The organism is Candidatus Margulisiibacteriota bacterium (assembly GCA_003242895.1).
In the GTDB taxonomy this organism is placed as follows: domain Bacteria; phylum Margulisbacteria; class Riflemargulisbacteria; order GWF2-39-127; family GWF2-39-127; genus GWF2-39-127.
The window spans coordinates 1-57,671 of the sequence record QKMY01000024.1 but is presented as its reverse complement, the minus strand read 5'-3'; the positions used below and the strand labels follow the sequence as shown (position 1 = coordinate 57,671).

Annotated in this window: 41 protein-coding genes and 1 tRNA gene (1 of these 42 running past the window's edge); 9 read left to right on the top strand and 33 right to left on the bottom strand. The window is 39.2% G+C overall.

All coding sequences use genetic code 11. From position 1 onward, the window contains the following. The 3 genes from DKM50_03775 to DKM50_03765 all read left to right on the top strand — a co-directional run. Positions 1 to 1,768: the 3' portion of a penicillin-binding protein gene (locus DKM50_03775; protein ID PZM82255.1), read on the top strand. It extends 467 nt beyond the left edge of the window; only the last 1,768 of its 2,235 coding nucleotides appear in the window; its start codon lies off the left edge, out of view; it ends in the stop codon at positions 1,766 to 1,768. After that, entirely contained in the window at positions 1,752 to 2,831 is a 1,080-nt protein-coding gene (locus DKM50_03770; GenBank protein ID PZM82254.1) for a permease, read from the top strand. The genes DKM50_03775 and DKM50_03770 overlap by 17 nt, the downstream gene beginning before the upstream one ends. A gap of 101 nt (positions 2,832 to 2,932) precedes the next feature. Further along, entirely contained in the window at positions 2,933 to 3,982 is a 1,050-nt protein-coding gene (locus DKM50_03765; protein ID PZM82253.1) for a hypothetical protein, read from the top strand. Between the two features lie 61 nt (positions 3,983 to 4,043). Here DKM50_03765 and DKM50_03760 read toward each other — a convergent pair whose 3' ends face one another. The 4 genes from DKM50_03760 to DKM50_03745 form a co-directional block, all read right to left on the bottom strand. After that, positions 4,044 to 4,949: a drug/metabolite exporter YedA gene (locus DKM50_03760; protein PZM82252.1), complete on the bottom strand. Its 906-nt coding sequence runs from the start codon at positions 4,947 to 4,949 to the stop codon at positions 4,044 to 4,046. Between the two features lie 74 nt (positions 4,950 to 5,023). Then, a complete protein-coding gene (locus DKM50_03755) occupies positions 5,024 to 6,922 on the bottom strand; it encodes a cell division protein FtsH (protein PZM82251.1) in 1,899 nt (632 codons plus the stop codon). Positions 6,923 to 7,297: 375 nt separating this feature from the next. Beyond that, complete coding sequence (locus DKM50_03750) at positions 7,298 to 9,016, bottom strand: hypothetical protein (GenBank protein ID PZM82250.1); 1,719 nt, start codon at positions 9,014 to 9,016, stop codon at positions 7,298 to 7,300. A 392-nt stretch (positions 9,017 to 9,408) separates the two neighbouring features. Further along, positions 9,409 to 9,483 (bottom strand) — tRNA-Glu (locus tag DKM50_03745). 264 nt (positions 9,484 to 9,747) lie between these two features. Between DKM50_03745 and DKM50_03740 the strand changes: the two genes are divergently transcribed. Then, a complete protein-coding gene (locus DKM50_03740; protein PZM82249.1) occupies positions 9,748 to 10,116 on the top strand; it encodes a response regulator in 369 nt (122 codons plus the stop codon). Between the two features lie 9 nt (positions 10,117 to 10,125). On the opposite strand, the gene DKM50_03735 is transcribed toward DKM50_03740, so the two are convergent. Continuing rightward, on the bottom strand, positions 10,126 to 12,738 hold the full coding sequence (locus DKM50_03735; protein PZM82248.1) for a hypothetical protein: 2,613 nt from the start codon (positions 12,736 to 12,738) through the stop codon (positions 10,126 to 10,128). Between the two features lie 140 nt (positions 12,739 to 12,878). Between DKM50_03735 and DKM50_03730 the strand changes: the two genes are divergently transcribed. Then, positions 12,879 to 13,259, top strand: coding sequence for a response regulator (locus DKM50_03730; GenBank protein PZM82247.1), 381 nt, complete (start codon positions 12,879 to 12,881; stop codon positions 13,257 to 13,259). A gap of 58 nt (positions 13,260 to 13,317) precedes the next feature. Here the strand turns inward: DKM50_03730 and DKM50_03725 are convergent, their stop codons facing one another. The 16 genes from DKM50_03725 to DKM50_03650 form a co-directional block, all read right to left on the bottom strand. Further along, on the bottom strand, positions 13,318 to 14,820 hold the full coding sequence (locus DKM50_03725) for a hypothetical protein (GenBank protein ID PZM82246.1): 1,503 nt from the start codon (positions 14,818 to 14,820) through the stop codon (positions 13,318 to 13,320). Between the two features lie 17 nt (positions 14,821 to 14,837). Then, positions 14,838 to 15,731, bottom strand: coding sequence for a hypothetical protein (locus DKM50_03720; GenBank protein PZM82245.1), 894 nt, complete (start codon positions 15,729 to 15,731; stop codon positions 14,838 to 14,840). Then, the gene (ftsE, locus tag DKM50_03715) at positions 15,721 to 16,407 is read right to left on the bottom strand and encodes a cell division ATP-binding protein FtsE (GenBank protein PZM82244.1); all 687 of its coding nucleotides are present in this window, start codon (positions 16,405 to 16,407) and stop codon (positions 15,721 to 15,723) included. The genes DKM50_03720 and ftsE overlap by 11 nt, the downstream gene beginning before the upstream one ends. 39 nt (positions 16,408 to 16,446) lie before the next feature. Further along, positions 16,447 to 17,412 (bottom strand): transketolase family protein, encoded by a 966-nt coding sequence (locus DKM50_03710; GenBank protein PZM82243.1) that lies wholly within the window; start codon positions 17,410 to 17,412, stop codon positions 16,447 to 16,449. Between the two features lie 29 nt (positions 17,413 to 17,441). Continuing rightward, positions 17,442 to 18,296: a transketolase gene (locus DKM50_03705; protein ID PZM82242.1), complete on the bottom strand. Its 855-nt coding sequence runs from the start codon at positions 18,294 to 18,296 to the stop codon at positions 17,442 to 17,444. Then, on the bottom strand, positions 18,296 to 19,345 hold the full coding sequence (gene rseP / locus DKM50_03700; protein ID PZM82241.1) for an RIP metalloprotease RseP: 1,050 nt from the start codon (positions 19,343 to 19,345) through the stop codon (positions 18,296 to 18,298). Before rseP ends, DKM50_03705 begins: the two co-directional genes overlap by 1 nt. Before the next feature lie 77 nt (positions 19,346 to 19,422). Continuing rightward, positions 19,423 to 20,556, bottom strand: coding sequence for a lipid-A-disaccharide synthase (locus DKM50_03695; GenBank protein ID PZM82240.1), 1,134 nt, complete (start codon positions 20,554 to 20,556; stop codon positions 19,423 to 19,425). Then, positions 20,549 to 21,811 (bottom strand): hypothetical protein, encoded by a 1,263-nt coding sequence (locus tag DKM50_03690; protein PZM82239.1) that lies wholly within the window; start codon positions 21,809 to 21,811, stop codon positions 20,549 to 20,551. Before DKM50_03690 ends, DKM50_03695 begins: the two co-directional genes overlap by 8 nt. Positions 21,812 to 21,857: 46 nt before the next feature. Beyond that, complete coding sequence (lpxC, locus tag DKM50_03685; protein ID PZM82238.1) at positions 21,858 to 22,706, bottom strand: UDP-3-O-[3-hydroxymyristoyl] N-acetylglucosamine deacetylase; 849 nt, start codon at positions 22,704 to 22,706, stop codon at positions 21,858 to 21,860. Beyond that, entirely contained in the window at positions 22,688 to 23,356 is a 669-nt protein-coding gene (locus tag DKM50_03680; protein ID PZM82237.1) for a hypothetical protein, read from the bottom strand. Before DKM50_03680 ends, lpxC begins: the two co-directional genes overlap by 19 nt. Further along, complete coding sequence (lpxD, locus tag DKM50_03675; GenBank protein ID PZM82236.1) at positions 23,343 to 24,386, bottom strand: UDP-3-O-(3-hydroxymyristoyl)glucosamine N-acyltransferase; 1,044 nt, start codon at positions 24,384 to 24,386, stop codon at positions 23,343 to 23,345. The genes DKM50_03680 and lpxD overlap by 14 nt, the downstream gene beginning before the upstream one ends. 152 nt (positions 24,387 to 24,538) lie before the next feature. Beyond that, positions 24,539 to 25,006, bottom strand: coding sequence for a hypothetical protein (locus DKM50_03670; GenBank protein ID PZM82235.1), 468 nt, complete (start codon positions 25,004 to 25,006; stop codon positions 24,539 to 24,541). Between the two features lie 80 nt (positions 25,007 to 25,086). Beyond that, positions 25,087 to 26,913, bottom strand: a complete 1,827-nt coding sequence (locus tag DKM50_03665; GenBank protein PZM82234.1) for a hypothetical protein — start codon at positions 26,911 to 26,913, stop codon at positions 25,087 to 25,089. Between the two features lie 96 nt (positions 26,914 to 27,009). Continuing rightward, on the bottom strand, positions 27,010 to 28,734 hold the full coding sequence (locus tag DKM50_03660; protein ID PZM82233.1) for a hypothetical protein: 1,725 nt from the start codon (positions 28,732 to 28,734) through the stop codon (positions 27,010 to 27,012). Then, entirely contained in the window at positions 28,685 to 33,622 is a 4,938-nt protein-coding gene (locus DKM50_03655; GenBank protein PZM82232.1) for a hypothetical protein, read from the bottom strand. The genes DKM50_03660 and DKM50_03655 overlap by 50 nt, the downstream gene beginning before the upstream one ends. Before the next feature lie 142 nt (positions 33,623 to 33,764). Beyond that, entirely contained in the window at positions 33,765 to 34,565 is an 801-nt protein-coding gene (locus tag DKM50_03650; protein ID PZM82231.1) for an S-methyl-5'-thioadenosine phosphorylase, read from the bottom strand. Between the two features lie 186 nt (positions 34,566 to 34,751). Between DKM50_03650 and DKM50_03645 the strand changes: the two genes are divergently transcribed. After that, positions 34,752 to 35,537 (top strand): hypothetical protein, encoded by a 786-nt coding sequence (locus tag DKM50_03645; protein PZM82230.1) that lies wholly within the window; start codon positions 34,752 to 34,754, stop codon positions 35,535 to 35,537. 1 nt (position 35,538) lies between these two features. On the opposite strand, the gene DKM50_03640 is transcribed toward DKM50_03645, so the two are convergent. From DKM50_03640 to DKM50_03600, 9 genes are all read right to left on the bottom strand, one after another. Continuing rightward, positions 35,539 to 35,982 carry a hypothetical protein gene (locus DKM50_03640; GenBank protein PZM82229.1) on the bottom strand — a complete coding sequence of 148 codons (444 nt, stop codon included), beginning with the start codon at positions 35,980 to 35,982 and terminating at the stop codon, positions 35,539 to 35,541. Further along, positions 35,979 to 37,418, bottom strand: coding sequence for an Asp-tRNA(Asn)/Glu-tRNA(Gln) amidotransferase GatCAB subunit B (locus DKM50_03635; protein ID PZM82228.1), 1,440 nt, complete (start codon positions 37,416 to 37,418; stop codon positions 35,979 to 35,981). Before DKM50_03635 ends, DKM50_03640 begins: the two co-directional genes overlap by 4 nt. 12 nt (positions 37,419 to 37,430) lie before the next feature. Continuing rightward, a complete protein-coding gene (gene gatA, locus DKM50_03630) occupies positions 37,431 to 38,891 on the bottom strand; it encodes an Asp-tRNA(Asn)/Glu-tRNA(Gln) amidotransferase GatCAB subunit A (GenBank protein PZM82227.1) in 1,461 nt (486 codons plus the stop codon). A gap of 40 nt (positions 38,892 to 38,931) precedes the next feature. Next, a complete protein-coding gene (locus DKM50_03625) occupies positions 38,932 to 39,216 on the bottom strand; it encodes an Asp-tRNA(Asn)/Glu-tRNA(Gln) amidotransferase subunit GatB (GenBank protein ID PZM82226.1) in 285 nt (94 codons plus the stop codon). A 79-nt stretch (positions 39,217 to 39,295) separates the two neighbouring features. Further along, positions 39,296 to 39,802 (bottom strand): hypothetical protein, encoded by a 507-nt coding sequence (locus DKM50_03620; GenBank protein PZM82225.1) that lies wholly within the window; start codon positions 39,800 to 39,802, stop codon positions 39,296 to 39,298. Between the two features lie 5 nt (positions 39,803 to 39,807). Beyond that, positions 39,808 to 41,613, bottom strand: coding sequence for a hypothetical protein (locus DKM50_03615; protein ID PZM82224.1), 1,806 nt, complete (start codon positions 41,611 to 41,613; stop codon positions 39,808 to 39,810). Continuing rightward, positions 41,510 to 41,791, bottom strand: a complete 282-nt coding sequence (locus DKM50_03610; protein ID PZM82223.1) for a phosphoribosyl-ATP diphosphatase — start codon at positions 41,789 to 41,791, stop codon at positions 41,510 to 41,512. Before DKM50_03610 ends, DKM50_03615 begins: the two co-directional genes overlap by 104 nt. Positions 41,792 to 41,810: 19 nt before the next feature. After that, on the bottom strand, positions 41,811 to 42,143 hold the full coding sequence (locus tag DKM50_03605) for a phosphoribosyl-AMP cyclohydrolase (GenBank protein PZM82222.1): 333 nt from the start codon (positions 42,141 to 42,143) through the stop codon (positions 41,811 to 41,813). Positions 42,144 to 42,164: 21 nt separating this feature from the next. Continuing rightward, positions 42,165 to 45,581: a DNA polymerase III subunit alpha gene (locus DKM50_03600; protein ID PZM82331.1), complete on the bottom strand. Its 3,417-nt coding sequence runs from the start codon at positions 45,579 to 45,581 to the stop codon at positions 42,165 to 42,167. Between the two features lie 291 nt (positions 45,582 to 45,872). On the opposite strand from DKM50_03600, the gene DKM50_03595 reads away from it, so the two are divergent. Continuing rightward, positions 45,873 to 46,130: a hypothetical protein gene (locus DKM50_03595; protein PZM82221.1), complete on the top strand. Its 258-nt coding sequence runs from the start codon at positions 45,873 to 45,875 to the stop codon at positions 46,128 to 46,130. 87 nt (positions 46,131 to 46,217) lie between these two features. Here the strand turns inward: DKM50_03595 and carB are convergent, their stop codons facing one another. The 3 genes from carB to DKM50_03580 form a co-directional block, all read right to left on the bottom strand. Next, entirely contained in the window at positions 46,218 to 49,427 is a 3,210-nt protein-coding gene (carB, locus tag DKM50_03590) for a carbamoyl phosphate synthase large subunit (protein PZM82220.1), read from the bottom strand. 139 nt (positions 49,428 to 49,566) lie between these two features. Further along, complete coding sequence (locus DKM50_03585) at positions 49,567 to 50,316, bottom strand: hypothetical protein (protein ID PZM82219.1); 750 nt, start codon at positions 50,314 to 50,316, stop codon at positions 49,567 to 49,569. A 203-nt stretch (positions 50,317 to 50,519) separates the two neighbouring features. Further along, positions 50,520 to 53,045 (bottom strand): hypothetical protein, encoded by a 2,526-nt coding sequence (locus tag DKM50_03580; protein PZM82218.1) that lies wholly within the window; start codon positions 53,043 to 53,045, stop codon positions 50,520 to 50,522. Positions 53,046 to 53,477: 432 nt separating this feature from the next. Between DKM50_03580 and DKM50_03575 the strand changes: the two genes are divergently transcribed. Together DKM50_03575 and DKM50_03570 are read left to right on the top strand one after the other, a co-directional pair. Next, complete coding sequence (locus DKM50_03575; protein PZM82217.1) at positions 53,478 to 55,808, top strand: hypothetical protein; 2,331 nt, start codon at positions 53,478 to 53,480, stop codon at positions 55,806 to 55,808. 234 nt (positions 55,809 to 56,042) lie between these two features. Beyond that, the coding region (locus DKM50_03570; protein ID PZM82216.1) for a hypothetical protein at positions 56,043 to 57,671 on the top strand (1,629 nt) is incomplete at its 3' end.

Genomic DNA, 57,671 nt, shown 5'->3' with positions numbered 1-57,671 from the left:
AACGCAGCAACTCGTTAAAAATGTTTTTCTCTACAAAGAAAAAAGTATAAAACGAAAAATTGCCGAGGTCATGCTCTCAACAAAAATTGAAAGATACCACTCAAAAGAAGAAATCCTGGAAATGTATCTCAACGAGGTATACTGGGGCCATAATGCTTATGGAATAGAATCTGCATCACAGCTGTATTACGGTAAAAGCTCACAGACGCTTACCCTTGCAGAAAGTGCACTATTAGTAGGAATTCTTAGAGGACCGGAGATATATTCCCCGTACAAAAACTATGACCAAGCCATTTTGCGGGAAAAAATAGTTCTGGTAAGAATGTTGCAGCTAGGATATATTAGCAAAAGAGAATATGACGAGGCATTGAAGCAACCTATAATATTAAAAGGCTATACAAACAGTGCTTATAAAGCACCCTATTTTGTATCCTATATTATTGAACAACTCATCAAAGATTACGGCGAGGCATCAGTCTACGTCACAGGGATGAAGGTCTATACAACACTCGACTACAGGTTACAACGTATCGCTGAACGCGTTGTTGAAGAAACCGTGCTAGCAGGAAAAGAAGGAAAAGCCGGTTTCGATCAGGCAGCGATGTTGGTTATGGACCCTGAAACCGGACATATCGTAGCTATGGTAGGCGGATATGACTTCACAAAAAGCCAATTCAACAAGGCTGTCCACTCCTATCGCCAGCCAGGCTCGGCATTTAAGCCGATTACTTATCTGACGGCACTCGAAAGGGGAATGACTCCTGATTCAATTATCGTCGATGCTCCGGTTTCCTATGGTTCGTATGTCCCACAAAACTATAATCACGACTATAAAGGCAGCATAAGCCTAAAAAAGGCACTCGAGCTTTCTCAAAACATCCCGGCAGTAAAGCTCTGTTATAAAGTAGGCCCGCAGGCAGTGATCGATACCGCACGAAGATTAGGGATAAAAAGCCCGCTTCAGCCCTACTTGCCTCTAACCCTTGGAGCAAACGAACTGACGATGCTCGAATTGACATCTGCGTATTGCGTATTTGCTGCTCAAGGGATAAAAACCGACCCTATTTCGATTACAAAGGTTCAATACCATGACCATATCAACATTCAAGTAAATCGAGTCAGGCGTCATCAGGAATTCAGCAAAGAAGCGGTAAACCAGCTTGTTGATATGATGCAGAACGTGGTTGAGAATGGAACCGCCAAAGCTGCCCGGCTGGTTGATCGTCCGGTCGCTGGAAAAACCGGAACAACGTCTGATTACCGCGATGCCTGGTTTATGGGCTTCGTTCCTCAGCTTGTCGTAGCTACCTGGGTAGGTAATGATAATAACTCCCGGATGAATAGGGTCACGGGAGGGTCGTATCCGGCAAAAATGTGGAAAAGCTTCATGGAAAAAGCCCTCAGCACAGTTCCTGTAAAGAATTTCCCACTCGCTGAATCTGCAAAAAAAGTTAACATATGTGAATTATCCGGAGAACTTGCCGCAGAGTATTGTCCATCCGAATCGGTTAAAGAAAAATATTTCGTCAAAGAGTTTATGCCGACAAAAGAATGCACTCTCCACAAGCCTGAAGCTGAGAAACAAAATGTGCCTTTAAGCCCCAAAGAACAACAGGAAATTAACGCTACTAACCAGTTAGAAGATGCTCCCGTTGAGATTAATAACGAGGAAGACAACCAAAACGCAACCGCTCCTATTAATTCCTCAACATTTCAAAGAAATAACGATTATTTTAATGAACATAGGGGAAATGGGCCCAATGACTAACTTACTAACTACGATAGCGACCGAAACCTGGAACATCTTCATGGAATCTGCTCCCTTTGTCTTATTAGGGATCGCTCTCTCTGGCATCCTTCATCTATTTATTTCCAAACAATTTATTCTTACTCATTTAGGAAAATCAAAAATCAAATCGGTATTTTTAGCTGCCCTAATAGGCGTTCCACTTCCGCTGTGTTCTTGCGGGGTAATTCCTATGGCTATCTCGTTAAGAAAACGAGGGGCAACTAAAGGGGCAACCAGTGCGTTTTTAATTTCTACACCGGAATCAGGCATAGATTCAATGCTTATCAGCTACGCGTTGTTAGATCCCATACTTACCATCGCCCGCCCGGTTATCGCCTTTATTACCGCAATAACCGCAGGCATATTGAGCAACCTGATTCCAGAAAAAGCACAGCTAGCACCGGAAACCAGCAGCTGCGAAGGAGCTTGCTGTTCAGACCATACCGAGCATCCGACACACCATACCCGAAACCTGAAACTTCTCGTAAAAAAAGCGATTCACTTTATTCTTTTTGATCTTTTACATGATATGGGCAGGTGGCTCATCTTGGGAATTATTCTTGCCGGGATTATCTCTGTACTCATTCCTAAAAGTTTTTTTGCTTTTGCCGGCGAGAATCCTCTTATAACAATGCCATTGATGGTCGTAATAGGAATTCCAATGTACATTTGCGCCTCATCTTCTACTCCAATTGCCGCAGCACTTATTCTCAAAGGAATCTCTCCCGGGGCAGCGCTCGTTTTCCTGCTTACCGGACCAGCCACAAATATCACGACAATAACCATGATAACCCGATTCTTAGGAAAAAAACTGACAGGTATTTATTTGACGACTATAATTATCTGTGCTCTCGTTTTTGGAATGCTCATAGATATGATATATGTGTGGTTGAAAATAAATCCACAGGCCATTGTCGGTACATATAGCCATAGTATCCCTGATCAGACGAACATTATTTTTGCACTCATACTAATATTCCTCATTGTTATCAGCTTTAGTAAAAAAGCCACCAAATATCTGCCCGGCTTGGCAACAGAATAAATCACTATTCTTCCCTAAATGGTTATTTATTTAAGAAAATTACCCTTAGCCACAAAGATCAAATCCCTTGATTCTTACTTACTTTAATAAAGGAATAACGAATGGTCTATTTAATTGAAACGATTCTTTATAAATACTTAAGCGATGTTATACGATTTACGTTTTTATTCTTTCCTATACTAATTGCCGGTAAGCTTATTATTACTTATCTAGGAAATAAAACAAAAAAAATACTCTACTTTAGATCAAACGCCTCAGCAGATAGGATCATAAAAGTCCTGAAAAGATCAGGAATGCTGGTGGTCACAGTCAGTGCACTCAGGATCTCCTTCTTTAACACAGCACTGAGGGAAATCCCAAAGTTTAAGCTTTATGTTAGTAATATTTCTTTCGTTTTGAATGTTATCCTTATAGCACAAATTATATACATTTTTATAGATGTCGCACTGGAATGGTACGCCTGTCATATCGCGGCAAAAACAGCAACCGGATTTGACAAAGAATTCCTTCCGTTAATAAGGAAGGGAGTTCTAGTTATCGTACTGGCACTTTCTCTCATTTCGATAATGAGCTATCTCGGATACAATGTAGTATCCCTCATTGCAACATTTGGGGTTGCTTCCCTAGCAATCGGCCTAGCTGCGCAAGAAACACTGGCAAACATGATTTCCGGATTCGTTATATTGATTGACAGGCCCTTTCGTGTTGGTGACAGGATACAGTATGATAACGATCTTATCGGTGATGTCATGGAAATAGGATTACGCTCTACAAGAATACTTAAGCTTGATAACACTATGGCGATTATTCCCAATTCGTCCCTTGGGAAAAACAAAGTTATTAACTTCTCATATCCCGATACTAAGATAAAAATTTATATCGCAATTGATATCGCATACGGCAGCGATATAAAAAAAGTAAAAGAAGTCATTACCATGTTGGCTGCCAATAATAGCAGCGTGTTACCGGAACCGTTACCACAGATATATTTTCGAAAATTTGCGGAAAATTGTCTCAAGCTTATACTCGAATGCTGGATAAATAATTATAATAATATCTGGATTATCGAAGATGAATTGCATATAGCCATTAACGAAGCCCTAAACCAGCGGGAAATAGAATCCCCCTATTCGGTTAAAAAAGCCGGATAATGCGTCATGTAATTGTGTAGCTTATTAACTGATTTCAGGCAAATCATTATCCTTAGCGGATCTACGGGTTATCAACCAGGAGTTTCTCTTTATTATTGCCAATCACAACAAAAACTACCCCGATGAGTACCACAACCAACGCAATAATACCTTCCCTGTTAATTCTCTCCCCGGCCAGAAAGACTCCCAGAAACACCGCAACAATAGGGTTCACAAAAGCATAACTGGTAGCTAGCGCCGGTCTGACATAACGAAAAAGGTACATATACGCACTAAAAGCTATCATAGAACCAAAGATAATCAAATATACAAAAGCCAACAATGATTGAGGTGAGGGAAAAACACTCATTCGCTCCCCGATAATAATACCGAGAATAACAGCAATAACGCCCCCGGTTATCATCTGAAGCGCGCTTGCCATAAGCCCGGCCGGCGACGGTACTTTTTTGCTTAATACTGACCCAAAGGCCCATGACAGAGGAGCTACAAACAAGAGTATTGCGCCCAAAAAATTAGCCTGTATTTCTCGATCCATGTTAAACATAATGATCCCGACAAAACCAATAGCTAAGCCAATAATCTCGTATCGATTCGGCCATTTGCCAAAAATGCCGGAAAAAAAACATGCCCATAAAGGAACTGAGGTCACAGCAATAGCAGCCAACCCTGAACCGACCCATTTCTCGGCACAACCTACGAACCCGGTCCCTCCCACCATTAAAAAGGCTCCGACAATTGCCGAGCCATACCACTGACTCGCACTCGGCCGAGAATCTCCATAAAGCCGAAGAATAAAATACATTATTCCACCGGCAAAAACAAACCGGAGCCCTGCCATACAAAGAGGCGGCATCGTCGTTACTGCAACACGAATTGCCAGATATGTAGATCCCCAGATTATATAGACGGAAAGCAACGATATGAGAATCAGTAAAAAATTACCTTTAGTTGTCGGTTGATAAACCATATTCCAATCCTATTCTAGGCTAACCTGGGCATATTATAGTACACGATAACAATAACACGAAGAGCCAATTTACCTCATCCAAGCCGGTTCAGAATTTCGTCAACATCTTTATTATCCAAGGTTTCACGCTCAATAAGGGCATTTGCTATAGAATCCAATTTATCGCGATTCTCTTTGAGCAAATTAAATACCCGGCTCTCCATGTCATCCAGAATGCCTTTTATTTCTTTGTCGATGATCTCTGCCGTGTATTCACTGAAATCTTTCGGCTGGGTCATCTCTCGTCCCAGAAAAACATGTTCTTCCCCCTGCCGAAATGTTGAGGCCCCTAATTTATCACTCATCCCCCACTGGCAGACCATCTTTCGTGCCAGTTGAGTCGCCTGCCGCAAATCATTAGCAGCACCGCTCGTAAGGTCATTAAAAACCAATTTCTCCGCTGCTCGCCCGCCAAGCTGAACCGCAATAACCGCATATAAATACGCCCGGCTAAAGTTATGTCGATCCGTATCCGGGGTCTGCTCCGTGGCGCCTAACGCCTGCCCATGAGGAATGATAGTAACTTTTTGTAAGGGGTCCGCTTCCGGCAAAAGCTTCGCAGCAAGTGCATGTCCGCTTTCATGATAGGCAGTAAGCTTTTTTTCCCTATCCTGGATTCTTTCTTCATTTTCCAGTCCTAAAAGAATCTTATCTATAGCATAATCAAAATCCTGGGCTTCTACTTTCTTTTTATTATTTCTGCCAGCCCACAACGCGGCCTCATTAACAAGGTTCTTAAGAAAAGCTCCGGAAAAACCCACAGTTCGTGCAGCGATATTTTCGAGATTAACATCATCAGCAAGAGGAACATTTTTAGTATGGATTTTTAAGATTTTTTCTCGAGCTTCCTTTTGCGGAAGGTCCAAGACTACCTGCCGGTCAAAACGTCCGGGTCTGGTCAAAGCAGGATCAAGGACATCAGGCCGATTCGTTGCTGCAACCACCACCACTGCTTCATGCGGGGCAAAGCCATCCATTTCTGATAATATCTGGTTGAGTGTCTGTTCCCGTTCATCATGCCCCCCACCAATGCCGCTACCCCGCACACGGCCTATGGAATCAATTTCATCAATAAAAATAATCGATGGAGAATCTTTCTTCGCATTATCAAACATATCGCGTACCCGGGATGCTCCTACCCCAACGAATACTTCCACAAACTCAGAACCGCTAATACTAAAAAATGGAATACCGATTTCCCCGGCAACTGCTTTGGCAAGCAAAGTTTTTCCGCATCCTGGCGGTCCGACAAGGAGAATACCTTTAGGGATTTCAGCGCCTAGCTTAGAAAATTTCTTCGGATCCTTGAGGTAATCAACGATCTCAATAAGCTCTTTTTTAGCATTTTCCAGCCCTGCAACATCACTAAAATGAACTTCACTATCTGTTTTATTGTACCGCCGGGCACCCGATTTTCCAAACCCGAAGATTCCCCGGTCCCCAAAAGAACCTTTCATTTGATCCTGCATTTTCTGACTGGCATAGATAAGATACCCAAAAAACAAAATAAGCGGCAGAAAACTTATCAGCAAATAAAGTAACCAGGAACTATTTTTTGATTCAGCAGTCACAACTATGCCTTTGTCTTCCATAGTTCGCATTAAGGTTGGATCTTCAATAGGAGGAATAGTAGTGGAAAAAAACTTATACGACGCCTTATCTTTGCCGCTTTGAACGATATAAGGCTTATTAAATGATCCGGTAACCTGATGATCGGAAAAGGTTACTTTTTCGACATTATTTTGTTGAATCTGTACCCGGAACTCGCTGTACGTGAGTTTAACTTGGTTGCTATTGATACCATATCCAAGATAATACCAGATTAAAGCAATAAGACTGATCCAAAAGAGATACCTCCAGCCGCTTCCCTGCGGAGCATCTCCATCATCAGTACCTTCAACCTCTCGACGTTTTCTCCGGTACTTATTGTCCATCTGAATCTTCTTTCATTTATCTGTTAATCACAGTAAAAGCCTTCATTATAGACAATTATTGACCATTCCAATAAATCACACACAAGAAAACACTAGGACAGGATATATCAAAAATCCAGACGAAACTCAAGCCCTTTATGAATCTATAACCGGAACCTGACAGCTACACTCAAAGTAATATATATTTTATTATTTACAATGTTGAAAAAAGCAGTTCTTTGCAGTGGAAATCAGTAAAATAGGAAATATCCCCGGATGCTGGCATAAAATCAGCCCAAAACGTTATCAACCAGGAAGGACCAGTCCAAGTAGTCAGTCAATTGATTTGAGAATTACAAGTCCTCTACAATGGAACCTAACAATGCAGTGCCAAAATTATCCTTCCACAGTTTTGATCAATAAATGGACTATGTGAATTAATTCTTTGGCTTGGGCTGATAGTTGCTCATTTGCCGACGCAGCTTCCTCCGAGTTAGAGGCATTTGCCTGGACGACAGTATTCATTTGCGCTACCGCATTATTAACCTGAGAGATACCTTTCATTTGTTCTTCGGTAGCAGTCGCTACGTCCTGTACAAGCACCGCTACTTTCTCAGCGCTCTCGATAATTGCTTCCATAGTTCCTGAGGCAATCGAAGATACACTTACACCTTTTTCTGCTGACTTCTGTGCTTCCTCTATCAGGCTTGCTGTATTCTTAGCTGCTTCTGCACTGCGGTGAGCCAGGTTACGAACCTCTTCGGCAACCACAGCAAACCCCTTCCCGGCTTCCCCTGCACGAGCAGCTTCAACTGCTGCATTCAGTGCCAGTAAGTTAGTCTGAAATGCTATCTCATCTATTGTCTTGATAATCTTGGCCGTTTCATTTGATGCAACTTTTATTTCGGTAATTGATTGATTAACACTGTTTATGGCCGTTTTTCCTTTTTCAACACGGTTTTTAGTTTCATGCATCTCATTATTGATCTGTCTGATACTGCTGGTATTCTTAGAGACCATGGAAGAGATTTCTTCCAGCGCTGCAGAAGTCTCTTCAAGGGTTGATGCCTGGTCACTCGCTCCACTGGCAACCTGCTGACTGGAAGCCGCTACCTGTGAGACAGCAGAATTGATCTGGTCACTGCTATCTTTTAAATTGTCAGTAGCAGCTATTACTGCTTTTACCAGAGAGGAGGTAACAAACCAAATAATTATCGATATTAATATGACAATAACAATTCCTATTGTTAATGATAAATACTTAATTCTCTTCAGCGGTCCTATTAACTCGGCTTTCTCTATCACCGCGAGCAATATCCATCCTCTTTTATCATCGCTTTTTAAATATGCTTCTTTTTTCACGACACCTGGGAACATATACGATATGAACCCATTTTTCTGTGCCAGCATTTTTTTTCCAAAATCCTGCTGACTAATATCTAATTTGAAAACATAATCTTTGTTTTTGTGAGCCAGGGTCATTCCTTTGCTATTTACAAGCACCATTGATCCTGTTTTTCCGAGACTTGTGTTAGTGATGTGATAAGCAAGATAAGCGAAATCAACCGGAGTACCAACAATACCCACCAACGTGCCATTATTATTGATAGGCGCGGTGATAAGAACTACATGCTTTCCTGTTGCCGGAGAGACGGCTACGTCACTAATCCAGGATTCTCCTTGCTTTGCTTTAACGGCATTTGTTGCATAATCAGGAATTTTCTGAAATTCCACTCCCACTGACTTGCCGTCAATTGAGTCTGCCAAAATCCTGCCTTCTTTGTCAGCAACAAAAATGTTCTCGTAATAGGGTGAATATTCCTGTACTCTTTTCAGGAAAGCATTTGCTGCATCAGTCTGCAAGCCCTGCCCTGCCGCTTTCAATACCTCAATTTCAGAATAAATAGATACTTGTCTTAATTTTTCTCCTAGCCAATCATCCATGTCAGCATGGACTTTATCAGTCAATTTTTTCAGTTTGTCTTGTTCCTGAGTTATCATGACTTTTGAAACTACAGCATAGGTTATAGTTGTTGTTACAAGTATTGCAATTAATACTAACGGAATAACAGTAATAATCAGCTTATTTCGGAAATTCATTTGCATTAGTGGCATTAATTGTAACCTCCTACACTAAATCGAGATTTTATTGGAATTTAATTTTTATAATAGCATTTTTTTATAATAAAAAAAAATATTACTTAAAAAACCAGCAAAAATCCAACCCGGAAAAAGCAGAATGATTTCAATTCCCAGCAAGAAAGGATCGCTGACGGCAGACAAGTTTGATCCCAAGAATATCAGCAACCTAGCGAATCCATAACGAAGGGAAAATACACCCGTCAAAAGAGATTTGAAGACCAGTGATAAGATGCTTGATGTAGTCGCCGGCACAAAATTATGATCTATGCAAGGAAATTCTCAGAATGAAAAATGAACCTTTCGAACCGTCAAATTATCGCGTATTTATGAAGTTTTTGAGATGCTCAAAACTGGTGATTCTCGAGTGGTAGCCCCAGAGGGAATCGAACCCTCGTCACCAACGTGAGAGGCTGGTGTCCTAACCGCTAGACGATGGGGCCACAACAAATTAATATTACTGTATTTTATTACTTTTTTCAACATCATTATTTTCATGGATAGTTATTTCTGTCTATCTCTGCGACACAATCCCTAAAAAGTCAACTAAACACATAGGATATTAGACATTACTAATTGTTCATCCCTGAAAACTAAATTGTTTGTGTAATTCTAATCTCGATTCAATAATTCCTTATAAAAAGCTACACTATGCATGTAAAATCAAGTATAATTGTAGATGTGGAATAAAAACAGCGTGAGGATTTATGGCACATATACTAATCGTTGATGACAGCAATCTTGAAAGAAAAAAGTTTTCGCTTGTTCTTGCAAACGAAAATCATAGATTAACCTTTGCTTCGACAGGTGAAGATGGGATTACCATGGCATTTGAAGGAAAACCTGACCTTATAATTATGGATTTCATTATGCCGGATATCGATGGTGTCCAGGCTACAGATTACCTAAAAAGCAACGATGCCACAAAAAACATTCCAATAATCATGGTGACCTCTATACGACAGAAAGAAGAAATTGTTAAAGCAATCAAAAGCGGCGTTAATGACTTTATAATTAAACCATTCAAACGTGAACAATTAATAGAAAAAATTAATTACCAGCTCAAAAACAAATAATTCCAGAAATTATTTCCCTACCACAATTTGAACATATCGCGGCGAAAAATATTTTTCAGCAACTTTCTTAATGTCCTGAACTGTTACTTCGTCAATGTGAAGAAGATAATTATCGACCTCTCTATATCCCATACCAAGAACTTCAAATCGGCCATAGCTCTCGGCTTGGTCACTCCGCTGTTGCATCTGATGAGCAAATCCACCTTTTATAACCATTTTAGCTTTTTTAAGTTCGGTCTCATTAACAGCTTCAGTCTTCAAGCGATCGAATTCATGCTGCATAAGGTTGATTGCTTTTGTTTCATTACCAGGACTTACCAGCGCATATGCAGTTAAGGTGCTGTATGGGTCTCCACTCGAAAGATAAATGTCGGCGGAATAAACCAAATGTTCTTGTTCTCTTAATTTGTCAAACAGTCGTGAACCCATACCGGACAATATACTATTAAGTACCTTCATACTGTAATAGTCTTTTGAGCCGACTTTAGGTGCGCGATATTTGATAACAACTGCTGTTTGCGCTTTTTCTAACAATAGCTTCTGTTTGATCTTTCCAGTTAACTCTTTTTCATTGATTTTATTTGGAACAACTGGTTGCCCTTCACCCTTTTCAGAAAGATAAGTCACTAAAAGTTTTCTGATCTGATCTTCCGATATATCACCAACAAAAACATATATCATTTGATTAGGTTTCACATAACGTTTAAACCATTTTTTTACATCTTCAGCCTGAAGATTTTTCACAGAGGTCTCTTCCCCATTGAGAGACATCCTATAGGCCAGCTTGGTAAATAAATATTTATCCGCCATATACGAAGCATACCCTAAACTATCTTCCTTTCTTGATTGTATTGATGATAACTGTAATCTCTTTTCTTTTTCGACCTCTTCCTTTTCAAAGGTAGAAGATTGAACTATTTCTTTAAAAAGATCAAAAAGCACAGGGAATTTTTCAGAAAGCGAACTTCCTGAAAATCCAGCAACATTTTTGTCTATATAGGGTGACAGCGAAATTGCATTATAATCAATAATTTCCGAAATCCTATCAAATTTATAGTTCTTAGTCCCTTTCATTGCTACTCGAAAAGCAAGATCAGTAATGCCATTGTCTGTAACACTTTCGGATAAAAACGGACTCCTATTATAAGCACCAAAACTGACTATTGGAAGAGAATGATCTTCCTTTAGAATAACTTTCACACCATTCGGGAGCACAATATCCCTTGCTACAGGCTTTTTGGACTGAAGGTTTAAAACGTTATTTTTTTCCCCAGCATTTGCTAACACCGCCAACGATTTATTAAAATTAACATTACGAAGTATTGCTTTGTCTTTTTTGGGGTAATAAATGGCTGCGTACATATTATTAGCGACAAAATATTTATTGGCTGTTTCAATAACATCTTGGGTGCTCACGTTGCTCAACTGGTCCTCATATTCATCTTTAAGCGAAGCATCATGAAGCAGTTGATAATATCCTAACTGGCCTGTAAGTGAACCGACATCTTCTTTCTCAAAAACTTTTGCCGCTTTAACTTGTGTAATAACCCTGGACAACTCTTGTTCACTGATAGGTTTCTCCTTGAGCAAGGCAAACTGTTTGATTATTTCATCAAGGGCTGCGGTGACGTCTGTTGATCGAGCCACCCCGGAAACAATAAACACACCAGGATAATTGCCGGAAAAGATTCCTGCAGAAATACCTCTCACCAATCGTTTATCTTCTCTTAATACTTGGTACAGCCGAGAACTGGCACCACTACCAAGAATTGTTGAGAGAACATCCAACTTTGCTGTATCATAATTAAGAAAGTCAGGAATCTTAAAGCCTACGGCAAAATATGCCTGCTCAATATTACCTTGAATTGCGATAGTGTTAACTGTAGCAACGGCATTCCGATGGATTCCAGAGGACCATACTTGCCGGACTGGATTTGGTTGGATTATAGAAGTTAATGCCTTTACTTTCTTTATAAATTTTTCCTCATCAAAATCCCCGGCAGCGACTATAACCATATTGTTAGGGGTATAAAAATCGCGATAATAATTTTTGAGGTTCTCTTGGGTAAAACTAGAAACAGTCTCTTTCTCTCCAATAATCGGATTCCCTATATTGCAGGAAGGGTAAACTTCCGAAAACAACAGTTCATGAACTCTGGAAGATGGATTATCATAACGCATATTTATCTCTTCAAGAATAACTTTTTTTTCTTTTTCCAGCTCTTTTTTATTGAATTCCGGATAAAAAACCATATCAGCCAGTATATCGAGGGCAGTCAAAATATTTTCCTTTGGCACAGTCACATAATAGGAAGTCATGCTAAAGCTGGTAAAGGCATTTATATTCCCACCTAATGCTTGAATTGCCCTAGAGATCTGCCCGGCAGACATTCGTTTTGACCCTTTGAATACCATATGCTCAATAACATGAGAGATGCCTCGCTCACTATATTTCTCATTATTTGAGCCAACATTAACGAACAGTTGCAAAGAAACTACAGAAGCTGATTTTTGCTGCTCAGTTATGATAGTAAGCCCATTATCAAGTTTTGATGTTTCAAATGCATATAATGGTAAAGCTATATATAAAACAAGAATAGTGAAAAAAACTTTTTTTAACATTCGGTTATTCTCCGCTTGAAATATTTTATATTTTATACTTTAATAACTATAGTTGTTATTTAGGCAATAATATAACAACTATATTATAGTATACTTATGCTATCTACAAAACTATTAATAAAGGTGGCAACTAAAAGAAAATGAAAAATATTTTAATAATCGATGATGCTAGTTATATAATTGAAAGTCTTAAATTTGTTCTGACCCAAAAGGGTCTTAACATTCATTCTGCCTATGATGGTCAAAATGCACTCGACATTCTCGAAAACAACCCTATTGATGTTATTCTAACAGATCTCAACATGCCAAATATGGACGGCTTTGAAATGACAAGAAAGATCAGAAGCAATCCAAACCACAAAAAATTACCGATTATTGCCTATACCGGTTACGTTGATTCAATTCATCTGGCACAGGCCAATGAAGCAGGAGTAACGGAAATACTTACAAAACCGCTTACAGTAGAAGCTGTCTTTAAAGTAATCAAAAAATATCTCAAAAAAATATCGGGCCCTATGTAAAACAAATACCCTGCAAAAAAGCAGGGTATTTGTTTTTCTATTCTCAAAAATAAATCTACTATTTTATAGTTTCCGCTGGAGTTGGATTTACAGCGGCACCTGTATTACCAGTTGGCAAATTAGCAGCATTCTTTGCTTCCAATGCTTTTTTAATCCGGGCAATTTCTTCTTCTTCATTTCTTTGCAATGCCGATTCATTAAGTTCCTTAAAACTAGAAGACAACTGTTCTCTCAACATCAAGTTATCGCCAGCCATTTCAGAACTTGTTTTTAATTCTTTCACTGCCGTGGAATTGTTTTTCATCTTTTTATACACATCAGCAATTGCTATATGTAAATATGGGCTTTTCAATGAAGTATTCAATTCCTCTTTAATTGTTCCCTTCTCAAGCTCACTAAGGGCTTTATCGTATTCGTTACGAGACTCATATACTTGTCCGATATAAATATGCGGAATCGGGGATGCCGGATTTTTTGATATTATTCTTTGATACTGGCTAATTGCATCATCAAGTTTGCCTTGCATCTTGTATTGATAAGCAAGAAGCTCCGGATCAAAAATATCAATTTTTATATTTTTTCTAAGAGGTGAAATAAAGGTCTCAAAAGCTTCTTGTCTCTTTCTTTCGAGTAATTCATTTTTTAGATCTTCGTCTGTTTTATTCTCTGGTCGATCTTTGTATTTTACATCATCTACTTTAATGATATGGAAGCCAAATTGAGTCTTTACAGGTCCGGTAATCTCACCAGGTGCAAGGCTAAACGCTGCCGCTTCGAATTCCGGCACCATCATACCGACACCAAACCAGCCCAAATCACCACCAGCTTTAGAGGAAGAATCAGATGAGTACTCACTTGCTAATTTTGCAAAGTCCTCCCCGGTCTTAGCTCGGGCAAGCAGATCTTCTGCATTTTTTCTAGCAACTTCCGTCGCAGCTTCTTTCTCTTTGATGCTTGTAGCATCTTTTACCTCAGGAAACTTGATCAGTATATGACGAGCTTTAACTTCCTTGTAATAATTGTTCAAATCCTGATTGGTAACTTGAATACTGGCAGCAATACCATTTCTAAGCTTCGCTACCTTTATGTCATTTTCCAAGTCACTAACAAATTTTTTGTACTCCAGGCCATTCTGCTCAAGCAAATCTTTTAACTCACTTTTCCCTTTAAGCTTATATGCAGAAATAATATTATTTGTTTGATCATTAATTTCTTTTCTGGTTACTTTAATATTGTTATCATCAGCCTGTTTAAGCAATATTGAATAATTAAGATATTCCTGAAATACATTATACTTTAGATACTCGACAATAGTAGGATCAAGATCACTTCCATTGAACCTCATCAAAGCACGCTTCATGAGTTGTGCATATTTAAAATAATCCAATGGTTCTCCGTTAAGCGTAGCAAACTCAGTGAACTGTGGCTGCTGAGCAGTATTATTCATTTTTGGACCCATAAAAAAAGTCGACGATAATCCAAAAATAACAATTGACCCGACAAAGGCCACTAAAATTCCTATCAATATTTGCTGAGAATATTTTCTCATAAATTTCAACATAAATAATTTCCTCCTCTTTATTTGTATGACATCTTTAACGTTCTCGAAACTGAAATATAACCCCCAACCATACCCAAAAATGTTCCAATTACTATAACAGATATATAGATAAATGTTAAGATTTCTTTCCCAGTCACCATAGCAAGAAAAGGCAAACTCTGGGAAACTTTGCTGATTAACGCATTATAAATGAAACGTAGCATAAGTGTCGCTGTTACAGCTCCAAAAAGTCCAAGGATAATACCTTCAATAATAAACGGCCATTTTATAAAATTATCAGTCGCTCCCACTAGCTGCATAATTGTGATCTCATTCTGCCGTGCAATTACCGTTAACCTTATAGTATTAACAATAATCAAAAGTGTTGCAATAACGAGAAGAACCACAAGAATAGTCCCCCCGATTTGAATTGCCCGAATTAATTTTTTTAATTTCTGAGCAATGATATTACCATATCGGACTTCTTCAACATCCTCGATTCCCTTAACACTCTGAGCTACACTATCAATATACTTAACATCAGTTACCTGTACTTTAAAAGTATGCGGTAGCGGATTTTTCCTATCATCACCAATTAACTCAAGGCTTAACGCAAATTTGCTTTTGAACTTTTCCCAGGCCTCCGCTTTAGAAATAAAATCAGCTTGTTTCACTCCCACAAGAGACGTAATTTCTGTCTTTATTTTGTCGAGGCTGGAATCATCTACATTATCTTTAACATAAACCATAACCTCAACTTTATTTTGCAAAGAGGCCGTCATAGAAAATATATTATAGAGCCCCAAAATAAATGTTCCATAAATAACAAGAGATATTGTTATCGTAATAACAGCAACTAAACTCATTAATTGGTTTCTGCTCAATCCAAAAAAAGCTTCTTTTAAAAAAAACTCTAAATTTTTAAAATTCATATCCGTAAGCTCCTAATTGCTGATCCCGGACAATTTTTCCATTTTCTATGGCAATAACGCGTTTTCTCATCGTATCAACTATTGACTTATTATGGGTTGCTACAAGAACAGTAGTCTTCCTTTTATTAATCTTTTGAAGTAATAACATAATCTCCCACGAGGTGTTCGGATCAAGGTTTCCAGTTGGCTCATCAGCCAGCAAAATTGTAGGGTTATTGGCAATGGCTCTGGCAATGCAAACGCGTTGCTGCTCACCGCCGGATAATTCCGCAGGATAATTTTTTTGTTTTGGCAGCAACCCGACAAGATCCAGAACTTGGGCAACCTGACGTCGGATATGCATTCTCGATCGGCCAACAACCTCAAGAGCAAACGCCACATTTTCATAGACGGTTCTTCGAGGCAGAAGTTTATAATCCTGAAATATGACACCTATACTTCTGCGCAACATAGGAACTTGCTTGATATGAAGCTTATTAATATTAATGCTGTCTATATAAACATTTCCGGCAGAAGGGACATCTTCCCTTAACAGAAGCTTCATGAGCGTCGATTTTCCCGCCCCGCTGCTACCAACCAAAAAAACAAACTCATCTACACCGATATGCAAATTAATATCCGCTAATGCTTTATAGCCGTTTGGAAATACTTTAGTAACATTCTGGAGCTTTATCATGATTTTATCCGTCAACTAGTAATCGGGCGGTACAAACTATTATACTTTTACCCGAAGAAATTTCTCTTTTTTAATCAGCACTTTTTTCACTGCTTTGACAATATCTTTTGGCATTAAATGATACTTTTCTAACAATTCATCAGGAGCGCCGGATTCGCCGAAAACTCCAGGGATCCCTACCATCTCCATCGGAACCGGCTTATTCTGAGACAGCACTTCAGCCACGGTACTTCCTAGCCCACCTATTACGGAATGTTCCTCTGCTGTAACAATAGCACCGGTACGTTCAGCCGCACTAATAATAGAATCTTTATCGACAGGCTTTATGGTATGCATATCAACGACAGCAACACTAATATTTTCTTTTTCAAGTTCCTCAGCCGCCATGATTGAATGACTGACCATAAGTCCGCATGCAATTATCGTAACATCTTTTCCTTTTTTAAGGGTATTGTTTTTACCTATTTTAAAATCCAACGCATAAGTATCATAAACAACCGGGGTATTACCTCTGCTCATCCTTACATAACAAGGACCATGGGTTCGAGCAACCTCCCGAATAGTCAGCTCTGCTGCAATAGCATCCGCGGGAACAATAACACTCATATAAGGTATTGCTCGCATTATTGCAATATCTTCGAGGGCCTGGTGTGTAGCCCCGTCTTCACCAACAGTTATTCCCGCATGTGTTGCAGCGATTTTAACATTTAAACAGGGATAAGCAATTGAATTTCTGATCTGTTCCCAGCATCTTCCGGATGCAAACATAGCAAACGTACTAACAAAAGGTATCTTGCCGCCCAAAGCTAACCCGGCAGCAATCCCCATGAGATTTTGTTCAGCAATACCGACATTAAAAAATCTGTCAGGAAATTCTTTCGCAAACCATGAAGTCCTCGTTGAACAAGACAAATCTGCATCAAGCACAACAATATCTTTATTTTTTTTTCCAAGATCAACCAGCGTTTTACCATAAGCATCTCTTGTTGCGGCCATTTTGAACATAGTAGTAATTATTGATCCCTTCTATTCATTTAAACAAGCTCTTGAAGCGCTCTTTCGCATTCCTCGCAGGTTGGAGCCGTACCATGAAACTTCAGATTATGTTCCATAAACGAAACTCCCTTGCCTTTCACCGTATTTGCTAGTACCAATAAAGGCTTCGTCGGTTCTATCTGATCTTTATCGAATGCATGTAATAATTGCTCACAGTTATGACCATCGACTTTAATGACTTTCCAGCCAAAAGCTTCGAACTTTTTGGCCACATCACCAAGTGCCATTACCTCTTCAGTTGTACCGTCAATCTGCAAACAATTCCTATCAATGACCGCAGTAAGATTCCCTAATTTATAATGCGCAGCACTCATGGCAGCTTCCCATATCTGACCTTCCTGAAGCTCACCATCCCCCATAACACATACAACTCTATTAGATTTATTATCAAGCCGAAGTGCTGCTGTTAAGCCCACACTTGCCGACAAGCCCTGCCCAAGAGATCCTGTCGACATCTCAATTCCCGGCAGACTTCGTTTGTCAGGATGTCCCTGCAAAGGCGAGCCTAGTTTTCTCAAAGAATTAAGATGTTGGACTGGAAAAAAACCTGCTTCAGCCAACACAGCATAAAGTGCCGGGGCAGCATGTCCTTTGCTGAGGATGAGATAATCTCTTTCATTAAGCTGCGGCTTTTTAGGATCATATTTCAGAATACCGCCAAAATATAAGGTTGCCATAATATCAGTAACAGAAAGAGATCCACCGGGATGCCCTGATCCCGAATTATTTATCATTTTGCAAATATGCTTTCTTATATTTAAAGCCTTTTGCCTCACATGCTCAACTCGATCTGCAAGTAAATTAGTAACTTCTTCGCTAACTTTTAATTCCATTATTTAAAAATCCTCACTATATCATGATATGTGACAAATATAATAAATAATATAAGTATGACAAAACCTATATAATGAACAAAGTTCTCTCTTTTGACCGTAACAACATTCTTACCGGCTATACCTTCAAACAGCAAAAACAGGATTCTGCCTCCATCGAGAGCAGGAAACGGTATTAGATTCAAAATGCCTAAATTTATGCTCAAAAAAGACAGAAATCTGAGCAATATCAAAAAACCTTCTTTTGCTACTTGCGATGACATCTGTGCTATACCGATTGGTCCGGCTACTTGTTCAAGCGGAATGTGTCCCGTAAAAAAAGCTACCATACCCACAATTATCATTCTACTTAACTGATAGGTTTCCAGCACGCCGAATTTCAGGGAAACAAAAGGATTATACCTTATGTTAGGTCCGGAAGCAAGGTTAATTCCGAGGATATACCGGTTTATTGTCTTATCATAGAAGGCTCTCAGTTGAATTATTTTGCTCTGGCCACTCCGCAAAATAACCAGGTTCAACAGCTCACCCTTCGAGTCATTGATTATCCTGATAGCTTGCTCCATGTTAGTTACGGTATAATTATTTACTTTAAGAATCTTATCTCCGCTACGCAATCCGGATATGCTGGCAGGAGAAGAAGGAATTATTTTCTCAATAGTATTCGTCACACTCCCTGGAACGCCGACAAAAAAGTTTATTGCAGAAAACACAGCAAAAGCCAGAACAACGTTCATAACCGGTCCAGCTAAGATAATCAGAATTCTCTGCCACAATTTTTTGGAATTATAACTTTCGCCAGGTTCATAATCAGGACTTTTTACTTCTTCATCATCCAATCCGGCTATTTTTACAAACCCACCCAAAGGAATAGCATTGACACTATAGATCGTGCCGTTTCTTTTAAACTTAATAAGTTTTGGGCCAAATCCTAATCCGAACTCAAAAACTCTCACACCCATCAGCTTTGCAACACCAAAATGGCCTAATTCATGGACAAAAACTACTGTTGCAAATACAAATAAAAAAGCCAGAATTGAAATCATCATGGTTCCTTACTTAACATCCAGGCCTTCAGCCTGGACCGGCAGTCTCAATTCACTAAGGAGAAGTGAACGTAGTGAGTTTAACATGAAAGAACCGATTGTGCTACGCTCTCAAGAACTCCCGGTTCACCTAATTTAGCTCGTACATTTTTAACTTTTTCGAGAAAAGCAGTATAGAATTGCTTATTATTAAGCATCTCCAATATGACATCCGCTATTTTTTGATTATCAATTTGCTCTTGAATAAATTCAGGTAGGATCATTTCATCCATTATAATATTAGGCAAACTGATATATTCAACCTTTATTTTCAATATTTTCTTAGCAAAAAAATAATCAAGTTTAGGTAACCGATAAAGGACAACCATTGGGGTTTGCATAATAACACATTCTAACGCCAAAGTACCGGAGGCACCAACTACAACCTGACTCCGAGAAATAACACTATAACTATCTGCCTCAACAAATTCAATGGGAATAGAAGCCATAGAAAATGATTTTTGAATGGTCTCAATGTATGATTTATCGGAAATAGCGACCAAAAATCTCAATTCATTATCCCTCGAATAAAGAACTTGAGCAATTTCTTTTAAGAGCGGTGTAAGTTTTTCGATCTCCTGCTTTCTGCTTCCAGGGAATAAACCAATAGTTTTGGCTTCTTTATGATTTGCGAAGCCATCCTGATAATACCGGGGAATAATATCAAGGAGCGGATGCCCAAAATACTCTACATTATTGCGCAGCCCCTTATAATAAACATATTCCTTTTCAAGGATAGTAATAACTTTGTCCACAGTCGTAACTACTCGAATAGCTCCTTCTTTTGTACCCCACAACCATTCTTGCGGAGGTATGTAGTAAACGGTTTTTATATTATATTTTTTTGCCATGGCCGCAAAATACATATTGAGACCCTGATTATCGATCAAAACCAGAACATCTGGTTTATAGAAAATAAAAATATTCTTTATTTTTTTTATAAGCTTTAGTAACAATGGAAGATTAGCGATGATAACAGCCAGATTACCCAGAAAGCCTATCGTACTCTTTCTTACAATATCCGTAATGATATCCACTCCGGCTTCTCGCATTCTCGATCCGCCGACTCCATAAAAAGTACAATCCGGGCAAGCTTTCTTGATAGCCTGGACAAGATAAGCACCGTGCATATCGCCGGACAACTCTCCGGCCATCAACATAATTTTCTTATTCATCTTTATCCTCTTCTTGTGTATGCCCGGCTCTCCTTGGATTCACCGCCCGGCGAGCAATCCCTCTCTCAGTCGGGACCTTAAGAAAATCTATTAGCTGTTGGACTTCTATTGTCCGCTCCAAGTTGTTTTCGATTTCAGTTAACGCTTGAGTAAGATTCAATTTGCTTCGATAAAGGTATCGAAAAGCCTTTTTTATAGCTGAAATAGAGTTCTCTTCAACATTTTTTCGTTGAATACCAACAATATTAATACTTCGTACATTGGCTGGATTGCCCTCAACAAGTACAAACGGCGGAACATCCTGATTGACTTTCGAATACCCGCCAACCATTACCAATCTCCCAATGCGGCAAAACTGTGTAACGCCGACCATTCCTGCGATGACCGCCTCATCATCAACAATTACATGACCAGAAAGTCCGGTGGCATTCGAGATAATAATTCCATTTCCTAATTCACAATTATGTCCGATATGAACATTGGTTAAAAACAAGTTATCGTTTCCGATAATCGTTTTTTGGTCTTTTCCGGTGGCACGGTTTATGGTGACGTACTCACGAATAATATTTCGGTCTCCAATTTCCACAAAGCTTCGTTCACCTTGATACTTCTTATCTTGTGTAGCACTGCCAACGATAGATCCATAATGCAGATGACAGTTCTCTCCTATCGTTGTCCACTTCTCGACAACAGAATTAGCTTCGATAATTGTTCCGTTCCCGATCTTCACGTCAGGCCCGATGATAACATTGGCCCCGATCTTCACATCTTTCCCGAGATCAGCGGACGGATGGATAGTCGCAGTAGGATCAATCTGAACTTTATTTTGTTTCTCAACCAGAGAGATCGTGAACTCGCCCTCCGCAACAACCTGCCCATCAACCAGCGCTCTTCCGTATATTTTCCCGATGCTACCCCTGAACTTCACAATTTCCACTTCCATCCTTAACTGGTCGCCAGGAAGTACAGGCTTACGGAATCTTACATTATCTATAGCTGCGAAATAGGCTAGCCTTCCTTTTAAACCGTCGGAAGACAGCATCATAATTCCACCGACCTGTGTCATTGCCTCAATAATAAGCACACCAGGCATCACCGGATGATTAGGAAAATGTCCGACAAAAAACGGCTCATTAATTGTAACATTTTTTATTCCAACTGCCCTCTTATGCGGCTCCAGTTCAACAACTTTGTCAACCAACAAAAAAGGATACCGGTGTGGCAAATATTCAAATATTTGGTGTGCATCTATCATTAAACAACTCCTTTTCAGTAATCCAAGTAAAATTGAATAGTTGATACTAATTTAGGTTATACGCATCTGAAATACACTGTGCGAATTTACCATTAAGTGCATGACTCGATTTAATAGCAATGATATGTCCATTCATGGGTCTTCCTAATAGATAAAGGTCGCCAACCAAATCTAATATTTTATGTTTAACCGGTTCATCAGGATAGCGAAGTTCAGAAGAATAATGATCCTCATAAACGACTAAAGCGTTATCGAAAGACCCTCCGAGCGCCAATCCGCGACTCCACATAGCTTCTACATCCTTAAAAAAACCAAACGTCCTGGCATTCATAATCTCGCGCATAAACGCATCTTTACTATGACAATAACTATATTGCTGCTTGCCGATCATCGGATCGCCGTAATCGACAAAATAACTTATCTCAAAATTATCTGCAGGAAGATAGACAAGGTGTCCGTCATTATGAGTTACCCAGACCTCTCGGTCGAGCACAATTGCAGCAATCTGTTTGGTTTGAGATACGATTCCCACCTTATTAAACAGGTCAATGTACCCAGAGGCACTACCATCGAGAATAGGCATCTCTTCTCCGGTCATATCAATAGTGAGATTGGTAATACCGAAGGCAGAAAGGGCTGCCATAAAATGTTCCAAGGTAATAATTCGTGCCTCATTATTTGCAGCCAGACAACTTCCCAGATAAAAAGACCGGATATTTTCCGGTTTTACAATAATTTTATTATTAGAAATAAGGTCAAGCCGAGTAAATAGTATACCGGAATCTTCAGGTGCAGGGCTCACAGTAGCCGATACTTCTTTACCAGAGTGAATTCCTATTCCTGTAAATGTAAAAGCTTTCGTAATAGTTTTCTGTACTATAGAAAATCCGTCCAACTGATTTGTCCCACTATATTTATGCTGCCCGACTCATTTTTATCTTTAGAGGATTCGAGAATATCAAGAAAAAACACCCCAAATGCAAGTTGAGATGACAAATAAAAACGACTTCCGGCATTCAGTCGCCAGAGATCATCCGTACCAGTCACATCAGCTAAGAGCGACACATTCTTACTAAAAAAGACTTCCGTCCCAGCCATAAGTTTTGATTGAACTTTTTTATTTAAATCTGCTGAGAAACCAAGATGCGCATTAAATTGTTGAAATTTTTTGGAGGCGACAAGATAGACATTAGTTTCAGCAAACGAGGTAAGATTTCTAATACCTAAGGCCATTGAAAGCGGATACTTGGTATTATCAGTCAGCAAATAAAACTTTGCATTGATAAAAACACCTTCACTCGTATTATTACCGACAAATCCCACCTCAAGCCCTTGAAATGTTCCAAGGTTAAGAAGATATTTTACTGATGAATTAGCACTGCTCAGCTGATGAATGCTTAAGCCCATATTCCATTCTTTATATTGCAAAGCCTGAGCAGTTGGCATTTCAATAATACCGGAGCTGCCGCCGACAGTCGGTTCAGCATAAGCCAAAGAAGCTGCTAACGCCAGAATAATTGCAACAATAACGCTATTCTGTATCATCAAGAATTCCTTTATCTTTTAATATTTTCTTAATTATTTTCACTGTTTCCGGCAGTCTTCTTAATCGCGAAACGAAAGCTATCTCTTCTCTATGGTCGCGAGCTGGAAATCCTGAAACCAGTTGGTTCTCTGCTAAGTCTTTGGTAACACCGGCTTTCCCAAGAATTGTACAGCCGTTACCGATTTTGATATGCCCGCTAAATCCTGCTTGCCCCGCAACAGAAACGTTATCACCAAGGGTCGTACTTCCGGCAAATCCTACTTGTCCGGCGATGGCACACGATTTTCCAATTTTTATATTATGGGCTACATGTACCAAATTATCAATCTTTGTTCCCCATCCGATAACCGTGTCACCAATAGCACCACGATCGATTGCAGTATTTGCTCCGATCTCAACGTCATCTTCGATGACTACACGCCCTATCTGAACAACTTTTTTCCAGGTCTTATTCTCGGGCACATAGCCAAATCCATCACTCCCGATCACGGCTCCGCTATGAATTATGACATTATTCCCTATTATACAATGATGATAGAGAGATACTCCAGCATATATTCTGGCATTTGTCCCGATTCTCGTATTCGATCCAACAACGACATGGGGGTAAAGGATTGATCCTGCACCAATTTCACAGTTCTCCGCAATAACGCAATAAGGGCCTATTGCGACATTACTCCCAATAACAGCACTCTTTGAAATTACGGCTGTTTCATGGATTGTAGAGCTAACAGTAGTATCTATTGGCTCAAATAACGAAAGAATAATCGGCAACACCTGCCGGGGATTCTTAACATGAATTATATTTTGTTTATCGTTTATATAATCTTCGGCCGCAATAATAACATCTGCTTGAGATGAAAGTGCCGCCTCTTTTTTATTCTTATCTAATAGAAGAGCAACCTGTCCGGATACGGCCTCTTCAATCGTACCCACCGAAGAAATTAATAAATCTCCATTACCGATGATACTCCCGGAAACCTGTTGCGATAATTCACTTATTGTTAATTGCATTAAACATCTTCCCATTATGTTTATATGTTATCCGAGAAAAGTAATCCCAGTTAGCTTACCATCAATAATACAGTTACAAATACCAGACAATTGCGATTATCTTATAATATCATAACAGCGGGCATCTCTGCCCGCAGTTACGAGGTTAACCTATGCTATTATATATATTATTTTTTGCTGCTACTAAGTTTTTTAATAACCAAATTAGTAATATCGATTCCCCCGGTTATAAATACCTGTTTATCAAGAACAACATCAAGCCCAACTTCCTTTGCAGCGGCTTTTGTTGATTTAACAATATCCGCTTGAATCTCCGTTGTTAATTTTTCTCTGATTTCCATCAGCTCTTTACGTTTTGGCTCGAGTTCCTTTTCATATTTTTCTATCATTTTCTGAATACTTTCTTCATTTGTATTCTTCTTCTTTGCTGCTTCAATTTCTTTTTGCTTCTTTTCAATTTCCTGTTGTAAGGCTAACTCTTTTTCTTTCACATCAGCCTGAGCCGCTTTCGTTTTTTCATAGGAGTTAAAAACCTGCTGTACATCAATATAACCTATTGACTGTGCAAGCGAAACGCTCGCTGCTAAGCCTACAAACAAGATACTTACTGCCATACTCTTTACTGCCTTATTCATCACCGGACCCCTTTCATATTGTTTGCTACTTTTTATGCATTTATTTACCCCAAGGCAAATTTTCCTCTATCCTAATCGGTTCAGAACGCGTGCCCAATATTAAAATGGATTGCGCTATATTCTCTTTCATTCGTTTCAGTATCAACCAAGTTCCCCTTTGGATCCGTCCACCCAAAATCCAATCGAATCGGCCCTAAGGGAGAATTGATCCTGAATCCGAAACCAAACCCTGAATGCCAGCTGTTATCGCCTTCGAAATTAACATTTTTCGAGTCTACTTCACCCATTTTACCAAAATCGTAAAACAATACACCTTGAAACATATCATTAAACGTTATGCGGTATTCCGCACTTCCCAACAATCGTCTTGACCCTCGTGCAAACGGCTTGGTATCTGTAAAGCCCCGTACGGTCGTACCTCCGCCAATAAATAAACGTTCGGGATCTTTGTCTTTGATGTCCCCGTAAATTTCGCCCCAGGACAATCTGGTCGCAATAACCTGTTTATCAACCACCGGGAAAAAGTTCTGGATATTAATAAAATATTTTGTCATATTAACTGCATTAGGTACTACACCAAACAGGTTATTATTATTCTCAAGACTGAACGAGTAATAATCCCCCTTTGACGGGTTCATCCAATAATCCCTCGTATCATAGCTAAGCGACCCGCCAAGCATAAAAATATTGTAATTACTGTTAGTGTCTTTAGGCTCAACACGCTCTAATTTTGTCTTAACAGAAGCATCCCATGCCTCTGACAACTCACGCCCAAACACAAGATCGCCGCCTCGACGTAACGCTTTTCCATAATCGTAATCATCGAACTGACTATCCGTATTCCACAACCTTGCAGTAAAAGAAGTTCTTTCTTTTCCAATCCAGGGATTATGATATTTGAGCTGATAAGAGGTAATTTTTTTACCCCATTCACCCTTCAGGGAAATAAGTTCTGCATTCCCGTTAAAATTATCAAGATTAAGGTCAACAAAAAAACTAAACTCTTGTGAACTGCCGAAAGAACCACCAAGATTAATGGCACTGGTTTTCTTTTCTTCAACACTCCATACAATAACTATCGAATTAGAGTCCGACCCAGGAAAAGGCTTGGGAACAACATTAGTGAAATAATTCAGGTTAAATATTCTCCGACCGTCTGCCATAAGCATTTCCTGATTAAAAACATCTCCAGGCTTCATCTTCAACTCTCGAAGAATAACATTATCATGAGTATTGTTGTTACCTTCTAAAAGAACCTTTTCTATGACCCCTTCAACGATGGTAAAAACAACCGAATTGCTTTCTCCAGGGACTGGCGTCGTTATATTGACTACCTTCATGATCGAGAAGCCTTTGTCATGATAGTAGCTTTCAATGGTTTTCATGTCATCTCTGACATCATTATAATTAAGGATCTCATTTTCTTTGGTCGACATTAGCCGACTAAGATCTTTGCTGGAAAAAAGAGTATTTCCTTCAAATTCGATTTTTTTAACGACAGGATTTTCTTCTACTGCAAAATCAACAACTATCCCTTCAGGCGTTTTATGCTGTTTTACAATAACTTCCTGAAAATATCCCGTATCTTTAATAACCTGCACATCTTTTTGCAGTTTAATCTCATTAATTGGCTCTCCAGGACAGGTAGATATGTAGGCTGCAATCTTTTCTCGTGAGAGCAGCTTATTGCCCATTATTTTTACTTCTTTAACAAGTGAACTTTTCTCTACCGGAGGTAACTTTTCAGTTGTTTTTTCAGTTTCATTAGAACTAGTTATATCTGTTGGAGCAATTGCGCCAATTGCATTGACAGTTAAGCTTTGTTGTGGATTATTATCTGCGGAACTCACGGAAAAAGAAGTAGAAACAAACAAAACAAATAATATTAAGCAAATTTTTCTCTTCATAAATATTTTACTTTCTCCCCCAACGCATACACCATTGCATAATTCCTATTTATTTTATCATATGTAGACCGGTAGCACAAACAAGAAATTAAGAAATTAAAACAGCTCACCCAAGCCAAAATGAAAAACAAAATTGTTTTTAGGCGACCATACTTTATAATGTTCACCGGAGAACCCAAGGTCAAAACGAAGAGCTCCCAGCGGAGTTGCGAAACGCAGACCGGTTCCGCTGCCGGCAAGTAATTCCTTAGCATTGAAATCATCATCGAAAGCAGACCCGACGTCATAAAAAAAGACCCAGCGAATATAATCCGACAACTCTATCCGATATTCAATATTAGCCAGCACTTCACGCAATCCTCTGACAGAATCGACGGCATCAATATACCCTCTGACAGTATACGTCCCTCCGACTAAGAACTTCTCCGAATCAGGGACCTGGATAGAAGTTTTATATGTCCCGATCGCCGTATGGAAAGCCAGCGTATGCTTATTATTAAAAAACGAGTGAAACTTAGAGTAATCGACAACTATCCGATAAAAATTGATCCCACCTAAATTGAATAGGTTGAAATCACCGCCTCTATTAATTTCGGCAGAAAGCCGTTCGCCTGTCTTCGTATTTTTATAATCATTTCTGTTATCTAACGAGAATGAAAATCCAAGACTATTTTTAGTAAATGGTGGAGTAGGATCAGAGGACAGGTCTGTCACCCTCTCTGATTTATATGAATAAAAAGTCTGAATATAATCATCAAAAGGCACGCCAAAAACCACATCCCATCCCTTTGACTCGCTTACTTTGGCATTTTTCAATACCCAACTGTCCAGACCTAAAGAAACCTTAGCATCTCCAATCCATGGCTGGAAATAATGGGCACTATAGGCTGACTCTCGCCCCCACTGTAACCGGCCGGTAAAAGCTTCCCCAATTCCCAAAACATTATTTATCTTCAAATTAGCTACGGCATTAATACCATGCAAACCTTCTTCCAGTGCCAATCCGACAGCATTAATCTTTCTTTCTACAAGATCAAACGCGACATCAACACTATTACCTTCAGAAGCAGGGATAAGCCGTGGAGCTGACACTGTAGAAAAATATCCTAAACGCACAATCCGTTCTCGGTCTTTGCGCAACACAAAAGAATTAAAGACCTCCCCTCTTTTCGATTCCATTTCCCGTAATATTATTTTGTCACTAACATTTTTATTTCCTGACAAGACAATGTTGTTTATAGTTCCTTCACTAAGAGTAAAAGTAACCGTATTGTTTTCAGCATCAAACTTGACTTCCTTTACTTTTACAAGCGAATAACCTCGGTCTTTATAATAGGCCTCAATTGCAGCGATGTCCTCGTCAATTACCTTATATGACAGCAGCACATTTTTTTTTGTCCTGATCAAAGAAGTAAGCTTGTCACTCTGAAAAACCTGATTACCTTCAAAGAAAACATTTTGGACCAAAGGGTTCTCAATGACATGGAACACCACAATCATCCCCAACGGTCCGGAATCCAATGAAACATCAACCTTTTTAAAATATCCCAAGAAATAAATTACCTGTACATCTTGTCGCACCTCTTGAACTGACACCTTATTATTCGGAATAACATTCAACGTTACCGAAGACAGGATTTCCTGCGTAGAAATATGGGAATTCCCTTCAAATCGAATCCCTTCTACAACTCGTTTGTCTATCTCTGAAAGAGGAAGCTCCACCGCATTGAGGGCCACAGAAGTGAAAAGCACCGTTATTATAAATAAAAGTTTAAAAACCATATTGAGCTTCAAGTGAATAACCACCTCTATACGTTCCATTTTCGTTAAGTATCAAACGATTATTATAATTGAGTGAAAGCCACTCTAAAATCGCGAGCGTTAACTCATATTCTTTCACTACATCCTCCGTTGTCTTAACCTGATCAAGCTGGGTTTTAATCTTTACGAATAATCTATCGAAAAACAGCTTAAAAGCAAAGTCAACGCCGACCCCGGTAGCCGTATCTTTTTCTTCAGGAGCAGTATCCGTTTTACCAAAAATTGCCTTATTAAGGTTTTTTCCTAAATTGTAGTTAAATTTAAGATCATATAATCCGATATTCTCTGCCAGTTCACGCTCTAGCGGTCTCAACTGCCTGGCCAGCAAGGTATTAATTTGCATTTCGGATATGCTGCTGAGCACCTGTTTCGTTTTCGCACCCTCAAACCCGGAAGTAAAAAGTTCTTCATAAAACTTAGGATCTAACACAGGGAAAAGATATCGTGTAATTTCTTGTAATTGCTCATATGTCAGCTTACCGATAACGTAAGGATATCCAGGCTCCAGCTCCGGGCTTGGAGCTGTATCCTTGTAAAAATACAGGCTCATTCCCATAGGGTCCATTACTGACCCGTCAAGCATAAATATCATACTATAGGGCTCATTTTGTTTTGAGGTGGGTTGGGTATCGATAGACTCATTTGCAGTAACCTCGACCTCGGTCCTATCAACATCGGTTATCGCGACCATATGAAAGACCGGTTTGACTCTTCTTCTATTTTGCTCTTCATCAAATTCGGATACAAATTCGACATTATTTCTTTTAATATTTCCTTTCTCAAAATACTTTTCTTGCTGAGCTTGGTCCATAAGAAGAAAGCTTTTATTCAAAAAGACAATCTCCCCGGACTGAAATTCAAGATTTCCATCAATAATTACAGTATTAAGACTTCCCTTAATGAGTAACGGATTCTTATTTTCTTTCAAATAGATATCAATGTTATTAACTAAACTAGAAATTGCTCCTTTTGCAAAATCTCCCCCGGAAATGCGAACGTCTTTACTGATGTAGGTCCTGGCATTGAGTAAAACTGATGGTTTAAGATTTCTTTTCCCATTATCAGGCAAAGGGATCTCGCCATTAAACATGGAGAGATCCGCTTTAAGTACCGGGCCTACCTCATTTTCGTTAGTAATTCTTGCTGCTGCTTCATTTTTCGCTCTCTTCGATAAAGGCAGTATCAAAGGACCTTTAAATGTAGCATTCGAAATATTCATTTCCCCAATGTACAATTCCGGGAAATTTATTTTGACCTTAGTATCTTTCATCGAGACATCGAAATCCAAAACAATATCTTGAGGCCTTAAAAATGTCAAATCCTGAAAAGAGAGCTTCCCGTAACCCTCAAATTGGTTGGTGTTTCCATTGGTATCCTTACCTCTCCAGCGCACATTGAATTCATTGAGCATAATGATATTATTTTTTAGGGAAATATCCGCCTTCGTAATTTGAAGAGGCGATTTAATAAAGAGATCATCTGCCAGTTTGATTTCGCCATTGATTATCTTAATCTCTTTCGCATTAATAAATGGACGGCGAAGGGTTCCTCCGATATGAAGTCCTACATAGCCATCATTCTTAAGCCATTTAATGTTTTTATTAAAAATCGAGAGCAAATTGATATCATCTTGATTAAGGCTAACATTTATATCAATCTCACCATAATTCTTCTCTCCCAGGAATTCACCTAATGGAATTTTTCCCGTAATTACCTGGCGCGGGGACTGTCCCATTGCCGCCATAGAAAACTTATTAATATTGAGGGTCCTTTTACTGTCAACAATAAACTCGCCATCGATCTGGTCATAATTTGCATCTCCGATGAGACCTTCCCGGACAAGAATGGCAACATTAATTTGATTTTCTTTAGTTGATATTTGCGACTTTAAATGATTAAAACTAATCGAGCTCACATGCCCCTTATCGATTTCTATATCAGCATTAACTCGCAATTCTCCGGTTTTATTGCTGACATTTAGTTTCCCGGAAACAATTCCCCCAAAGTTCTCCTGGAATCCAAGCTCTTCATTTAATGGTTTTTTTGCAATTTCCTTGTATTCATTAAAACTACTTATAATATTTTCCTGATTATCATTACTGCTATAAAGAAGCACTGTATCCTTAAGCTCGGTAGGTTGGGCAATTTCCAGATATTGATCTAGTTCAATCACATTCTGGGTTCCTTCGGTAGCTACCTCTTGCTGGCCTCGTTTCTGGTATTCCGTCTTAATCTTATTAACTAAAACAGCAATATCCTTTATATCACCCTTTTGAACATCAAATGACAGGTCATAAATAAACGGAGTACTTAATACAAAATCTCCGATAACGTTATAATTATTTTTTCTATACGTTACAAGAAGAGGAGAAACCGTGAAATTCTTTCCCTTCTTGGTTATTTCCCCTTTTGTCCGATCAAAAATTATTGAGTTATATCGAAACGCTGAAATGTCGAATTTGGCTTTAATATCCCAGGAAGGAATTGTTCCGTATACTTCGCCTTCACCACTTCCGTTTCCTCCGATTTCACCTATCTTACGCGTTAACTGCTTAATCTCATCTAAAACAAAATAACTGCTCTTAAAACGGAAATTAAAAACTTTGTTCAGATTGACAAACCCGCTGCCTTCTACTGAAGAATAATTCTCTTGAATTTTAACGTTATTCATTGAAAACGTCTTACCATCCCAAGAATAATCCATACGAAATAATTTTACCGGTTGTCCGTTATAATAAGCCGATCGAACATTCACGTCCCCAACAGCTTCTATCATGGTAAAATATTTTGCTCCCGCAGCTGTCTCGCGCGGTAACTTCCGCATAAGTTTTGCTTGAAAATCAGTAATCCCCTGAACATCCCTAAAATTTTCAGGCAAATAGCTCTTAATAATGTTAAGTTTCTGGATATCAAAGGCGCGGCCTTTGACTCCACCGGATATCAGGCCATGCTTATCAAATACAAGATCAGAGACAACTGTCGATTCTTTATCGGTAGCTTTTATATTATTTAGCGACAATGTATCGTTCACTATATCAACAGAAGAATCAATCCTCTCTATCTTTTGTCCTTGAAGGTTAAGGTTTGCAACCGTTAGCTTCCCGGATACCGTTAGCCAATGAAGGGGATCTTTCGTCAAATAGTCATTCCATATGCCTTTAATAGCAGCTTCCCCTGAAAGGCTGCCGGCGATAAGGCCAGGCTTTCCATTACGCAAGTTTACATTATTGAAATAAACATTATTTAGTTTTAAGTTTGCAACAAAGGATCTGTTCGCAAAAAGCTTGCCATTTCCGGCAATAATATCATCATAGTGGGTAACAAACATAGCATCATAAAAATCCAGAACCCCGTCAAGCGACTTTGTTAAAACCGTTCCTTTTTTTAACGGCTGGCCAAGGAACAAGACATTTACAGGATGTATCTCGGTTTTAATATCAAGGTTATCCGGCGCTCCATCGACAACGAAATCTGCATCTGCCACTCCTTGGATATAGTTACTACCCTTAAACAACGTTTTAACATCTAAATGACTAACGTGACCTCGTGCAGCAATAACAGGTACTTTCGGAATAAGATCAACATCCGCGCTCACCTGCAGATCGCCTCGATAAAACTCGCTTTTATCGACGGCAAAGTATAATTTACTATTTTTCAAATTAAAGTTCGCTAGGACTCCGCTCAGTGGATGAGAATAGACATTTCCGCTGGGAACAGTAATCGTACCGGATACGATAGGAACCACTTCATCCTCAGATTTTACTGCAATAGCAAGACTTGCCTTGCCGAGCAAACGCCATTTCTCAAGAAAAGGATAAAACTCCTTGGAATGTGAAATATCAAAACTATCAGATTTGATAGTCAAATCGGTTTTTAATTTTTGGAAATTATGCAGATTGCCTTCCATGCCAAAAGCGTTCCCAGCAGCAATTCCCTTAACTTCGCGAAAGATAACACCGTCATTTGTAACTTCGATGAGCCCCTTTGCGTCTTGGATTTGGGGCTTTATCCACGGAACTTTGAGAGAAACATCTCTCGCCTTTATAGCGATTGCAATAGTAAACGGCAAATTGTCTTTAGTAGTTGATTCTTTTTTGTCGGAGAGCTTTATTGAGACATTTCCAAGACCACTAACAAATTTTAATCCATCAATTGGTACGACATAATTTCCCCATTTAGCAAAATCAACTTTTCGGGCATCTACATCCAATGAGAATTTATTCGTCTTAGTGTTAATATTTCCTAGGATTTTAAATGGTTTATACCCGAGGAGATCATTCAATTTACCTTCAGTCAGGATTTTTGCATTTTTTCCATCAAATACTACCTGAGCAGTAACATTTTTGGCTTTGTTCAGTACCGGCTTATTTAAGGGGCTACTTGAAAATCCTCTGAAATCGAGGTACGAAACGGTCCCTCCTCTGATATGTGCAATAATATGATATGGAAATGTTTGGCCTTTTTGTTCCGGTTGTTTTATTAAAGCCTTTAAAACATTAAAGGTGTCATCACGATAGTGCTCAATATTTATCGAGGGATTAACAACTGTGATATCCAGTCGTTTTTTAATTAACTTATTCCCAGTGAGCAAATTTAAGAAATTGTAGTTTACAACAATTTTTTCGGCCCGCAGCAATTCCTTCGCTACGCCCTGATTGTTATCATTGCCAATCACTAGATTATTAATTTCGACCCCTGTTACTAAATTACCCTCAACACTTCCAACCACCGTGGGATAAACAAAAGTATTCTGCAGCTCATTTACAATAACCCGCTTAATATAGGTCTGGACAACCCCACTTGAAACTATTGTAACAACAGTAAAAATTACAAATAGAACAATTGCACCGAGGACAGCAATTGTTATCTTAAATACTTTATTCTTCATCCAAAAAATACCCACGATGGCACTATGCCGAAACCTAAGCTAAGACACCAGCCACTAATATTTTATAATTATGTCTTTTTCTTTATTATACCAATAATTATTTTGCCATAGCTTACACTGTACCGCTACAGGAATTATACTATTATTCAAATCTGGCAGTTGTATTAGATTGATGGCAAAGACAAGGTCTATTAAGGTCAATTGCAGCAATCATATCAAACAAGACAGTCCTAATCTTAGCAAGATTTTGGTTAAAAACTTCCATTACTTCATGTGAAGATACCGGAGCAATCCTGTTACCAATCAGCCCAGCATCATAATCAGTTATAAGCGAGATACAGACATAACACATTTCCTGTTCCCGGGCAAGATAACCTTCCGGATACTGCGTCATATTAATAACTTCCCAGCCCATTGAGGTAAACCATTGGCTCTCAGCTTTCGTAGAAAATCTCGGCCCCTCAATTACCACAACCGTGCCTTTATCGTGAACTGTAATACCTGATTTTCTGGACGATGTAACCGCTACCTGCCGTAAATCCGGGCAATAACAATCTGCAGGGCTGACGTGAGTAGCAATTGGACCATCATAATAGGTGTCTTTTCTCAATTTAGTTCTATCCACAAACTGATCAACAACAACAAAATCTCCAGGCTTAATATGCTCCTGAAGGCTTCCTGCGGCATTTGGGCCAATAATGCACGAAACACCAAGCGACTTCATTGCCCAAATGTTAGCCTTATAATTAATCATATGTGGAGGTATTGAATGACTTTTACCATGTCGTGGGAGAAAAGCAACTTTTTTCCCCGCTATTTCTGCTATTGCGACTTTATCACTTGGTTGACCATAAGGAGTTTCAATCTTAACTTCAGTAACATTATCCAATAATTTATAGAGGCCTGAACCGCCAAATATTCCAATATCCGCTTTTTTTTGCATCAAATAACCCCCCTTAGAGTAATGTTCATTCCATTTTAATATCAATCCGATATATTATCAACATGATATCGGGCGCCGCAGATCAATCTCATACTAAATATTTTAATTAATATCTTATCAAATTATAAACCCGTTTTAGGTTTGAATTTAAAGTATTGTTGGTAAAATTAATTTATGGATAAAGAAATGCGAATTAAAAGTCAATTAGAAACAGAAAAAACACTGCTTAAAGATGCAGAGGAAAGCAGGCAAACCCAAAAAAACCTTTTCACCAAACTCGATGACATATTACAAAAAGACCTCCGTTTTCAAAATAGAATCAGTGAAGAAAAACAAAACTACCATCGAGAAATTGAACACGAAGTAAAACATTTAAAAGATATTGCCTTAGATACTAAACCAAACAACTATATTAACGCAGAGAACAGGATGAAAACCGTTCTCAATGAGGCGATAAAAGAAGCCGAGCATATGGTTAAAATAAGTCAGGAGGCTATGAACATAAAGCCCCAGAACTATTCAAAACAAATCGATGATATCACACAAACCAACAAAACCGAACCTACCCCTATTACCAAAACGAATTCCTCAGCGGAACATCTTGCTGCCGCTTCACAAGCACTCTCGGAAGAAGAAAGATTCAATCTGAAAACAATAAAAGTGTCGGAAGAGGTCGGAATTAAACAGCAGACATCGAATAAGAACCAGGATAAAGAGCAAACTGAAATAAATAATTCACAAATAAAAAAAGCCCAAAAAGAAGAAAAACTAGAACTCTCCATGGAAATGAACTACTCAAATTCAAACCAGGAGAGTAAAGGCAAAGAGATCGCCGAAGAAAAACAAAAAGAGCTGATAGAGCAGAAAAAGTCACCGGTTACCATATTTTCAGGAAAGCTTGAAGCGCCGATTCATCCTGCAAAAATCAATAAATTAAGAGAAAAATTCAGAAAAAGTTCCATGCACTTCTAGTCTAATTTTTTGATGACATAATAATAGGAATATTAAAAGTATTATCATTTTTGGTTGTTAAAGCTTGCAATGCTACATTGAAATAGAAATCTGTTAGCAATTCCCCATTATAAAAAACTTCTACCAAATAATTACCAGGTTTCTCAATTTTTAAGTTATGGATTTGAATTACTTCCCGGATCTTTTGCTCAAGGCTGATAATCTCTATGTCATGTTCAGGAATTTGAATAACAATTGATTGGCTGTCTTTTTCTGTAACACGGCTGGATACTTTATACTTCCCTTTTTCCCCCATACAAGAATAAACAACGCATATTTTGGGGAAAATTACAGGAAACTTCTGAACCTGTAATACCTCGGTCTGTCCAACATAGGTCATCTTACCACCTAATTCATGTCGCACATCATCACAGATGAAAGCATAAAGCATCTTAAGGTTTTTCATAACATTTCCTGAAGCAGTTTATTGACAAGCTCGGGTTTCGCCCGGCCTTTGGTTTCTTTCATAATCTGTCCGACAAAAAACCCTATAGTTGCTGTCTTTCCATTTCGATATTGTTCTCGAGGACCAGGGTTAGCTTCGATAATCCGCTGAACTATAGTTTTGACTTCATCGATATTTTCAATTTGAGTCAATCCTTCAAGCTCCATAATCTTCGTCGGAGCATCTCCGGTATCCATCATTTTGTCTAAGATACTCTTGCCAATTTTACCACTGATTTTTCCTGAACCGATAAGCTCAAGAAGCTGTTTAAGACTTTCCGGAGTAAGTTTAGCCGAAGAAAGTGCTAGATTATTATTTTTTAGATAAGCTGCAATATCTCCCATAAGCCAATTACAAACCAGCTTAGGATCAGCACCTAATACTACTGTTTTTTCAAAAAACTCAGAAGTCTCTTTATCTTGCAAAAGCACTTCCGCATCATAATCTGATAATCCCCATTCCCCGACATACTTTTTCTTTCGATCTGCCGGAAGCATCGGCATGTCCTTCTCAACCTCGTGAATCCATTCCTCAGAAATAAGAACAGGCAATAGATCCGGCTCAGGAAAATACCTATAATCATGTGACTCTTCTTTACTTCTCATGGAACTCGTCTTCCCAGTAGCTTCGTCGAAATGTCTTGTCTCCTGAAGAATAACTTCTCCATTATCTACCGCAGCTATTTGACGCTGAATCTCAATAGCTATCGCCCGTTCAATAGACCGGAACGAATTCATATTTTTTACTTCTACTTTGGTGCCAAGTTTCTGGCTGCCTTCGGGTCTAATAGAAATATTTGCGTCACAGCGCAAACTTCCTTCTTCCATATTGCCATCACATATTCCCAGGTACCTGACAATAGACCTGATTGATTCTACATATAAGCGTGCCTGTTCCGGAGTCCGCATATCCGGTTCTGATACAATTTCAATAAGCGGGGTACAGGCGCGGTTCAAGTTAACAAGCGAATAGTCAGAGCCCTGAATACGGTCGGCACCTTGGTGAATCAACTTTCCGGCATCTTCCTCCAAATGGATTCGGGTTATACCGACCCTCAGATTTCCTTGTTGTGACTCAATATCCAACCAGCCATTTAAGGCAAGTGGCCTATCAAACTGAGAAATCTGATACCCTTTCGGGAGATCAGGATAAAAATAATTTTTTCGAGCAAACACGTTTTGAGCCTGTATCTGGCAATGCAAGGCTAAAGCTGCTCGCATACCATATTCGACGGCCTTCTTATTAAGCACTGGCAAAGCTCCTGGCATTCCGGTGCATATTGGACAAATATTTTTATTGGTTGCCTCGCCAAACTTCGTTGAACATCCGCAAAATATTTTAGTTTTTGTATTTAGCTGGCAATGAATCTCCAGTCCTATAACAGCTTCATATCCCATCTTAATCGCTCCTTAAGTTAAAGCTGGCCTTTGTTTATGGTAATCGGTATTTTGCTCAAAGGCGTAAGCACAGCGAAGAATAGTCTCTTCTGCAAAATGTTTACCAATTATTTGTAGCCCAACGGGCAATCCCTCAGAGAAACCACAAGGTATCGATATTGCAGGAATCCCAGCAAGATTAATCGAAATTGTTGCGATATCTGAAAGGTACATACTCAATGGATCTTTAGTTTTTTCGCCGAATTTGAAGGCTACCGTCGGGGCAGTCGGGGAAATAATTACATCATATTTTTCAAACTGCTTATTAAAATCGTCCCGGATGATAGTACGAACTTTCTGGGCTTTAAGATAGTAAGCGTCGTAATACCCGGAACTCAAGGCATACGTACCAATCATAATACGTCTTTTCACTTCCGGACCAAAGCCTTCACTTCTGGTTTTTTCATACATTTCAACCAGGGTTTCATTCTCTTTTGATCGATATCCATAGCGGACGCCATCAAACCTTGCAAGATTGGCAGAAGCTTCAGCCGGAGCAATAATATAATAGGTTGCAACAGCATATTCAAATGAAGGGAGCGATACCTCTTCACAAGAAGCACCAAGCGACGTAAGGGTATTAATACTTTTTTGTATCGCATCTCTAACACCTTTCGACGTACCGGACCCCATCAATTCCTTTATAACTCCGATTTTCAGGCCTTTAATATCAGGGATCAAGGATTTGGTGTAATCAGGAACAGGGACTGTGTTGGAGGTTGAGTCATAGCTATCATAACCAGAGATAACATTCATCAAGAAAGCACTGTCAGTAACATTTTTAGTGATAGGCCCAATTTGGTCCAAGGATGAAGCGAAAGCAACCAACCCATACCGTGATACTCTTCCATAAGTTGGCTTCAACCCAACCACGCCACAAAAAGCCGCCGGCTGCCGGATAGAACCTCCGGTATCAGACCCCAAGGCAATAATTGCCTCATCTGCGGCAATACAGGCAGCAGACCCGCCACTTGACCCACCAGGAACACAGGCATAATCCCATGGATTTCTACTTGGACCAAAAGCTGAGTTCTCAGTACTGGAACCCATAGCAAATTCATCAAGATTCGTCTTTCCGATAGGTATACAACCTTCAGCGTGCAACTTATCGATAACTGTAGCATTGTATGGTGCAATAAAATTCTTTAATATTTTCGAGGCACAAGTTGTCTGGACACCTTTAATACAAAGGTTATCTTTTATCGCAACAGGAATTCCTTCTAAAGGATTAAGCTTCTCTCCTAAAGCAATCTTTTTATCTACAGACTTCGCTTGTACATATGCCTGTTCTTTGGTTAAAGAAATATAGGCATTTATTTTATTTTCACTTGACTCAATTTTCTTATAAACCGAATCTAAAATATCAGTCGCAGAAATCTCTTTGTTTTTCAGCAAATTGGATAATTCGCTTGCAGATAATTGCGCTGGTTCCATAATAATCTCCTTCACCCCATTAATATCTCACGACCGAATATCATACTATTTTCGGAACTACAAAGGCATTGGCTTCTATTTCAGGCCCATTTTCCATAATAGCTTCTGGCGACTCAAAAGGTCTCTCGATATCTTCTCGTAAAACATTTTGACAGGTAAGGGCATGAGCTGTCGGGGATATTTTACTGGTGTCTAATTCATCTAATTTCTGAACATATGACAATATATTATCGAGCTGTGCTGTAAATCTTTCTTTCTCATCATCAACTAGCGCTAACCGTGCTAACTTAGCAACTCGTACAACATCATCTTGTGTTATTGCCATAAACTTCTTCCTCCAGGGATACCATGCTATCAAGACATAATATCAAACTTATCAGCCTGCAAATCTTCCAGGAAACAAGCTAATTTTTATTGTTCTGACTAAGATCTTTTCTCGACAAAGGTTTATCGATGATATACCCATCACCGCCAAGGACCAGGATCTTTTTTTTACCTTCTACAACAAAGGCTACTGCCTTAATTTCTTTGAATTCTGTAAAAGTGTAGACCAATTGAGAGACAGCCAGCCTAATCTCCGTTGCCGATCCCTGCCAATTCTCGAACTCGTCAACAAAATCAAGATAAATTATACCAGTCTTTACATTAATATCAATGATCTTCAAATCTTTAGGGATTGCAGTAGTTATGCCAAATAATTTCTCAAGAGAGCTGGCTCCCTGCATAATTGCGGCAAAAGTTTCTTTATACTTAGAATCTTGCTCGCTAATGTGGCGCATAACAGGACAAAGATTACTTCCCTTTAACAGGTATACTTTATTCCCACCGGTCACGTAAGACATAAAAAAACTATATTCACTTAAAAATATTACGGTTAAAACAATAAAAATAAAAAAAATAAGTTTCTTCATTTTTATTATTTCTTTTTGACCATTTCTTTTGGAATTAATATCTTTTGGCCAACGTATATATTAGCAAAATAAGATATTTTATCGTCGACTTTGCTTTCTTCAACAGGGATATTATTGTGTTGGGCAATTTCTTTCCATCTATATGCACTGCCTGTTACCTTGTAAGATACCACCAGCAGCGTATCCCCAGGAACGACTATGTAGATATTTTCGGAAGAATCAGGTGAAAGCTCATTTTTTATTGCGGTTAATGCCATAGGCTCTTCTTTTTTCTGCGCAGCTGCGATCGGAATTACCTTTGGAACAGCCACCCGGGGAATTATCATTAGCGGGAGTGTATTATTACTGGACTTTGCAGGCCTTTCTTGTTTTTCAGGAGCACTTGCCGGAGATTCCTCAGTAATTTTCGGCTCAACTGGTGGCGAGAACAGAACCTCCATAACAGCGTTATCATCAAAAGAATAGCCACTAATATCAGTAACATGAATAGGCAGCACCTTTTCGCCTGGAGCTATATTTGGCGAGGGCACAATAGACACAGTATATATACCGTCATTCGAGTACATGTCATTCCAACCACCATCATCCATCATTGATGTATGTGAAAGCTTCCCTATAGCCGACAAGTCAATCTCAACTTTCTTAACCCGCTTATTCAACTTAATCAGATTTGTATTCAGCTTTATATCAACCCTCTCTTTATTATTGGCTGATATCTTAGATTTTGATAATTCCAAATAACCTTTATTTACATTCGGTTTATTCGCTTTTTCCTCGGGTTCAAAATAACTATAATCAAAAGTAATATCGTTTTTTTCTAAACTCCTGATTTTTTCTTTAACAAAAGGAACACGAACGAGTATTGCAGCCAACTCACCACGGGTAAGGATGTAATTCGGCAGAAACCCTTTTCGCAGATTCCAGTGCGCCGGGAACAACCTATTTATCATGGCAGTATTAACATCATCTTTCGCCCAGAACCGGTTAGGAACATCAGGCAAAAAATCCTCTCGGGCAGGATAGACAGGCAAGTTAAAAGCTCTTACCACCGCAACCATAGCTTCGGTACGTGACACCAGCGACATAGGGTAAAAATTATTATTATTATCAAGATTAAGGATATTCTGGTTAATCGCCGCGTTAACATATAATTGCCCCCAAAAGCCAGGCATTACATCTTGGGCAACATTCTTGGTATATTTTTCTACATTAATCCCTTTAATAATCAGCAATAACTTTGCTAAATCTATCCGGGAAACAGGATTTTCCGGATAAAAATTTATTGCCCCGTTAATATCATTAATAAAACCTAGTGTCGAAAGATACTCTATTTCTTTTTTTGCCCAATGGTCCTTAATATCAGGGTAAGTCCGTATAACGGTTATAGACCGAGTTAGCTGTTCGATTTCTTTCGCTTTTGTAACTGCAAGGATATTAATCCTTTTCTCGCCAAACCCCTCAACATCGATGAGAAACCGTACATCCTTGCCATTGCTCTGAGGAACCTCAATCCCATTGATAAAAAGCTTATCAATATTGTCTAATGAACATTCCACAGCTACTTTCGAATGCCCATTAATTGAATAAATCTGTTCTTTTTCAGTTGGTTTCGCCACCGAAAAACTATCAGCATAAACGCCAGTCAAGCAAACAACACAGGTAAAAGTCATTGCCAGTACAATGACAAGCAACCGAGACATTCCTTTATTATTGCTTAAAGCGCTTTTCCAACTCTTGGTATATGTCATCGGGGGTAACTCCTGATTCTGAAAGTAAAACCAACGTATGAAACCACAGATCAGCAGTTTCATAGATTATCTCATCTCTATTATTATTCTTTGCAGCTATAATTACTTCAGAGGCTTCTTCTCCGACCTTTTTACAGATCTTATCAATGCCTTTCTGCTGGAGATAATTGACGTACGAACCTTCTTTAGGATTAAGCTTGCGATAAACTATGATACTATAAACTTTTTGAATAATGCCCATTATTTCAAACTCTTCTTTTCTATACTATTCTATTAAAAAAACACGAGCCATGCCCAGTATGACATACAGCTCCAATTTGGTCAACTTTAACCAGTAACGCATCGCCATCACAATCAAAAAATAATTCTTTTACTTCCTGAAAATGACCGGACGTCTCGCCTTTGTTCCATAACTTACCTCGGCTTCTACTCCAAAACCATGTCCGACCAGAGTTAATAGTCATTTCAAGTGATTCTCGATTCATATATCCCAGCATTAATACGGCATTCGATGCACTATCCTGGATAACTGCAGCTACCAGGCCTTTTTCATCAAATTTAATCTCATTGGGAATCTCCATTACTACCACCATTTCCGGCTAAAGAGCCACTAATTAATCTAGCACCGCAACATTAGTTTCGTAGACGCGATGACTCCCGATAAGCTCACCTATCTCTTCACGAAGCACAGCAGATATTTTTATTCGATATTTCTCTCCGACTTCAATCCGTTTTTCCCCGGTATTGATAATGACCCTTGCCGATCCCGGATATTTTTGTAAAACATCCCGGAGCTTAATGCCAACGTCTTTATCCTCAATTGCTTCAATATTGATATTAAGAATCCTCTCGTTATTATTCTGCTCAAGAGTAACTACTTTTTCACAGATAAACTGAGTCTCGTCATTTTTTTTACTGACCCTCCCATCAACAATAACAAAAGCATCCGGATAGATTAAGTCAGCATATTTCTCAAAATTATTTCCTGGAAAAATGAGCAAATTGGTAAGTCCACAGAGGTCTTCAAATTCTGCAATCAGCATTTGTTTTTTAGTTTTGGTTATTTTCTTTTTACTTGAGGTTATAAGCCCGATTAGCCTTACAGATTCCCCATCCTCTTTTTCTTTCATACTAACAGTTGTATCATGCGCGATGTCTTCCAGGTCAATATTAAGATGATTGAGCGGGTGATCTGAAATATAAAGGCCCAGCATCTCTTTTTCCATTTTTAATTTCTCCGATTGAGAATAGTCTCGAACGTTCGGGAAATTGTCTTGCTTAACCTCATTCGCCGCATCTTCCGAACTCCCGCCAAACAGGGATATCATTCCGCTGTCTTTGGCTTTCTGATCTTTCGAAATTCCCAGGACATACATCTCAATAGCTTCGAGCATTTGCCGCCGATTCCCGAAAGAATCCATAGCCCCGGCTTTGATGAGGCTCTCAAAAACCCTTTTGTTAACAGTCCTGAGATCAACCTTTGAGCATAAGTCATAAAGAGAAGTAAATATCCCTTTAGTTTCTCTCGTTTGCAAAATACAATCAACCGCGCTGTCTCCAACATTTCTGATTGCGCCAAGGCCAAACCGGATACTCCCGCCGACAACGGTAAAATCCTTCAGGCTTTCATTAACATCCGGAATAAGCACATCAATTCCCATAGCCCGGCAGTCTTGTATATATGACGCTACTTTCTCGATATCGCCAACCATGCTTGAAATAACTGCCGCCATGAATTCGACAGGATAGTGGGTCTTGAGATAAGCAGTTTGATATGAAATAACAGCGTATGCAGCACTATGAGACTTATTAAACCCATAATTAGCAAACTTAGCACACAATTCAAAGATTTCTTCCGCCTTCTTGGGATTAAGACCTTTGTCCTTTGCTCCCTTAACAAACTTTTCTTTCTGCTTCTCCATAACGTCCATTTTCTTTTTTCCCATGGCTTTACGGAGAACATCGGCTTCACCAAGAGAAAAACCGCCAAGAACAGAAGCGATTTGCATGATCTGCTCCTGGTAAAGAATAGTTCCATACGTTTCTTTGAGTATAGGCTCAAGTTCCGGCAATGAATAGACAATCTTAGCCCTTCCATGCTTTCGCTTAATGAAATCGTCGATCATCCCGCTTTCAATCGGACCAGGCCGATACAAAGCTAACAATGCAATAATATCCTCAAAAACTGACGGTTTAAGGTCCTTCAGGATAGATTTCATCCCTTTACTTTCCAGTTGGAATACCCCAGGAGTATCTCCTCTGGTCAACAATTCATACGTCGGAGCGTCCTCCAGAGGCAAATCATTTATATCTAAGTCGACATTCCTTTTCATCTTAATAATTTTCAATGTGTTATCAATCATAGTAAGGTTTCGCAGGCCCAGAAAATCCATTTTCAACAAGCCGATTGCCTCAAGATCATCCTTTGCGTACTGAGTGACAAGCTGTCCATCATTCGTCATAACCGGAGCTTTATCGGTTAAAGGGAAGGCAGAAATAACCACACCGGCAGCATGCGTTGATGCGTGACGCGCAACACCTTCAAGCGTAAGAGAGGTTTTGACAAGGTTATTAATGGTTTCGTTATTGGTAACATAGGCTTTGAACTCAGGAACTTCTTGCAAAGCCTGCTCAATCGTTACCTTCGGCCCTGCTGGAATTAGCTTGGCAATTCTATCGACTTCAGAAAGGGGAATGCCCAGGGCCCTGCCGACATCACGAATAACGCCGCGTGCTGCCATAGTACCGAATGTGGCTATCTGAGCTACTTTGTCTTGTCCATATTTTTTACCTACATATTCGATAATCTCCTGTCGGCGGTCAATGCAAAAATCGATATCAATATCAGGCATCGATATTCTTTCAGGATTAAGAAACCGCTCAAAAAGCAGATGATATTTGAGCGGATCAATATTCGTAATCCCTAAGGAATAAGCTACAATACTTCCGGCAGCAGATCCTCTTCCAGGCCCTACGGGGATACCCTGCTGTCGGGCAAACGCGATGAAATCCGCAACTATTAAAAAGTACGCCGGAAATTTCATTTTTTCAATAACTTCCAACTCATATTCAGCTCGTTTTTTTATAGTTTCTGTGATTTCAGGATACCGGGCTTTAATGCCGTCCCAGGCTAGAGTACGCAAATAACTGGATTCCGTATACCCTTCCGGCAAAGGAAAGGACGGCAAATAATTAACCCCTTGCTCTATCTCCAGATTACATTGCGCTGCAATTTTAACCGTATTTTCGAGCGCTTCCGGCAGATAAGAAAAGATATCGGACATTTCCTGCGGAGTCTTAAGATAGAACTCTTTCGAACTAAAACTTAATCGGTTCGAATCGTTTATGGTCTTGCCGGTTGATATACAGAGCAACACATCCTGTGCATAGGCATCTTCTTTTCTTAAGTAATGGGTGTCGTTGGTTGCGACTAACGGAATACCCTTCTCTTTATTGATTTTTACCAGACCGGCAATAATCTCTGCCTGACCCTTAATTCCATGGTCTTGTATCTCCAGGTACAGATCGTTACCAAAAATAGCCTGAAGTTTATCCGCTTCCTGACATGCTCCCTCAAAATCCTCATCCAGAATTTTGACGGCGATAGGACCAGCCATACAGCCGCTAAGCGCGATCAAACCTTCATGGTGGTCCGCGAGCACCTCATAATCAACCCTCGGCTTATAATAGAATCCTTCCGTATGTCCCAGAGACACTATCTTCAATAGGTTTTTGTACCCTTGATCGTTCTTGGCAAGCAGGATAAGATGTCGGTTTCTGGCATCTTGCTTGCCTTCTTTTTGATGCATACGCCGGGGAGAAAGATAAACTTCACAACCAATAATTGGTTTAATTCCTACCGATCGTGCGTAATTATAAAAAATAATGGTAGCAAACATTACGCCGTGATCAGTCAAAGCAATAGAATCCATACCGAATTCCTTCGCTCTATTGATGATATCCTTTATTCTGCAAGCCCCATCCAACAAGCTGAATTCAGTATGATTATGCAAATGAACGAATGACGGTATTGTTGACATATGGACCTTAAATCTCTGATTATTAATTATATTATTCTTGGCTTATTAAATTAGAGGAAATTATTGTACTCAAAAATTATTATTATTTTAACACAAAAAACGCTTTGGTTGATATCCCTTTTCCAAAAAAAACCGGCAAATTTTGCATCCACTCGAAACAAATTATATCGATGCAAGATAACTCAGTGAGTTTCCGATACATAGATATGAAAGCAGGGCATAATATTAATCAATATAGTATTCATTAATGTATGTCCTGAAAAATAAGGGAAGTAGCGTACAATGTATATCAACAGTAATTTTAACACTAATAATAATGCGCATATCGACAGCCCTGCTTTCACCAAGGCAAATACCAACTTTGCAGAAATATTTAATGAGAACTTACTTACAAACAACTCCAGCATTGAAGAGCCTGCGGGTAAGAAATTTTCTTTTGACGATATAGAAACCGGAAAACTTTATAAGTTAAATGCAGTAAAAGAAGGATCTTGCTTCAATAAACATATAATAGGAAACCTCGATAATTTGATCGTGTAATTCTTAACAAACTTCTATACCCGAAGAAAAAAGAGCTGTTCCAGATTTGGTTCAGCTTCTTTTTTATCAAACGTTTTTTCTATAAATCTAAGATTTTTTATAATAATCCTGCAACGCTTGAACCTCAAGGGGATATTTCTTTATAGATTCCAGCGCATTAAGGACTGCATTAGCCCCCGAAAGGGTAGTAATTGAAAATATCTTATAAAGCAGAGCCGTTCCTCGAATGATCTTATCATCAATACGAGAACCCTTCCCCTGCGGCGTATTCACGATAATATCAATTTCGCCGTTTTTCATAACATCGTCGATATTAGGCCTGCCTTCATGAACTTTTAGCACAGGAATAACATCGATACCATTATTTTTAAGGACTTTCGCCGTCCCTCTCGTTGCAAATATTTTGTAGCCAAGGTTTTCGAACCGTTTTCCGATGTTAACGACATTGCGTTTGTCTTTTTCTCGAACACTAATGAACACACATCCGGAACCCGGCAAGCTTGCCCCGGCGGCTATCTGCGCTTTCGCAAAAGCGTTTCCGAGACTGGATGCGATCCCCATCACTTCTCCGGTTGACTTCATTTCCGGGCCAAGAATTGTGTCCTGACGTGAAAACTTCGAGAACGGCAACACCGCTTCTTTGACACTGACATGGTCAACAACCACTTCAGTAACGCCAAGTTCGTCAAGCGTTTTGCCAGCCATAACCCTCGCCGCAATTTTTGCCCACTGAACTCCTGTGGCTTTACTTACAAAAGGAACCGTTCGTGATGCCCGGGGATTGACTTCAAGGACAAACACTTTGTCATTCTTAATAGCGTACTGAATATTCATAAGTCCAACAACCCTCAAGGCTTGCGCCAGTTTATAGGTATTTGCTTTGATTGTTGCTTCAATCTCTTCTCCAATTGAGAATGTAGGAAGAACACAGGCACTATCCCCGCTATGGATACCCGCCTCCTCAATGTGCTCCATAATTCCCGCAATAACACAACGCTTTCCATCTGATACTGCGTCAACATCTATCTCAATAGCATCTTCCAGGAACTTATCAATCAATATCGGATGCTCAGGAGAAACTTCCACGGCCGTCTTAATATAACGTTCAAGATCTCTTTCATCAAAAACTATTTCCATAGCTCTGCCTCCAAGAACGTACGAGGGTCTAACCATAACAGGGTAACCGATTTCATGAGCGATCGCTCTTGCGTCTTCGAAAGAACGCGCAGTCCCGTTATATGGCTGCAATATCTGCAGCTCTTTGAGAAGTGCTCCGAACCGTTCCCGGTCTTCGGCAACATCAATGTCATCCGGATCTGTCCCAATAATAGGAACTCCGGCTTTTTTTAGGGCAATTGCGAGTTTAAGCGGGGTCTGTCCACCGAACTGCACAATAACACCTTTCGGTTTTTCTTTTTCCACTATGGTAAGAACATCCTCGTAAGTAACCGGCTCAAAATACAATCTATCCGAGGTATCATAATCAGTACTGACTGTCTCAGGGTTAGAGTTAACCATGATCGTCTCATAGCCATCTTCTCGAAGCGCAAACGAAGCATGAACACAACAATAATCAAACTCAATCCCTTGCCCGATTCGATTAGGACCCCCGCCAAGGATCATTATTTTTTCTCTTTCGGAAGGTATTACTTCATCTTCTTCTTCGTAGGTTGAATAATAATAGGGAGTAAAGGCTTCAAACTCAGCTGCGCAGGTATCCACGGTCTTGTATACCGGGATAATATTATTGTCCATTCTCATTCTTCTGATTTCAAGTTCAGAGAATCCCCAGGATTTGGCAATTTGTTTATCGCTAAATCCTAGTTTCTTTAATTTCTTCAACAATTCCATTCGGTCGATGATCGGACATTCTTTGGCCTCATCCATTTCCTTCTCCACCTCAAAAAGTTGGAATAAGTTATCAAGGAACCAACGGTCTATTTTTGTTTTGTTAAAAACGTCCTCAATTGAATATCCTTGATAAAAAGCTTCTTTAATAAAAAAAATACGTTCCGCATTCGGGATACTCAGTTTTTCGTCTAGATTGTGATAATTACGGTCTTTGGGATAATCGAACCCATTGACCCCGATTTCCAGTGACCGTAAAGCTTTCTGCAAAGATTCCTTAAAGGTACGACCAATTGCCATCGTTTCACCAACAGATTTCATTGTCGTATTTAATGTCGCATCAGCTTGTGGGAACTTTTCGAAGGCAAAACGGGGTATTTTGGTAACGACGTAGTCAATAGTCGGCTCAAAACAGGCCGGGGTCTTCTCCGTGATATCATTTGATATTTCATCAAGCGTATAGCCGACCGCCAGTTTGGCAGCAATTTTTGCAATAGGGAACCCTGTAGCTTTTGAGGCAAGTGCCGAGCTGCGCGACACTCGAGGGTTCATCTCGATAATGATAACTTTTCCATCATCAGGATTAACTGCAAACTGGATATTCGATCCTCCGGTATCAACACCGATCTCACGGATAACCGCGAGAGAATAATCTCGAAGCTGCTGGTACTCTTTGTCAGTTAGGGTTTGCGCCGGAGCAACTGTTATACTATCTCCGGTATGAATCCCCATCGGATCAAAGTTCTCGATAGAACAGACAATAACAACATTATCTTTCAGGTCTCGCATAACCTCTAGCTCGTATTCTTTCCAGCCGAGCACTGATTGCTCAACGAGGACCTGACTAATAGGGCTCTCGCTCAAACCTAAGTGGACGATTTCCTTTAACTCCGCAAGATTATAGGCAACACCACCGCCTGTGCCTCCAAGCGTAAAAGCAGGACGAATAATCAACGGAAAGCCTATAGTTTCAGATATTTTTACCGCATCATCAACAGTATAAGCAAAAGCACTCTCCGGAACGCCGATCCCGATTTTTTGCATGGCCTTCTTAAAAAGTTCCCGGTCTTCGGCTTTCTTGATAGGCCCAAGCTTTGCTCCGATCAACTCCACTCCATATTTATCAAGGACACCCTTATCTGCCAGCGCAACGGCATTGTTGAGTGCAGTTTGCCCTCCGATTGTAGGAAGCAAAGCATCAGGACGTTCTTTTTCGATAATCTTCTCTATCATTTCAGGATTTATCGGTTCAATATATGTTCTGTCGGCAAACTCAGGATCAGTCATAATTGAAGCCGGATTACTATTAACCAGGACAACTTCATACCCTTCTTCTTTCAATGCCTTACAGGCCTGCGTCCCTGAATAATCAAATTCACATGCCTGCCCGATGATAATTGGTCCGGAACCAATAATGAGTATTTTCTTAATATCTGTCCTCTTCGGCATAGTTTGCTCCTTTAAAATTCTTCCGTCACGTTGTGACTTAGTCCCCTTCTGATAAGGAGATCAGAGATATCATCTCTATTAACTCAGGAAAAGCTTCCAGCTAGTTCCGTAAAAACCCCCTTAAAAAGGGGGCCGGTAATTATTTTATTTTTCTCGCTTTAATGAAAACACTCGGACTTATTTTCAAAAAGCCCAGAGGCGCTTGAACAATCTTTTCAGCAGCACTAAGGAGTTTGTAATTAATCCTTTTTTTCAAAAAATCACTTCTGAACAATGAAACCATTAGCTCTTGTTCTATAATAAAACCATTCCGTTCCAAAGCATCCTTAATGAATGCCGGATGGAAATTATAGAACAATCCCTCACCTCGACGCGTCGGTTCATAACTAAAAGGATTAATATGCTGTTTACCAAAAACCATGCGGAGTATCTCCAGCACATTTCGTTTATTCGCATATTCCAGAATAAAGGTCCCATCTTTTTTTAATATTTTGTTAATCTGATTAAACGCTGCCGGAACATCCTCTAGATGATGCATCACCCGGATCATCATACAGCAGTCATAATTGTTGCCTATTTCAGAAAGGTCATACACGTTTCCCTGGCATACTTTAACCTGTGTAAGCTGCAACTCAGCAACCTTTTGCTGCGCTTGAGCTACCAGATTAGCAGCATAGTCCATCATCCTGGATTCCTTAAATCTAGAGACATATTCCTCCATCAGCCGGCCAAACCCGCCACCGATTTCAAGGAATTTTTCGCCATAAGCAGGCAAAAGCCTTCGGACAGCATGCCGTTCAACGAGATCTTCATAGTCCCGTATCCCGTTACCCCAAAAATCCTTTTTATAATCGGTATCAGAATAATCACAAACTTTTTGCATGGGCATATAACTCCAGTTTATTGATAGTAGCAGCCTTGCGATTAGCAGCTATCCCTTGAACATCCAAGACGAGTATATTTGACTCAAATTGAAAAGATTATAACATATATTTTGCGGTTATAGAATTATCAAAATCAAACAAAAAAAGAGCTGCACGGTTTCGCTAAGCGAAACCGTGCAGCTCCAAATAACGTTACCAGTCTAGATTTCTATACCTTACCGCCTGCTCCTCCTAATGGGATAATACCGGTATCTTCCGAACCATATTGGTTCTCTTTAAGTGTCCTTATCAAATCTTGATTTGCCAGGCTGGCGGCAGCTCCCTCAAAGTCAAATGAATCATTTATTATTAAATTAGATTCAAATTGAGCCTGATTAATCCAGTTTTTGTCTGAAGCCCCCGCATATCTGGAACTAGCCTTTGTTGTAAGATTGTACTGCTCAGTTCCGGTAACTGCTTTGCCGGTATTCTCTCTTTGAATTGATTGTGTTGTACCGCTGACATTCGTTACATTTGCAGCTCGCACCTGCAAGTTATCAACACTATCACCGTCAACCGTAACCTTTGTATTCTGGCTGGCTGTCATATTGATATTACTCATCAGTTTGTTTCCGGCAACAAATGATCCTCCGGCCAATGACGTCCCTGCAGTCCCCTGCGTATTCTGATTAACACTCAAAGTAGAATTAACAGAAGCATCATTACCGTTTTTATCTTTTATATTTATACTAAGATGATTTACCGGATCATGCTCAAGCGAGGTTAGTTTAGAATAGGTTTTAACTGCCATGGTAGAAGTATCAGTCTCAGAGGATATCTCGCGCTGGTTACCGTCAACACTAGGGATACTGTTCCCTGAATCGCCGGTATCGCTTGTATCACCTGTAGAGCTGGAACTAATATCGTTAATATTTACGGTAAGCGTGGAAACCGCGATATTTGAGGTAACCGTGGCTTCTTGTAGGCGGTCCCCCCTCCCTACATTAAAATTATTCTGGGTACTCTCTGTCAAAAACTCTCGCCCATTCCAGGACAGTATAGCCATTCCAAGGTCCTTGCCATCAGGTCCGGTAATCATTAATGCATTTGCACCACGACCATTCCCACCCGTAGTTGTCCATTGTCCGGCATTGCTATCGGATGATGCGGCGACTGCATTCCAGGATATCCCATTCACGGTTCTTTGCTCCGCTACGGAAGTTATCACGTGATCGGCTCTCAAGGCACCAAAAGTAGTAGATGCATACGCCGAATTACTTACACCGCCTACATTTAGACCATGTCTGGCGAGTGCTTGCTGCAGCCCAAACTGACCATTAACTTCACCAATATTTTGCGAGACCCACTGGCTCTTCTCGGTATCACTCTTTCCAGGGATCTTACTTGTATCGACTCCACCGGCTTTGAGGGCCTCTAAGGTAACTGAATAATAAGTCTGCATAGCAACATCATCATGCCATACCTGGCGGGAAGAACAATTATTGAGAATTGTATTTACATTTACATTTGCGTCAGCACCGGTGACCACCTGTGAAGTAGCATTTAGTTGGATTGTCCCGTCTGACCCTACGGTGACCTGGGCCAGTAGATCTTGATTTTGCGCGTTACCTGTTTGTGTAGTTAGCGGGAAATATGCCTGCATGAATTTTTCACTATTGAGCGTACCATCTGAATTAAAAAAATCAGAACCTAGCTGAATTTTACCGTTTTCAAACCCAAAAAAGTCATGTGGTATTTCAGGTTTTTCTGTTGCGTACGATACAGAAATTGAACCATTTTTCTCAACAGCCATCTTGTTCATCAGCTCATCCGATATCTTGCCATTGCTCAATTGGCTAAGCTCTTCTTGGGTGAACGCGTTATACTGATTATTTTTGTCAATATAACCGGTAGGAGTTCCTCCGCCTGAGGTTTCGCTGCCTAAGGAGAAATTATTAAACAATTCCAAAAACTTAACTTTCAATTCATTCATCATAATATCCCTATCAGTCAATGCTTCTCCAACGCTGAAGTTCAGATTCTGGTTAATATCACCGCTAACATTGTATGTCCTGTTGGCGGCCCCGGTAATATTGATTTCCATAGCATTAACCGCATTTAGTTCCGCGGCATTCTCTGTACTTGCACCCATATTATAGGTCTGGGATACATTGAAATTAATATTTGTTGACCCTGTCCCTCCTTCATCATTATCATTGAGGGTATAAGCAGAACTGACAACAGCCTCTCCGCTGGCATCCATATTCTGTGCAGTAATATTGCCTTGGACTGTTGTATTGTTAGCGCTGTAGCTAAATTGCCCTGAAATATTTCTATCGATTGTAGTAGAAGCATTCCCTATAGTATGTACTTGATTTCTGTCAACCGTTGCACTAAGCCCCTCTCCGATTTCAAGGTTCTCGCTCATCCCGGCAGTTCCGGCATCCATGGTATCATGAATAGTAACACTCCCGTAACCTCCTTTTTGAACTCGTAGGTTAGCTTGGGCTTTAACACTATTCGTTCCGTCGTTATCTATAACAACATTTCCTGCTTCACTAACAGTAAACTTATTAGTAGAATTAACACCATCGTCATCGTTGAACACTATTGTTAGATTTTCAGTATCTGTTATCCCCATCTGATCGATGAGTTCTGTATCTGAGTCCGTAGACAAATTACCCCAATCGAAATCATTCCCGATTGTGATGGTTTTAGTAGCTTCATTATATGATGCACCCTGTATCTCGGCCATATTTTTTCTTCCTTTCAAAGTTAATCTAGAAGCACAATAAGGCTCTAAATAATTAAGAATATAATCCTTTTAATTGTTTGAGTTTGGCATTTTTTAGTACTTATCACCTCCAAAGCATTGACTGATTACCTATATATCTGGTTTTTATTTAAAAAAATTGTATCGATTTTTTCTGTTTTATCATAAAACATCTGCCACGCTAATAGCGTTATGCCCTAATTTAACTTATCTTAAACCCAGATAATTCCTTTGCGTTTTCAATAAGAATCAATTTTGGCAACGGATCGTAAGAAAAAACACAGTACTCATAGTTAAAATATTCTCATTAGAAATGCGAAAAACAATGACCGGAGTGAAAAGATTGATTGGTTGCCCCTTCGGTATAGGAATGATACTATAAAAGAATTAAAATAATGTATCAGCAGAGAAATCATGACAAATATCGACATCCAAACAAGCTTAAATGAGTGCATAGAAAGCTATAACACAGGGCAAATGCAGCAAGCAAAAGAACTATGTCATAAAATTCTTGAAGTAGACCCTGAAAACGTAACAGGGCTATATTTGTTGGGAACAATCTATGGTAATACTAATAATAATGAGAAAGCACAGGAATTAATATCAAAAGTTATTCAAATAATTCCTGAATTTCCTGATGCATATTTAACATTAGCAATAATTTTGAAAAACCAAGGTAACTTTGAGGGAGCTATTGAAAATTATTATAAGACCATTGCTTTAAATCCTGATTGCCACGAAGTTTTCTATAATCTGGGCAGCACATTTCAAGAACAAGGAAATCTGGAGGAAGCAATTAAGAATTATAAAAAGACTATTTCCTTAAACGCTGATTACCCCGAAGCTTTCTACAACCTGGGGGTCGCACTTAAAGAACTAGGGAATCTTGAAGGAGCTATTGAAAATTACAAAAAAACTATCGCGCTAAACCCTGCTTGCCCCGAAGCTTTCTATAATCTGGGCATTGCACTTAAAGAACAAGGGAACCTTGAGGAATCTATTGAAAATTATCAGAAGGCTATCGCCGTAAAACCAGATTATCATGAAGCTTTCAATAATCTGGGTAGTGTTCTCCAAGAACAAGGGAACCTTGAAGGAGCTATTGAAAACTACAAGAAAGCTATTGCCTTAAACCCTGCTTGCCAGCAAACTTACAATAATCTTGGCAACGCACTTGTAGAGCAAGGAAATCTCCCAAACGCTATTGAAAATTACAAAAGGGCTATTTTCTTAAAACCTGATTTCCATCAAGCTTTTTATAATATTTGTAATATTCTCCAGAATAATAATTATATAAAAGATGCCATGCAGTTACATCGAAATAAACAATTTCGACAGCTAAAGGACCTCATTAAAATTAACAATGCCTTATTATTGCCACCTATTTATAATAACAAACAAGACTTGCTTCACTGGAGAAAACGTCTTCACAAAAACGTACAGAAAGGAATTAATGATAACTGGGAAATACCAGATTCTCAGCTCCATAGTGTTTTAGGAACTTTTTATCTGGTTTACCAAGGATACAATAACGTAAAAATCAACGCTCATATTGCTAAAATGTTGAAACCATCTATACGATACGTAGTTGATAACCATAAACAACCAAAAATCGGCAGTGAAGCTCCGGTTTACGACCCTTTCGATCAAAATAAAACTTGCAAAAAAATAAAAATAGGTTTTATTTCCACTCATTTTCGCCAGCATTCAGTTACTAATTTTTACAAAAATTTAATTATCAATATTCCAAAAGATGGCTTTCAAATTCATGTTTATGGTACTAACAATAAAATAGATCCGGTACATGAAACTATAAAAGAATACGCAGACAATTTTTCCCTGTTAAATTCGGATAATATTATTTATAACCAACAACTCATTGCTGGTCATCAGTTAGATATCTTAGTTTATTTGGATATCGGGATGAGTAACATTACTTATTTTCTCGCGTTTACTCGCCTGGCAACCATACAATGTGTCTTAATGGGACACCCTGATACCACAGGAATTCCTACCCTAGATTATTATATCTCGGGACAAATCTTTGAAATTCCTACAGCACAAAAGCATTATACCGAAAAGCTCATACGCATAAAAGGAATGCCTATCATGTACGATAAGCCAGCCTTTCCGGTGAAATTAAAAACAAAAAAAACATTAGGACTTGACCCTACAGGCAATATTTATGTATGTCCTATGAACCCGATTAAATTACATCCGGATTTTGATGAAGCTGTAGCAGGCATTTTAGAACAGGACCCACAAGGAATAATCTATTTTTTTCATATAAAAAATAATTTTAATCTTAATATAAATGAAAGATTTGCAAAAACTATGCCTGCTGCCGTCCTTAACCGAATTCGCTTTTTGCCTCAAGCAAATAAAGATGATTTCTTACAAATTATTAGGCATTCAGCTGTGGTATTGGATACCTATCATTTCGGAGGCGGCAACACCAGTCTGCTGGCTCTGGCCTGCGGCACGCCGATTGTAACGCTTCCATCGCGGTATTTACGGGCCCGCTGGACATACGGCTATTACCAGCTCATGGGATTACCCGATTGTATCGCAAAGAATAATACCGAGTATATCCGCTTGGCTGTTAAACTCGGAACAAACAAACTTTTTCGTCAAAAAATTAAAAAAACAATTCTGGAAAGAAACGCTATCTTATTTAACAATGACGAAGGAGTTAGGGAAACTATCGAATTCTTCAAAGAGGTTGTAACTCAAAGACAAATTTGATCGCGTCCCCATTCTGGCTAAAAAATTCAGTCCCCCAGAAGGATATATAAAAAAATCTGATATCATAGTTATCAGTTCAATAAATTATAATAGCCCGGAATCACGGGCTACTAACTAGTCAAGCAGGTGTATAAAAATGTATAGATGTCCTTTGTGCTTAAAAACCATGCCAAGTCTTAAAACCACGCTCGAAGCTATCTATGGAGATAAAACAAAAAAGGAGCAGAAAAGCTAATGACAAATATCGATATCCAAACCAGCTTAAATGAATCCATAAAATGCTATAACGCAGGGCAAATGCAGCAAGCAAAGGAACTATGTCATAAAATTCTTGAAGTAGACCCTGAAAACGCAACCGGGCTATATTTATTGGGGACAATCTATGGCAATACAAATAATAATGAGAAAGCACAGGAATTAATATCAAAAGTTATTCAAATAATTCCTGAATTTCCTGATGCCTATTTGAAGTTAGCTATAATTTTCCAGGAACAAGGCAATCTCTCAGCTGCTATAGAAAATTACCATAAGGCTATCTCCTTAAAGCCTGAAAACCATCAAGCTATCTACAATCTTGGTGTCGCTCTACAAGAACAGGGGAACATCCAAGAAGCTATTAAAAGCTATTATAAGGCTATTACTTTAAAACCTGAAAACCATCAAGCTTTTTACAATCTTGGCATCTCACTCCAAGAACAGGGTGACTTCCGAGAAGCTATCGAAAATTACAAAAAAGCGATTGCCATAAAACCGGATTATCATCAAGCTCTCTACAATCTGGGCAATGCACTAAAGGAACACGGCGACCTTCAAAAAGCTATTGAAAATTACAAAAAAACGATTGCCATAAAACCTAATTATCATCAAGCTTTCTACAATCTGGGCATTGTTCTCCAAGAACAAGGAAAACTCTCCGAAGCCATAGAGCATTACCATAAGGCTATCTCCGTAAAACCTGATTATTATCAGGCATATAATAATCTTGGCATCGCCATTAAGGATCAAGGTAACCGCTCAGAAGCTATAAAGAATTACAAGAAAGCAATCTCCATAAAACCTGATTACTGTGAAGCTTTCTACAATCTTGGCAACATACTCAAAGAACAAGGCAACCTCTCAGAAGCTATATATCATTTCCAGAAGGCTATAGACTTAAAACCTGATTACTGTGAAGCTTTAAATAATCTGGGCAACGCGCTTAAAGAACAAGGCAACCTCTCAGAAGCAATAGAACAGTTTCAAAAGGTTATAGACTTAAAACCTGATTATTGTGAAGCTTTAAATAATCTGGGCAACGCGCTTAAAGAGCAAGGAAATCACCAAGCAGCTATTGAAAACTACCGGAAGGCCCTCTCCTTAAAACCTGATTATCACCAAGCGGTGTATAATCTTGGCAATTTTTTACAAAATAATAACTATATTAAAGACGTCATTCATTTATTTCGAAATAAACAACTTCCAAAGCTAAAAGACCTCCTCAAAATAAACAACGCTTTATTATTGCCGCCTATTTATAATAACAAACAAGACTTGCTTCACTGGAGAAAGCGTCTTCACAAAAACGTACAGAAAGGAATTAATGATAACTGGAAAATTCCTCATTCAATGCTAAATAGTGTTTTAGGAACATTTTACCTGGTTTACCAAGGTTACAACAACATAAAGATCAATGCATGTATTGCTAGAATGTTAAGTCTATCAACACCAAACACAGTAATTGAAACTGAACAAAAAAAAACTAAAAAAAACTTGCAGATTTACGATCAAAATAAAACTTGCAGAAAAATAAAAATAGGTTTTATTTCCACTCATTTTCGCCAGCATTCAGTTACTGACTTTTACAAAAATTTAATTATCAATATT

Excerpts from the sequence above, each read along its gene's own strand:
- DKM50_03770 (PZM82254.1), top strand. The coding sequence starts at position 1,752 with ATGGGCCCAATGACTAACTTACTAACTACGATAGCGACCGAAACCTGG.
- DKM50_03765 (PZM82253.1), top strand. The coding sequence starts at position 2,933 with ATGGTCTATTTAATTGAAACGATTCTTTATAAATACTTAAGCGATGTT.
- DKM50_03760 (PZM82252.1), bottom strand. The coding sequence starts at position 4,949 with ATGGTTTATCAACCGACAACTAAAGGTAATTTTTTACTGATTCTCATA.
- DKM50_03755 (PZM82251.1), bottom strand. The coding sequence starts at position 6,922 with ATGGACAATAAGTACCGGAGAAAACGTCGAGAGGTTGAAGGTACTGAT.
- DKM50_03750 (PZM82250.1), bottom strand. The coding sequence starts at position 9,016 with ATGCCACTAATGCAAATGAATTTCCGAAATAAGCTGATTATTACTGTT.
- DKM50_03740 (PZM82249.1), top strand. The coding sequence starts at position 9,748 with ATGGCACATATACTAATCGTTGATGACAGCAATCTTGAAAGAAAAAAG.
- DKM50_03735 (PZM82248.1), bottom strand. The coding sequence starts at position 12,738 with ATGTTAAAAAAAGTTTTTTTCACTATTCTTGTTTTATATATAGCTTTA.
- DKM50_03730 (PZM82247.1), top strand. The coding sequence starts at position 12,879 with ATGAAAAATATTTTAATAATCGATGATGCTAGTTATATAATTGAAAGT.
- DKM50_03725 (PZM82246.1), bottom strand. The coding sequence starts at position 14,820 with ATGTTGAAATTTATGAGAAAATATTCTCAGCAAATATTGATAGGAATT.
- DKM50_03720 (PZM82245.1), bottom strand. The coding sequence starts at position 15,731 with ATGAATTTTAAAAATTTAGAGTTTTTTTTAAAAGAAGCTTTTTTTGGA.
- ftsE (PZM82244.1), bottom strand. The coding sequence starts at position 16,407 with ATGATAAAGCTCCAGAATGTTACTAAAGTATTTCCAAACGGCTATAAA.
- DKM50_03710 (PZM82243.1), bottom strand. The coding sequence starts at position 17,412 with ATGTTCAAAATGGCCGCAACAAGAGATGCTTATGGTAAAACGCTGGTT.
- DKM50_03705 (PZM82242.1), bottom strand. The coding sequence starts at position 18,296 with ATGGAATTAAAAGTTAGCGAAGAAGTTACTAATTTACTTGCAGATCGA.
- rseP (PZM82241.1), bottom strand. The coding sequence starts at position 19,345 with ATGATGATTTCAATTCTGGCTTTTTTATTTGTATTTGCAACAGTAGTT.
- DKM50_03695 (PZM82240.1), bottom strand. The coding sequence starts at position 20,556 with ATGAATAAGAAAATTATGTTGATGGCCGGAGAGTTGTCCGGCGATATG.
- DKM50_03690 (PZM82239.1), bottom strand. The coding sequence starts at position 21,811 with ATGATAGATGCACACCAAATATTTGAATATTTGCCACACCGGTATCCT.
- DKM50_03680 (PZM82237.1), bottom strand. The coding sequence starts at position 23,356 with ATGATACAGAATAGCGTTATTGTTGCAATTATTCTGGCGTTAGCAGCT.
- lpxD (PZM82236.1), bottom strand. The coding sequence starts at position 24,386 with ATGGGAAGATGTTTAATGCAATTAACAATAAGTGAATTATCGCAACAG.
- DKM50_03670 (PZM82235.1), bottom strand. The coding sequence starts at position 25,006 with ATGAATAAGGCAGTAAAGAGTATGGCAGTAAGTATCTTGTTTGTAGGC.
- DKM50_03665 (PZM82234.1), bottom strand. The coding sequence starts at position 26,913 with ATGAAGAGAAAAATTTGCTTAATATTATTTGTTTTGTTTGTTTCTACT.
- DKM50_03660 (PZM82233.1), bottom strand. The coding sequence starts at position 28,734 with ATGGAACGTATAGAGGTGGTTATTCACTTGAAGCTCAATATGGTTTTT.
- DKM50_03655 (PZM82232.1), bottom strand. The coding sequence starts at position 33,622 with ATGAAGAATAAAGTATTTAAGATAACAATTGCTGTCCTCGGTGCAATT.
- DKM50_03650 (PZM82231.1), bottom strand. The coding sequence starts at position 34,565 with ATGCAAAAAAAAGCGGATATTGGAATATTTGGCGGTTCAGGCCTCTAT.
- DKM50_03645 (PZM82230.1), top strand. The coding sequence starts at position 34,752 with ATGCGAATTAAAAGTCAATTAGAAACAGAAAAAACACTGCTTAAAGAT.
- DKM50_03640 (PZM82229.1), bottom strand. The coding sequence starts at position 35,982 with ATGAAAAACCTTAAGATGCTTTATGCTTTCATCTGTGATGATGTGCGA.
- DKM50_03635 (PZM82228.1), bottom strand. The coding sequence starts at position 37,418 with ATGGGATATGAAGCTGTTATAGGACTGGAGATTCATTGCCAGCTAAAT.
- gatA (PZM82227.1), bottom strand. The coding sequence starts at position 38,891 with ATGGAACCAGCGCAATTATCTGCAAGCGAATTATCCAATTTGCTGAAA.
- DKM50_03625 (PZM82226.1), bottom strand. The coding sequence starts at position 39,216 with ATGGCAATAACACAAGATGATGTTGTACGAGTTGCTAAGTTAGCACGG.
- DKM50_03620 (PZM82225.1), bottom strand. The coding sequence starts at position 39,802 with ATGAAGAAACTTATTTTTTTTATTTTTATTGTTTTAACCGTAATATTT.
- DKM50_03615 (PZM82224.1), bottom strand. The coding sequence starts at position 41,613 with ATGAAACTGCTGATCTGTGGTTTCATACGTTGGTTTTACTTTCAGAAT.
- DKM50_03610 (PZM82223.1), bottom strand. The coding sequence starts at position 41,791 with ATGGGCATTATTCAAAAAGTTTATAGTATCATAGTTTATCGCAAGCTT.
- DKM50_03605 (PZM82222.1), bottom strand. The coding sequence starts at position 42,143 with ATGGTGGTAGTAATGGAGATTCCCAATGAGATTAAATTTGATGAAAAA.
- DKM50_03595 (PZM82221.1), top strand. The coding sequence starts at position 45,873 with ATGTATATCAACAGTAATTTTAACACTAATAATAATGCGCATATCGAC.
- carB (PZM82220.1), bottom strand. The coding sequence starts at position 49,427 with ATGCCGAAGAGGACAGATATTAAGAAAATACTCATTATTGGTTCCGGA.
- DKM50_03585 (PZM82219.1), bottom strand. The coding sequence starts at position 50,316 with ATGCCCATGCAAAAAGTTTGTGATTATTCTGATACCGATTATAAAAAG.
- DKM50_03580 (PZM82218.1), bottom strand. The coding sequence starts at position 53,045 with ATGGCCGAGATACAGGGTGCATCATATAATGAAGCTACTAAAACCATC.
- DKM50_03575 (PZM82217.1), top strand. The coding sequence starts at position 53,478 with ATGACAAATATCGACATCCAAACAAGCTTAAATGAGTGCATAGAAAGC.